This window comes from Pseudomonas sp. DD1 (assembly GCF_044510355.1).
In the GTDB taxonomy this organism is placed as follows: domain Bacteria; phylum Pseudomonadota; class Gammaproteobacteria; order Pseudomonadales; family Pseudomonadaceae; genus Aquipseudomonas; species Aquipseudomonas shahriarae.
This window is the reverse complement of sequence record NZ_MSAJ01000022.1, coordinates 507984-565654: the sequence shown is the minus strand read 5'-3', so window position 1 is coordinate 565654 and position 57671 is coordinate 507984. Positions and strand designations below refer to the sequence as shown.

The window sequence follows — 57671 nt, the reverse complement described above, 5'->3', positions numbered from 1 at the left end:
AGGGTTACCTGGACCTGAAAGACAACGCCAAGGCGGCCGAGCATTTGCAGAGGTGCGTCGGGTTTGACCCGAAGTATTCGGCGGCGTGGAAGCTGCTGGGCAAGGCACACGCTGCGCTGGGCGATAAAAGCGCAGCACGCCAGGCATGGGAGCAGGGGATTGCAGCGGCCCAGGCCCACGGCGACAAGCAGGCCGAGAAAGAGATGACGGTGTTCCTGAAGAAACTCGACCGCCAAGCTTGAATGGAGATCACAAATGTGGGAGCGGGCTTGCTCGCGAATGCGGTGTATCAGCTACACATTCAGTGACTGAGACTCTGCATTCGCGAGCAAGCCCGCTCCCACATTGGTTTTGCATCGACCTTGAGTCAGTCGCGAATCAGTACCAACGTGCCTCGCCTGGCGGGCGTTTCTTGAAGCGCTTCATGCTCCACATGTACTGGCTCGGGTAGGCGCCGACATAACGCTCCACCACCTTGCTCATCGCCGCGCAAGAGGTGGCCGTGTCGGTGCTGTACATGTCTTCCGGCGCCGCTTCCAGGATCACTTTGTAGCCCGAGCCGTCCGGCAGCCGCAGGGCATGCAGGAACACACCCACTGCCTTATGGCCGGCGAGCATGTTCGGCACGAACTTGCTGGTCAGCGCCTGGGTGGCGAAGAACGGTACGAAAATCCCGGCCGATTCCGCCGGCTCCGGATCTGCAGGAATCCCCACCTGGCCGCCCTTGCGCACTTCCTTGATCACGCTGAGGATGCCTTCCTTGGTCGACGCCGCCACCCGGTTGCCCAGTTGCACGCGTTGCTTGCGCAGCAGGTCATCCACTGCCTTGAGCTTGGGCGGGCGGTAGAAAATGATCGGTTTGCACTGGCTGCAATAGAAGTGGTTCAACACTTCCCAGTTGCCCAGGTGGCTGGTGATGCCGACCACGCCTTTGCCCGAGGCCAAGGCTTGCTGCAGCACTTCCAGGCCTTCGACTTCGCGCACCAGGTCGATGGAGCGCTGGGCCGGCCAGATCCAGGCGCAGGCGCTTTCGGTCAGGGACTTGCCGATATCCATCAGGCTCTGGCCCACCAGGCGCTCACGCTCGGCCGGGTCCATGTCCGGGAAACACTTGGAGAGGTTGATCCGCACCGTGTCGCGGGAGCGGTTGGGGGTTTTCCACATGATCCAGCCAATCGCCGAGCCCACGGCTTGCACAGCGCGCCAGGGCAGCAGGGCAAACAATCGCAGAGCGCCTACCAGCAAGGCGCCTTTTAACTTTTCCACAGGTCACTCCTGATCGTGTGTGGTGCGCAAAGCGGCCATTCTAACCGGCGTTGACCAAGTCCGCGTAACGGTCGCAGTCCTGGGTGTGGTCCATGACCATGCCTGAGGCCTGCATGAAGGCGTAGCAGATGGTCGGCCCGACGAACGTAAAACCGGCTTTCTTGAGGGCTTTGCTCATGGCTTCGGCCTCTGGCGTAATCGCCGGGACCTGGCTGCGATCCTTGAAATGATTGACCTTGGGCACGCCGCCGACAAACGACCAGAGCAACCCCACCGGATCCTCCAGCGCCAGCCAGGCCGCGGCATTGCGCCGGGTGGCATTGAGTTTCAAGCGGTTGCGCACAATGCCTGGGTCGAGCATCAACTGCTCGATCTCGGCATCGCTCAACTGCGCCAGGCGCTTTGGATCAAAACCGAACAAGACCTTTCGATAATGCTCGCGTTTGCGTAAAACGGTGATCCAGGACAGGCCCGCCTGGAACCCTTCGAGCAAAAGCAACTCGAACAAACCCTGCGCATCGCGCAGCGGCGTTCCCCACTCTTGATCGTGATAAGCCATGTACAGCGGATCTTCAGAACACCAAAAGCAGCGTGGCATAAGGCTCCAGGGAGTGGTGGCGGGGCCGAATCGGGTATACTCCCGCCCTTTAAATCGCAGCCCAAGTAACAGGTGAATTTTGTGAGCCAGCCTACGCCAGCCGTGCGTACCTTCCAAGACTTGATCCTCGCCCTCCAGCAATACTGGGCCGAGCAAGGTTGTGTGGTACTTCAGCCCTACGATATGGAAGTAGGCGCCGGCACTTTCCACACCGCAACATTCCTGCGGGCCATCGGCCCGGAAACCTGGAACGCCGCTTATGTGCAGCCCAGTCGTCGCCCGACTGACGGCCGCTACGGCGAAAACCCCAACCGCCTGCAGCACTACTATCAGTTCCAGGTCGTCCTCAAGCCAAACCCGGACAACTTCCAGGAGCTGTACCTGGGCTCGCTGAAACATGTCGGCCTGGACCCGCTGGTCCACGACATTCGTTTCGTCGAAGACAACTGGGAGTCGCCAACGCTCGGCGCCTGGGGCCTGGGCTGGGAAGTCTGGCTCAACGGCATGGAAGTCACGCAGTTCACTTACTTCCAGCAAGCGGGCGGCATCGAGTGCTACCCGGTGACCGGCGAGATCACTTACGGTCTCGAGCGCCTGGCCATGTACCTGCAAGGCGTGGACTCGGTCTACGACCTGGTGTGGGCTGACGGCCCGTTCGGCAAAGTGACCTACGGCGATGTGTTCCACCAGAACGAAGTGGAGCAGTCGACCTACAACTTCGAACACGCCAACGTCGAGAAGCTGTTCGAACTGTTCGACTTCTACGAAAGCGAAGCCAAGCGCCTGATCGAACTGGATCAGCCGCTGCCGTTGCCGAGCTACGAAATGGTCCTGAAGGCATCCCACACCTTCAACCTGCTGGACGCCCGCCGTGCCATCTCGGTAACTGCGCGCCAGCAATACATCCTGCGTGTACGCACCCTGGCGCGTTCCGTCGCCCAAGCCTACCTGCTGGCTCGCGCCAAGCTGGGCTTCCCGATGGCAACCCCGGACCTGCGTGATGAAGTGTTGGCTAAGCTGGAGGCTGCACAATGAGTGCTCAAGATTTCCTGGTTGAACTGGGCACCGAAGAGCTGCCACCCAAGGCCCTGAACACCCTGGCCGATGCATTTTTGGCCGGTATCGAAAAAGGCCTGCAGACTGCCGGCCTGAAGTTTGAAGCCAAGAAGGTCTACGCCGCGCCACGTCGCCTGGCGGTATTGCTGACCGCGCTGGAAACCCAGCAGCCGGACCGCAACATCAACCTCGACGGCCCGCCACGCCAGGCCGCTTTCGATGCCGAAGGCAACCCGACCCAGGCAGCCCTTGGTTTTGCCAAGAAGTGTGGCGTCGAGCTGAGCGAGATCGACCAGAGCGGCCCGAAACTGCGTTTCAGCCAGGTCATCAAGGGCAAGCCAACCGCCAGCCTGTTGCCGACCATCGTTGAAGATTCCCTCAATGACCTGCCGATCCCCAAGCGCATGCGCTGGGGTGCACGCAAGGAAGAATTCGTACGTCCGACCCAATGGTTGGTGATGCTGCTCGGTGATCAAGTCATCGACTGCACTATCCTGGCCCAGAAGGCCGGCCGCGACTCCCGTGGCCACCGCTTCCACCACCCGGAAAACGTGCGCATCACTTCGCCGGCCAACTACCTCAACGACCTGCGTGCAGCCTATGTGCTGGCGGATGCCAACGAGCGTCGCGAGCTGATCAGCAAGCGCACCGAAGAGCTGGCCCGCCTGCAGGAAGGCACGGCCATCGTGCCGCCAAGCCTGCTCGACGAAGTGACCGCGCTGGTTGAATGGCCGGTACCGCTGGTGTGCTCGTTCGAAGAGCGCTTCCTCGATGTGCCGCAAGAAGCCCTGATCACCACCATGCAGGACAACCAGAAGTATTTCTGCCTGCTGGATGTGGACGGCAAGTTGCTGCCGCGCTTTATCACCGTGGCCAACATCGAGAGCAAGGACCCGCAGCAGATCATCGCCGGTAACGAGAAAGTCGTGCGCCCGCGCCTGACTGACGCCGAGTTCTTCTTCAAGCAAGACAAGAAGCAGAAGCTCGAAGACTTCAACCTGCGCCTGCAGAACGTGGTGTTCCAAGAGAAGCTGGGCAGCGTCTACGACAAGGCTGTGCGGGTTTCCAAGCTGGCGGCCTATATCGCGCCACGCATTGGCGGCGACGCTACCCTGGCGGCACGTGCGGGCCTGCTGTGCAAATGCGACCTGGCTACCGAGATGGTCGGCGAGTTCCCGGAAATGCAAGGCGTTGCCGGTTACTACTACGCGCTCAATGACGGCGAGCCTGAAGACGTCGCCCTGGCCCTGAACGAGCAGTACATGCCGCGCGGTGCTGGCGCCGAGCTGCCGACCACCCTGACCGGTGCCGCGGTGGCCATCGCTGACAAGCTGGACACCCTGGTCGGTATCTTCGGCATCGGCATGTTGCCGACCGGCAGCAAAGACCCGTATGCCCTGCGCCGTGCGGCCCTGGGCGTGCTGCGCATCCTGATCGACAAGCAGTTGGACCTCGACCTGACCCAGGCCGTGGTATTTGCCGTCGGCCAGTTTGGTAGCAAGGTCAAGCAAGCCGGCCTGGCCGAGCAAGTGCTGGAGTTCGTATTCGACCGCCTGCGTGCGCGCTATGAAGACGAAGGCGTGGACGTTTCCGTCTACCTGTCGGTACGTGCCCTGCAACCCGGCTCGGCACTGGACTTCGACCAGCGTGTGCAAGCCGTACAAGCGTTCCGCAAGCTGCCGGAAGCCGACGCCCTGGCTGCCGTGAACAAGCGCGTGTCGAACCTGCTGAGCAAGGCCGAAGGCCTGGGCAATGCGGATGTCGACCCTGGCCTGTTTGCCGATGCCAAGGAGTTCTCGCTGAACTCGGCTATCGCCAAGGCAGAAAACGCCGTGAAGCCGCTGATCGCCGAGCGCAACTACGCCGAAGCACTGGCGCGCCTGGCTACCTTGCGTGAGCCGGTGGATGCGTTCTTCGAAGCGGTGATGATCAATGCCGAAGATGCCAGCGTGCGGAAAAACCGCTACGCCATGCTGGCGCGCCTGCGCGGCTTGTTCGTCAATATCGCTGACATTTCGACGCTGAGCTGATCATGTTGAAACTGCTGATTCTCGATCGGGACGGGGTGATCAACTACGACTCCGACGCTTACATCAAGTCGGTGGAGGAGTGGATCCCACTGCCCGGCTCGATCGAGGCCATCGCGCAGTTGAGCAAGGCCGGCTGGACGGTAGCCATTGCTACCAACCAGTCCGGCATTGCCCGCGGCTACTACGACATCGCCACCCTGGACGCCATGCATGCGCGCCTGCGCGCGTTGGTGGCGGAGCAGGGCGGTGAGGTGGGGCTGGTGGTGTACTGCCCCCACGGGCCGGATGAGGGCTGCGATTGCCGCAAACCCAAGCCTGGCATGTTGAAAATCATTTCAGAACATTACAAGGTGCCCCTGGCTGGGATATGGTTCGTCGGGGACAGTCTCGGTGACCTGGAGGCGGCCAAAGCCGTCGACTCTCAGCCAGTTTTGGTAAAGACCGGGAAAGGCGACAAGACCCAGGCGAAAAACCTGCCGGTAGGCACCTTGATTTTTGACGATCTGGCGGCGGTTGCCGCAGAACTTATCAACAACTAGTCGCCCTCGACTTCCTGACCAAGGATTGTTCGGGAGTGCACTTTTAACAGGCGGGCGTTGTCCCGCAACGGTAAATGCTGCCATGTCGATTTTGCAGGCCATCAGAACCTTCTTCTTTTACCTGCTGCTGGGCACCAGTTCGTTTCTCTGGTGCACCCTGAGCTTTTTTATTGCGCCCTTTTTGCCGTTCAAGGCGCGCTATCGCTTTATCAACGTCTATTGGTGCCGCTGTGCGTTGTGGCTGAGCAAGGTGTTCCTGGGCATCCGTTTCGAGGTCAAGGGTGCCGAGAATGTCCCGGACCAGCCCTGCGTGATCCTGTCGAACCACCAGAGCACTTGGGAGACGTTCTTCCTTTCTGCGTATTTCTCGCCCCTGAGCCAGGTGCTCAAGCGTGAGTTGCTGTTCGTGCCGTTCTTTGGCTGGGCCATGGCCATGCTGCGACCGATTGCCATCGACCGCGACAACCCCAAGGCCGCGCTCAAGCATGTGGCGAAGAAGGGTGACGAGCTGCTCAAGGATGGGGTGTGGGTACTGATCTTCCCGGAAGGCACCCGCGTGCCCTTTGGCACTGTAGGCAAGTTCTCCCGGGGCGGTACGGCATTGGCGGTCAACGCCAACCTGCCAGTGCTGCCGATTGCTCACAATGCCGGCAAGTTCTGGCCCAAGGAAGGCTGGGCCAAGTGTAAAGGCACCATCACCGTGGTGATCGGCGAACCGATGTATGCCGAAGGGGAAGGACCGCGTGCAATCGCGGCACTCAATGACCGCGCGGCAGCCTGGAATGAAGCGCAGCAACGGGCCATGGGTTCGCTGCCGCCAGTGCCGGTTGCAGAAGACCAGCCGGTGACCTGACGTTCTGTGGATAACCTGTGTACGGTTTGTTGGCAAAGTGCGTTTTTTAGCTTATAGGCTTATGATTTTATTACATATTTCTTAAGCTAATAAAACACCGAAAAACGTGCATAAGTTTTTTCGACCGTTGAAGACCGGCCCTCGTGGCCGGTTTTTTATGCACAGCCGTTTGACTCTTCCCACAACGGCAGTCGCAGACTGAAAACCGTGCCTTGACCGACCACACTCTCACAGTCGATCCGGCCGCCATGGCGGTCCACTACCGCCTTGACCATGCTCAGTCCCAACCCCAACCCTTCGCTGCCCTGGGCCGAAACAAACCGCCGGTATTGGCTGAACAGTTCAGGAAGCTCCTCGGCCGCGATACCGGAGCCCTGATCCTGGATGTGACAGGTCAGCCATTGCTCGTTGCGTTCGAGGCGCACCGTCACCGTGGTGCCGGCTGGGCTGTACTTGATCGCATTCTCCATCAGGTTGAACAAGGCACGGGTGAGTAACGATTGATCCGCCAGGACCATTTCCTCACCGGCCGCGTCCAGGTCATGGACCAATTGGATATTTTTCAATTGGGCCAGCAGCACCACCTGGTCAAACGCGTCGAGCACCAGCATGGCAAACAGGCTGGGCTCCAACTGATAACCATCGGACTCGGCCTTGGCCAATTGAACGAACGATTCGGTCAAATTCAATGCCCGTCGCACTTGCTGTTCGATCTGGGTAAATACCAGCGAAACGTCTGAGGCTTCATGGCGCTGCACATCCAGCAACGCGAGGATTGCCGAATGGGGTGCACGCAAGTCGTGGGAGAGAAACCGCAGCAGGGTTTCGCGCTGCTGCTGGGCGTCGCGTTCGATACTCAGGTCGGTCAGGCTCAACAGCCAACCCAGCGCCACATCACCGTCAGCGGGTAACAGCGGAGCCAGTTCCAGGCGCAGGCTGCGTTGCTGAATATCGCGGAACTCGACAATTTCCAGGGCCGACAGCGGCGGGCGTACCTGCCCCTGCAGCGGTGGATAGCCCAATGCCGTCAATTGCTCCAGCAGGTTCTCGGCAATCAGCTCGTTGCCAAACACATCACGGGCGATCCGATTGGCCAGCAAGATCTCTCCCGCGGGATCGGTAATCAGCGTAGCCACGGGCAGGCATTCCAGGCCATCGGCCATAAAGCGCCGGGTATCGCGGGTACGGCTGACGGCTTGCTCCAGGGCCACGATACGACCCTGCAACACGTCCCCCTTGCTGACGGCGGCACGACGACGTTCCGGCAGCACCTTGGGCTCGCTGTCGAGGCGCGCCAGTTCCCAGCCGAAGTAGGCAAGGATTACGCTCAGGCGGCGCCAGTTCCAGACCAGATAGCCCAGCAGCATGCCGATCAGCGTGGCCGCTGGCGACCACCAGAGCCCCAGGCGCAACATGCCCCAGGAAGCGAGGAGGGCACCTCCCATGCAGCCCAGGGTCAGCCACAGGGCATAACGCGGGCGCAACAACAGCAGGCCCAACAGTAAGGCCACCCACGAGGTGGACAGCAGGGTGGCCAACCAGCCAGGCAAGACGGTAATGCTGCGATCCTGCAGCAGCCCGTTGAGGATATTGGCCTGGATCTCGACGCCCGGTGTGGTGCCGACACTGGCCGAAAGCGGCGTCACATAGCGATCGCCCATGCCCGGCGCGGTCGCTCCCACCAGGATGATCCGATCACGCAGCAATTGAGCCGGGACCTCGCCACGCAGAACGCTGACGTACGGCACGCTGGGAAAGCCGTGGTCGGCGGCGATAAACGGAATGCGGATGGCGTTGTCCCGCTGCCAATCGGTTGCATCAGAAGACACTGACAGCCCCGGCATATCCGCAGGCTGGCCAGTCAGCTCGAAGGCCAGCCACGCCAACTGCGGGACCAATTGCCCCGGCGGCCCCTCACGCAAGTAAAGGCTGCGCACAATGCCGTCGCTATCAGCTTCCACGTTGATATGACCGACCCCCCTGGCACAATCACGCAGGGGCTGCACGGGGAGGATTTGCGTGAGGGGTTGCCCCAGGCGCGGCGTGCCTTCGCGAATCAACGGCAGCAGGACATTGCCGGCATTGCAGATGGCCTGGGCCAGGCGTTGATCATTGGCAGGCTCGCGCGCAGGTTCGCTGAAGATCACATCGAGCAGGATCCCGGCGGGTTTGGCGGCACTCAGTCGGTCAATCAGGTCAGCATGCAGGTGGCGCGACCACGGCCATTGGCCAAGCGCCTTGAGACTCATGTCATCAATGGTCACCAGCAGAATGCGTGAGTCCACCGGCAACGGCGTCAGACGCCGCAGGCTGTCATACAGCGGGTTATTGAAGGAAAGCCCAGGGCTCAGGGACAGCAGGGCCGTCATTGGTAGCAGCAGCAGGCTGATCCACAGCCATTCCCGGACCAACCCATTGAACAGGCGTTGGGCCTGGGTCGGCTGACGTTGTTCAGCCCGGCGCCACCACTTCACCGCGTACTACTGCACACGGGTGGCAGGGGGGTAATAGAAGATGTCATAAACGCCTGCCTCTCCTTCCAGTCCTTGTTCATCAAAGGCCGACACGCGCACGTGATAAAACGAGGCCTTGAGTCCAGTGAAGCTCAAGCGCGGTTCACTGGAGAAGTTTTCCTGCTTGATATTCATGAACGTTTTATCGGTGGCCACTTGCGCACGGTAGCGCTGGGCACCCGGTTGCGGGTGCAGGAACAATGTCCAGACCGGCGCATCGCCTTTCTGGCCGTCCTGGCCCATCAGACGCGGGGCGGGCAATAGGTCGATGGTCTTCAACTCGCCCTGCTGCTTGAGCAAAACCCCTTGTCGGGCACCGACCTTCAGTTCACCTTCAATCGGGCCCGTCTGCGGTTTTTTCTTGGCCTGTCGGCCCACGGGCAGCGGCTCGGTGCGGCTGGCGGCCACTTGGCCGTTGAGCACCTCTACAACCGATTGCTGATCGTCGTTACGCACACGAAAATGCGTGCCGCGCACGCCGAGCACGCCGACGGGTGTCACGATCTGAAAACGGTCATAGTCGCTGGTACGCTTGAGCACGTAGGCCTCGACCTGGCCTTGTTGCAGGATCACCTGGGGAATCGCCTGTTCTTCCACCAGGTGCAAACGCACCTCCGAGCTGGAAGGCAGGACAATCCGCGAACCATCGCCCAGCAACAGGCTGACAAACGCCGACGGCGAGGTTTTTACGCTTTCCTGTTCATCAATCAGCATGCCTTCTTCCAGCACACTGGGGCGGCCCTTGGCATCCAGCTTCCAGGCTTCACCGTTGAGGTGCTGGACCACTGCCGGCAGCGGTTGTGCCCGGCACATCAGGTTGTCATCAATGTAGGGCGCACGCACAGGTGCAGGCTTGGCCAGAATTTGCGGGCTGTTGATAACCAGCGCCAGGGCCAGGCTTGAGCCCAGCAGGGAAGAAAGGGAATAGTGGCGAGGAAAGAGGGTCATGGCACTCATCAAGGTTCTAGTTCTAAAAGTCCGTCAGACTGTACGTTCAGAAAGCGTCTTGCAGCGGCAGGACCTTGAAGCTTGCCTACGATACCCGATGACGCATCGAACTCGAAAGCCGTAGTAGAAGGGATGAGGCAATAGGAAGGGTGACACATCCCTGTGTCTGCCGGATCGACGATGCCGAACCGGATGTACATCGAAGAAATACTGTCCCTCACATCCCTCCGACAGCAGCCCGTAGCGAACCACGGTCTACAGATAATACGTCCCTGTATCGAGCGCGCTTCCCGCGCACGCCCTCCCTGTGTGTCACTCAGCGAAAGAGAATTTACCTACAAGAGTGGTGCATAGGGCGGTAGCGCAATATTTGTTCAGATTCAGAAGATCCAACGTTGGTCCTGGTCGAGCACACTTCCGTGTTGAAAAGCCTGAGGGGCGTCCACCTCTCTGAGCCCAGCGTAACCAAGACCGTCTACGGGCTCGGCGTACACTGAAATTTCGTCAAGTGGCGCAGACTGTGCCGGACTGCACGCATCTACCATTTCCGTCCCAAAACCCGTTGCCGCAACCAGTATCAACATCTTTCCCCACACTCTGACCTTCTGCACGAGACTCACGTGTCCCGACAGTGCATAAAACCTGATTGCCATTGATCCTTTTCCTGAGGGGCTTGAGCCGGTATCTTTCCAGCTGGGTACACGATGTTTAACGGCCTTAGGGCTATCTGATATCAGCGTACCGAGAGATGCCAGGGGCATGAGAAACTGGCCATAATTGTTCAGATTCAATGGTGAACCAGTACGCTCTCCTCAACCGTTGCAATACTCTTCAAGAAGAAAGGACCCTGCCATGCGTGTCGCGATACTGGATGACGAACCTGCCGAATTGCGGCGGGTGGAACAGACACTGCGACAAATCCCAAGTGCCTCGGAGCAGCCATGGACGCTGCATTGCTTCGAGCGCGGCGAAGACCTGCTGCGCCAGTTGCGTCGGGAAACCTTCGACCTCTTGGTACTCGATTGGCAACTGCCGGACCTGAGTGGTATCGCCATCCTGCGCTGGACCCGTGAACACATGGAAGCGCCGCCTCCCGTGATCATGCTCACCAGCCGCGATGCCGAGAGCGATATCGTCCAGGCGTTGAACAGTGGCGCAGATGACTATGTCAGTAAGCCATTTCGGCCGAACGAACTGAAAGCACGGGTGAGTGCAGTGTTGCGTCGTCACGGCCTGCAGAAATCTGCGGCCACTGAAGTGTTGATCTTCAATGACCTGACCTTCGACGATGCCGAACTGACCGTCACCCGCGCCGGCAGTCCCATCAACCTGACCGAACGGGAGTACCGCCTGGCACGCTGTCTGTTTGCCAACCTGGCTCGCCCGCTGTCCCGGGAATACCTCTACGAACGCTTCTGGACCCATGAAGAGATGGTGTCTTCACGACCGTTGGATACCCATATCTATCGGCTGCGGAACAAGCTGGGGCTTACGCCAGAGCGGGGTTGGCAGTTGCTGACCATCTATGGATATGGCTACCGGTTGGAGAGCGTAACCGCAGCTACGGCATAGCCGATGTTCCACGTGGAGCATTTTGGAAGCGCCCGAAATCTGGGCAATAAAAAAGGCCAACGTTAAACGTTGGCCTTTTTTTGTTTCGCAATGGCGTTATCAGAAGTCCAGGTTGGACACTGCCAAGGCATTGCTCTCGATGAAGTCACGACGTGGCTCGACCGCATCACCCATCAGGGTGTTGAAGATCTGGTCCGCGCCAATGGCGTCTTCGATGGTCACACGCAGCATGCGACGCTGGGCTGGGTCCATGGTGGTTTCCCACAGCTGATCCGGGTTCATTTCGCCCAGACCTTTGTATCGCTGGATGGTGTGACGCTTAGTGCTTTCTGCCATCAACCAGTCCAGGGCTTCCTTGAACTCTTTGACCTGTTTCTTGCGTTCGCCACGCTGAATATAAGCGCCGTCGTCCAACAGCGTGCTCAACTGCGCGCCGAGGGTAACCACAGTCTTGTAGTCATTGCTGCCGAAGAAATCGCGGTTGAAGGTGACGTAGTTCGACAGGCCGTGGGAGATCAGTTCGACCTCTGGCAGCCAGACATTACGTTCACGGTCTTCACGCAGGCTGGCTTTGTACACCAGGCCCGACTTCTCGACGGTGCGCAGGCGCACTTCGTACTGGGCCAGCCAATCCTGCATGGCTGCGTGATCGCCCAGCTGTTCCAGGCTCACGGCCGGCAGGTAGATGAAGTGCTCGGTCAGCTCCTGAGGGTACAGGCGCGACAAACGCTTGAGGGTCTTCATCACCATGCGGAAGTCGTTTACCAGGCGCTCCAGCGCCCCGCCGGAGATGCCCGGGGCTTCGTCGTTCAAGTGCAGGCTGGCGTCTTCCAGGGCCGACTGCGTCATGTACTCTTCCATGGCGTCGTCGTCTTTGATGTATTGCTCTTGCTTGCCCTTTTTCACTTTGTACAACGGCGGCTGAGCGATGTAGATATAGCCACGCTCGATCAGCTCCGGCAACTGACGGAAGAAGAAGGTCAGCAGCAGGGTGCGGATGTGCGAGCCGTCGACGTCAGCATCGGTCATGATGATGATGTTGTGGTAGCGCAGCTTGTCGATGTTGTACTCGTCGCGACCAATGCCACAGCCCAGGGCAGTGATCAAGGTGCCGACTTCCTGAGAGGAAATCATCTTGTCGAAACGGGCTTTCTCAACGTTGAGGATCTTACCCTTCAACGGCAGGATGGCCTGGGTGCGACGGTTGCGACCCTGCTTGGCGGAACCGCCAGCAGAGTCACCTTCCACCAGGTACAGTTCGGAAAGGGCAGGGTCCTTCTCCTGGCAGTCCGCCAGTTTGCCCGGCAGGCCAGCGATATCCAGTGCACCTTTACGGCGGGTCATTTCACGGGCTTTACGCGCCGCTTCACGAGCCCGTGCCGCGTCGATCATCTTGCCGACGACCAGCTTGGCTTCGTTGGGGTTTTCCAGCAGGAAGTCGGAGAAGTATTTGCCCATTTCCTGTTCGACGGCGGTCTTCACTTCAGAAGAAACCAGCTTGTCTTTGGTCTGGGAGCTGAACTTCGGATCCGGAACCTTGACCGAAATAATCGCGGTCAGGCCTTCACGGGCATCGTCACCGGTGGTGGCGACTTTGTGCTTCTTCGCCAAGCCTTCAGCTTCGATGTAGGTGTTCAGGTTACGCGTCAGTGCGGAACGGAAACCCACCAGGTGAGTACCGCCATCGCGCTGAGGAATGTTGTTGGTGAAGCACAACAGGTTCTCGTTGAAGCTGTCGTTCCACTGCAGGGCGATTTCCACGCCGATGCCGTCTTCACGCTGGATGTTGAAGTGGAACACCTGGTTGACCGCAGTCTTGTTGGTGTTCAGGTATTCAACGAACGCACGCAGGCCACCTTCGTACTTGAACAGCTCTTCCTTGCCGCTGCGCTCATCCTTGAGGACGATACCCACACCGGAGTTGAGGAAGGACAGTTCACGAATCCGCTTGGCCAGGATGTCCCAGCTGAAGTGGATATTTTTGAACGTGTCAGCCGAGGGCTTGAAGTGAATCTGGGTACCGGTGGTTTCGCTATCACCGACGATTGCCATCGGTGCCTGAGGCACGCCATGCACGTAGGTCTGTTCCCAGATCTTGCCGCTGCGGCGAACGGTGAGGATCAGTTCTTCCGACAGGGCGTTTACCACCGACACACCTACACCGTGCAAACCGCCGGAGACTTTATAGGAGTTGTCGTCAAACTTACCGCCGGCGTGCAGCACGGTCATGATGACCTCTGCTGCCGATACGCCTTCTTCTTTATGCACATCTACCGGAATGCCGCGACCGTTGTCGCGTACGGTGATGGATTCATCCGGATGGATGATGATACTGATGTCGTCGCAATGACCGGCGAGCGCTTCGTCGATGGAGTTGTCGACCACTTCGAACACCATGTGGTGCAGACCGCTACCATCATCGGTGTCGCCAATGTACATACCGGGACGTTTGCGTACGGCATCCAAACCTTTCAGCACTTTAATGCTGGTCGAGTCGTACGTGTTTTCTTCGCTCATGCCTTCACTCCCGATGGTCGTGGGTCTGGGTGATACGGCCTTGTTCCACGTGGAACAAAGCGACTGGCGTTTCCGTCTGCCAGCCTTCCCTCAATAATTCGTGGTCTACACAGGTAATAAATACCTGGCAGCGTAAGTCTTCCAACAAGCGGCATAGCGCGCGGCGGTGTTGCTCATCCAATTCGGACGGCAAGTCATCCACCAGATAAATACACTGACCGCGCCGGGCCTGGCTAACCAAGTGCCCCTGAGCGATACGCAGCGCGCACACCACCAACTTCTGCTGGCCACGGGACAAGATATCCGCGGCATTATGTGCGCCTAACCTAAGGCGCAAATCAGCCCGTTGTGGTCCTGCCTGGGTGTGGCCAATTTGCTGATCCCGTTGCAAAGAGGTGGCGAGTACTGCACTCAAGTCACGCTCTTTGTCCCAACCACGGTAGTAACTCAGCGTCAGGCCCTCGAGTTCCAACAACTCACTCAAGGTCTGTTCAAAGACTGGTTTCAAGGCTTTGATATAAGTGCGGCGGTATTCATCTATTTCGTCGCTGGCCAGGCACAGTTCACGGTCCCAGGCCGCTTGCGAAGCGGCGTCAAGTGTACCATGCCGCAGCCATGAGTTCCGCTGCCGCAGGGCCTTCTGCAGGCGCTGCCACGTGGCCATGAACCGCGGTTCCACGTGGAACACTCCCCAATCGAGGAACTGCCGGCGGATTTTTGGTGCACCTTCCAACAAGCGGAAGCTGTCAGGGTTGATCAATTGCAGGGGCAAAATTTCCGCCAGTTGTGCGGCACTGCGCGCATTCTGCCCATCTATACGGATCTGGAACTCCCCTTGACGATCACGGGATATCCCCAGGCTACTATGCCCGCCTTGCGCCAGTTCAACCTGGCCAAACACGGTGCACGCCAATTGTTCGTACTGAATCACGGGTAACAGGCGGGCACTGCGAAAGGAACGAGCCAGACCCAGTAAGTGAATGGCTTCCAGCACGCTGGTTTTGCCACTGCCGTTGGCGCCATGGAGGATATTGATGCGGGGGGAGGGGGAGAAGGTCACCGGGTGCAGATTGCGCACCGCGGTGACCGAGACGCGACTGAGGGACATCTAGCTTCTGCTGAGCATGATTACAGGCGCATCGGCATAACAACGTAAGCCGAGTCGTCGTTATCGGATTCTTGCACCAGGGCGCTGCTGTTAGAGTCCGACAGGATCAGACGCACCTGCTCCGTGGTCATCACACCCAGCACGTCCAGCAGGTAGCTCACGTTGAAGCCGATTTCCAGGGAACCGCCGTTGTAGTCGACGCCCACTTCTTCTTCCGCTTCTTCCTGCTCCGGGTTGTTGGCCTGGATTTTCAGCTGGCCGTTGGCCAATTGCAGGCGAATACCCCGGTACTTCTCGTTGGAAAGAATCGCTGTACGGCTGAACGCTTCACGCAGCGCCTGGCGGTCACCGATCACCAGCTTGTCGCCACCCTTGGGCAACACGCGCTCGTAGTCCGGGAACTTGCCGTCTACCAGTTTGGAGGTGAAGGTGAACTCGCCCGTGGTGGCACGGATATGGTGCTGGCCCAGGACGATGCTGACGTTACCGTCCGGCTCGGTGAGCAGGCGCGCTAGTTCGAGGATACCTTTGCGCGGCACAATCACCTGGTGGCGGTCCGGCTGGCCGATATCGGCCTTCATCGAACACATTGCCAGGCGGTGACCGTCGGTGGCCACAGCACGGATGATGCCTTCGGAGACTTCCAGCAGCATGCCGTTGAGGTAGTAACGCACGTCCTGCTGGGCCATGGCGAAGCTGGTGCGCTCGATCAAACGGCGCAGGCGGCTTTGCTCCAGGCTGCAGGTCAGCGAACCTGGACCTTCTTCCACCGTCGGGAAGTCATTGGCCGGCAGGGTCGACAGGGTGAAACGACTGCGGCCGGCCTTGACCACCAACTTCTGCTCATCGACCTTGATGTCGATCAGCGCGTCGTTGGGCAAGCTTTTGCAGATATCCATTAGCTTGCGCGCAGGCACGGTGATCTCACCGGGCTCGGCGGGTTCTTCCAGCTGTACACGACCAACCAGTTCGACTTCCAGGTCGGTACCGGTCAACGACAGCTGCTGGCCTTCGACAACCAACAATACGTTGGAAAGTACCGGCAAGGTCTGTCGGCGCTCGACGACGCCTGCGACCAGTTGCAGGGGTTTCAACAGGGCTTCGCGTTGAATGGTGAAATGCATGGTCTAGTCCCTTGCCTTAATAAGCTGCGCTGGTGTTCATCACGTTGTCAGTGTACGCAGCAGGTTCTTGTAGTCCTCGCGAATATCCGCGTCGGATTCCTTAAGTTCGTTGATCTTGCGGCACGCGTGCAAGACCGTGGTGTGGTCGCGACCACCAAACACATCGCCAATTTCCGGCAGGCTGTGGTTGGTCAGCTCCTTGGAGAGCGCCATGGCCACCTGACGGGGACGCGCTACCGAGCGCGAGCGGCGCTTGGACAGCAGGTCGGAAATCTTGATCTTGTAGTACTCGGCCACCGTGCGTTGAATGTTATCCACACTGACCAGCTTGTCTTGTAGCGCCAACAAGTCTTTCAGGGATTCGCGAATCAACTCGATGGTGATGTCGCGGCCCATGAAGTGCGAGTGAGCGATGACCCGCTTGAGCGCGCCTTCGAGCTCACGCACGTTGGAGCGAATGCGCTGGGCAATGAAGAACGCCGCGTCGTGAGGCAGATCGACTTTCGCCTGATCGGCTTTCTTCATCAGGATCGCGACCCGGGTTTCCAGTTCCGGCGGCTCTACCGCAACGGTCAGGCCCCAGCCGAAGCGCGATTTGAGGCGCTCTTCCAGACCTTCGATTTCCTTCGGGTACCGGTCACTGGTGAGGATGACCTGCTGGCCACCTTCAAGCAGGGCGTTGAACGTGTGGAAAAACTCTTCCTGGGAACGTTCCTTGCGCGCGAAGAATTGAATGTCATCAATCAGCAGTGCATCGACGGAGCGGTAGAAGCGTTTGAATTCGTTGATTGCATTGAGTTGCAACGCCTTGACCATGTCGGCCACGAAGCGCTCCGAGTGCAGGTACACGACCTTGGCATTCGGGTTCTTCTTTAATAGGTGGTTACCCACAGCGTGCATCAAGTGCGTCTTACCCAAGCCAACGCCGCCATAAAGGAAGAGCGGGTTGTAACCATGCTTGGGATTGTCGGCCACCTGCCAGGCCGCAGCGCGGGCCAGCTGGTTGGATTTACCTTCGACGAAGTTTTCAAAGGTAAAGGTGCGGTTCAGGTAGCTGGTGTGCTTGAGCGCGCCTTCGACCTGGACCGTACGCTGTTCGGCGCGTACCGGCGCCTGCTGCGAGCTGGCTCCCGCCATCGGGTCAAAGCTGTCGCGGGACGGCTCTTCACTCACTGGCGCATTTTTTTGCGCCACCGATTTGCTCGGGGCGGGCGCAGCGGGGGCGGGTGCGTGGTTAACCGGCGCCGCAGCGGCCTGGGCGTGCGATGCAGCGGCGGCCAGCGGCGCATTAGGCGCGGCGCGAGGGGCGGAGCTGCGTTTGCTGCCTATTAATAAGGAGAGTGCTGGAGCCATCCCGTTGCCGTGTTCGTCGAACAACTCGAGAACGCGGCTCAGGTACTTCTCGTTGACCCAGTCGAGAACAAAACGATTGGGTGCGTAGACACGCAACTCGTCGCCTTCGGCTTCGACCTGTAGTGGACGGATCCAGGTGTTGAATTGCTGGGCAGGCAGCTCATCGCGCAAAAGCTCCACGCACTGCTGCCAAAGTTCCACTGACACGGATATCCCCTAAGTTGAAAGCCGGTGAGGCAAAAACAGCCGCCATTGTAGCGGCGAGCGGTCCACTTATCCACATGTAGCTTGCTCAGAGGCCGCCAAGAATCAATGCCTTAAGCGTAAAAAAGGCGACAAATGGTCTGTGCATAAGCTCTGTGGATAAGCGCCCCTAAGCTCGTTGTACAAGTGGGGGCGAAAGTCTGTGGGTAACTGGCCTGTGGATAACTACCCATTCCACGCACAGCTTATCCGACAGCGCAGCACAGGCAGAGCACCGTTTCTCCCCCGTGTTGTCATTCTCTGTACAGCACGTGGAATATGGCCTCAAGGCAGTTATCCACAGAAGATCGCGTCCCTAGCTTTTATAAGCTTTACAGAAAAGCTTTAAATAACTTCCTTCTTTATTTTTATATCTATGGCATTGCTCGTCAAAGTCGAACCGCCCGGAATCGGTCTCGATGCCCTCAGATATCTAATTGAAGGAATAGCTGGTTGGAAATTGACCTAGAGGCTTGCTTTCTCTAGAATCCCCGGTCTCTTAAAACGGGGGCCATTCCGGCCCGTTGTGGACGAACCAGGTAACACGCCATGAAACGTACTTTCCAACCAAGCACCATCAAACGCGCCCGTACCCACGGTTTCCGTGCTCGCATGGCTACCAAGAACGGCCGTGCTGTCCTGTCGCGTCGCCGCGCCAAAGGTCGTGCGCGTCTGGCAGTTTGATAATCCGGTACTGGTGGTGAGTCAGGACTTCAGTCGGGAAAAGCGTCTGCTAACCCCCCGGCACTTCAAGGCAGTCTTTGACTCCCCCACCGGCAAGGTTCCGGGGAAAAATCTCCTGCTCCTTGCGCGTAACAACGATCTGGATCACCCCCGTCTCGGGTTGGTGATCGGCAAGAAGAGCGTAAAGCTCTCCGTTGAGCGCAATCGCCTCAAGCGTCTGATGCGCGAATCGTTTCGCCTCCACCAGGACACTCTGGTTGGTTGGGATATTGTTATCGTCGCGCGCAAAGGCTTGGGGGACGTAGAAAACCCCGAATTGATTCAGCATTTCGGCAAGCTCTGGAAACGTTTGGCTCGCACCAGCAAGCCGACTCCAGCAGTCAGCCCCGAAACTGTAGGGGTAGACAGCACTGATGCGTAAACTGGCCCTCGTTCCGATCCAGTTTTACCGCTATGCCATTAGTCCGCTGATGGCCAGCCACTGTCGTTTCTACCCCAGTTGTTCCTGCTACGCGTATGAAGCCATAGAAAATCATGGCCTTCTGCGCGGTGGCTGGCTGACCTTTCGTCGTTTAGGTCGCTGTCATCCGTGGAATCCCGGTGGTTATGACCCGGTTCCGCCTATCCCTACCTCCCGTTCTTCTTCGATGGCCGAGTAATCATGGATATTAAACGCACGATCCTGATCGTCGCCCTGGCAATCGTGTCCTACGTTATGGTTCTGAAATGGAACCAGGACTATGGCCAGGCTGCCCTGCCGACTCAGAATGTTGCTACCAATCAGTCTGCTCCTGCTATTGCAGATGCACCGTTGGGTAACAATGCTTCCGCCAGTGCCGATGTACCCAGCGCGAATGCCGATACCAGCACCCCTGTAGATAACGCGGTCATCACCAATAAAGACCTCATCCACGTCAAAACGGATGTACTGGACCTGGCGATCGATCCACAGGGCGGCGATATCGCCCAGCTGAAATTGCCACTGTACCCACGTCGCCAAGACCATCCGGATGTTCCTTTCCAGTTGTTCGACAATGGTGGCGAGCGTGTTTATCTGGCACAAAGCGGCCTGACTGGCACTGATGGTCCTGATGCTCGTGCTACCGGTCGTCCGGTTTATTCGACCGAACAGAAGACTTATCAACTGGCTGATGGCCAAAACCAGTTGAACGTCGACCTGAAATTCAGTCACGACGGCGTCAATTACATCAAGCGCTTCAGCTTCACGCGCGGTTTGTACGATCTGAAAGTCACTTACCTGATCGACAACACCAGCGAAAAGGCCTGGACAGGCAACCTGTTTGCCCAGCTCAAGCGTGATGGCAGCTCCGATCCGTCTTCCAGCACTGCCACCGGCACCGCGACTTACCTGGGCGCCGCCCTGTGGACAAGTAACGAGCCGTACAAAAAAGTGTCGATGAAAGACATCGACAAGGGCGCGCTGAAAGAAACAGTACAAGGTGGTTGGGTAGCCTGGCTGCAACACTACTTTGTAACCGCGTGGATCCCGAACAGGGGCGAAGCCAACCTGGTCCAGACCCGCAAGGACAACCAGGGTAACTACATCATTGGTTTCACTGGCCCGGCGTTGACCGTTGCACCAGGTGCCAAGGCTGAAACCAGCGCCACCTTGTATGCCGGCCCGAAAAGCCAGGCCGTCCTCAAGGAGTTATCCCCAGGTCTGGAACTGACTGTGGATTACGGCATCCTGTGGTTCATTGCCCAGCCAATCTTCTGGTTGCTGCAACATATCCACAGCATCGTCGGTAACTGGGGCTGGTCGATCATCTTCCTGACCATGCTGATCAAGGGGATTTTCTTTCCGCTGTCGGCCGCCAGCTACAAATCGATGGCCCGTATGCGCGCCGTTGCACCGAAACTGGCAGCGTTGAAAGAGCAACATGGCGATGACCGGCAGAAAATGTCGCAAGCCATGATGGAGCTGTACAAGAAAGAGAAGATCAACCCGCTGGGTGGATGCTTGCCGATTCTGGTGCAGATGCCGGTGTTCCTGTCGCTGTACTGGGTACTCCTGGAAAGCGTGGAAATGCGCCAGGCGCCGTTCATGCTGTGGATAACTGACTTGTCGATCAAAGACCCGTTCTTTATCCTGCCGATCATCATGGGCGCCACCATGTTCATCCAGCAGCGTCTGAACCCAACACCTCCGGATCCGATGCAGGCCAAGGTGATGAAAATGATGCCAATCATCTTCACCTTCTTCTTCCTGTGGTTCCCGGCTGGTCTGGTTCTGTACTGGGTGGTCAACAACGTGTTGTCGATCTCTCAACAGTGGTACATCACACGTAAGATCGAAGCGGCTGCCAAAAAAGCCGAGGCGTAACTTACTCTGTGGATAACCACTCAAGACGCCCCCTCGTGGGGCGTTTTGCATTCTGTCACTTTTGTCTGGGAAACCGCTGATGAGCGCTCCTCGTGAAACCATCGCTGCCGTCGCCACCGCTCAGGGCCGGGGCGGTGTCGGTATCGTTCGAATTTCCGGGCCGCTTGCCGGCATTGCCGCTAAAGCGATCAGTGGCCGTGAGCTCAAACCCCGGTATGCGCATTACGGGCCTTTCTTCGGCGAGGATCTTGAGGTACTGGATGAGGGCCTGGCCCTGTATTTCCCGGGCCCAAACTCGTTCACCGGTGAAGATGTGCTGGAACTGCAGGGACATGGCGGGCCTATCGTCCTCGACATGCTGCTACAGCGTTGCCTGCAGTTGGGCTGCCGTCTTGCACGGCCTGGTGAATTCAGCGAGCGCGCGTTTCTCAATGACAAGCTCGACCTGGCCCAGGCTGAGGCGATTGCCGATTTGATCGAGGCCAGTTCTGCACAGGCTGCGCGCAATGCCCTGCGCTCATTGCAGGGGGCGTTTTCCCTGCGTGTGCATAACCTCACCGAGCAATTGATCAGTTTGCGCATCTATGTCGAGGCGGCGATTGATTTTCCGGAAGAAGAAATCGATTTTCTTGCCGATGGCCATGTCCTGGCCATGCTGGACAAAGTGCGGGACGAGTTATCCACAGTTTTGAAGGAGGCCGGGCAGGGCGCACTGCTGCGCGACGGCATGACCGTGGTGATTGCCGGCCGGCCCAACGCTGGCAAGTCCAGCCTGCTCAATGCCCTGGCAGGGCGTGAAGCGGCGATTGTTACCGAGATTGCAGGTACTACCCGGGATATCCTGCGGGAACATATCCACATTGATGGTATGCCACTGCACGTGGTCGATACCGCCGGTTTGCGTGATACCGATGACCAGGTGGAAAAAATCGGTGTGGAACGGGCGCTCAAGGCTATCGGTGAAGCGGATCGGGTGCTGCTGGTGGTGGATGCCACCGCGCCGGAGGCCGTCGATCCTTTTGCCCTGTGGCCAGAATTCCTTGAACAGCGGCCTGATCCGGCCAAAGTCACGCTGATTCGCAACAAGGCGGACCTCACGGGTGAGGCGATTGCCCTGGAGGTCAGCGAAGATGGCCATGTCACCATCAGCCTCAGCGCCAAGTCTGCCGGTGATGGCCTGGAGCTGCTGCGCGATCACCTCAAGGCCTGCATGGGCTACGAACAGACCTCAGAAAGCAGCTTCAGTGCTCGCCGCAGGCATCTGGAAGCCCTGCGCCATGCCAGTGCAGCCCTTGAGCACGGCCGTGCGCAGTTGACCCTGGCAGGGGCAGGAGAGCTTCTGGCCGAGGATTTGCGTCAGGCACAGCAGCTTCTGGGGGAGATTACCGGGGCATTCAGTTCCGATGACCTGCTCGGCAGGATCTTTTCCAGTTTCTGCATCGGTAAATAGCCCTTCGTTGTTCACAGACAGGCCATTCGTGCCTGTCCGTTTCAGGACACTCCCGCGTATTTTCTGACAATAACCTCGCCCCGAGGTGGCCTTGCCGTGGGCGAAATTTACCGCGGCTGAGTCTTTTCTGTGGATTAAGCCCTGTGAATAACCGCCCCTGTGCCCAGTTGATAACAGGGCTCGAAACCTGAGTAAAAACCCCTCTGTGGATAACCACCTGTTTAATCCACAGGCTTAAAGCACTTATCCAAGGGCCTCCTTGCCACCTAACCACAGACTTTTGAATCTCTGTACACATCGTAAATAAAGGGCTGTAGCAATCTATCCACAGAAAGTAGGCTCAGTAGAAATAAACATAAAAACAAAGATTTAATAAATTTCTCTCTTTTAATTTCTATTGTCTGTGATTCATCCACAGCTGGTTAAATTTTGTGCAAAGGGTTCTTTAGGAAGGGCTAAGTCCCTATACTTGCCGCCAAAGCTCTAAAACCAGCTCAACCAATCAATTCCTAATTACCTACATAAGCAGGCACGAGGTGCGTGGTGGATTTCCCTTCCCGTTTTGAAGTGATCGTCATCGGCGGCGGTCATGCCGGTACCGAGGCAGCACTGGCGTCAGCCCGCATGGGGGTCAAAACCCTATTGCTGACGCACAACGTGGAAACCCTCGGTGCCATGAGTTGCAACCCCGCCATTGGTGGGATCGGCAAGAGCCACCTGGTCAAGGAAATCGACGCCCTTGGCGGTGTGATGGCCATGGCTACCGACAAAGGTGGTATTCAATTTCGCGTGCTCAACAGCCGCAAAGGCCCGGCCGTGCGTGCTACTCGGGCACAAGCCGACCGCATTTTGTACAAGGCTGCGGTACGCGAAACCCTGGAAAACCAACCCAACCTGTGGATATTTCAACAGGCAGCGGATGACCTGATCGTCGAGCAGGACCAGGTGCGCGGTGTTGTCACCCAGATGGGTCTGCGTTTCTTCGCAGAATCCGTGGTGCTGACCACGGGGACCTTCCTCGGTGGACTTATCCACATCGGAATGCAGAACTATTCCGGTGGTCGCGCCGGTGATCCGCCGTCGATTGCCCTCGCTCATCGCCTTCGCGAACTGCCACTGCGTGTCGGTCGCCTGAAAACCGGGACCCCGCCGCGTATCGACGGGCGTTCTGTTGATTTCTCGGTGATGACCGAACAGGCCGGGGATACGCCTATCCCGGTAATGTCGTTCATGGGTTCCAAGGAGCAGCACCCCAAACAGGTGAGCTGCTGGATTACCCACACCAATGCGCGTACCCACGAAATCATCGCCGCCAACCTCGATCGTTCGCCGATGTATTCCGGGGTGATCGAAGGTATCGGCCCGCGTTACTGCCCGTCGATCGAAGACAAGATCCACCGCTTTGCCGACAAGGAAAGCCACCAGGTCTTCATCGAGCCGGAAGGTTTGACGACCCACGAGCTGTACCCGAACGGGATTTCCACTTCCCTGCCGTTCGACGTGCAAATTCAGATCGTGCAGTCGATTCGCGGCATGGAAAACGCTCATATCGTGCGTCCGGGCTACGCCATCGAGTACGACTACTTTGATCCACGGGACTTGAAATACAGCCTGGAAACCAAGGTGATCGGCGGCCTGTTCTTCGCCGGGCAAATCAACGGCACCACCGGTTACGAAGAAGCCGGCGCCCAGGGTTTGCTGGCCGGGACCAACGCCGCATTGCGCGCCCAGGGCAAAGACAGCTGGTGCCCGCGTCGCGATGAAGCGTACATCGGGGTGTTGGTCGACGACCTGATTACCCTGGGTACCCAGGAACCGTACCGGATGTTCACCTCCCGGGCCGAATATCGCCTGATCCTGCGCGAAGACAACGCCGACCTGCGCCTGACCGAAAAAGGTCGCGAGCTGGGCCTGGTCGATGACGCGCGCTGGGAAGCGTTCTGCAAAAAACGCGAAAGCATCGAACTGGAAGAGCAACGCCTGAAAAGTACCTGGGTCCGCCCGGGCACGGAGCAGGGCGATGCCATTGCCGAAAAATTCGGCACGCCACTGACCCACGAGTACAACCTGCTGAACCTGCTGTCCCGTCCGGAAATCGACTACGCTGGTCTGGTCGAAGTGACGGGCGGCGGGGCAGAAGATCCACAGGTGGCCGAGCAGGTCGAAATCAAGACCAAATATGCCGGTTACATTGACCGCCAGCAGGACGAGATCGCTCGGCTGCGCGCCAGTGAAGACACCAAGCTGCCTGTGGATATCGACTACACCGGTATTTCCGGGCTGTCGAAAGAGATTCAAAGCAAGCTGGGGATAACTCGCCCCGAGACCCTGGGCCAGGCCTCCCGTATCCCGGGAGTCACCCCGGCAGCCATTTCGCTGTTGATGATTCATTTGAAAAAACGCGGCGCGGGCCGTCAGTTGGAGCAAAGCGCTTGAGTTCGTTGGTCACCTCGCAACACGCCGAAGAGTTATCCACAGGTGCACGCCAGTTGGGTGTGCACTTGACCGAAACCCAGCACGAATTGCTGTTGGGCTACCTGGCCCTGTTGATCAAGTGGAACAAGGCCTACAACCTCACTGCGGTGCGCGATCCCGATGAAATGGTTTCGCGGCATCTGCTCGACAGCTTGAGCGTGATGCCATTTATCGAAAACGGCCGCTGGCTGGACGTCGGCAGTGGTGGTGGCATGCCAGGCATCCCGTTGGCGATCCTGTTTCCCGAGTCGCAAGTGACCTGCCTGGACAGCAACGGCAAGAAAACCCGTTTCCTGACCCAGGTCAAACTCGAACTCAAGCTGGACAACCTGCAAGTTATCCACAGCCGGGTCGAAGCCTTCACGCCTGAACTGCCCTTCAACGGAATTGTTTCCAGGGCCTTCAGCAGCATGGAGAACTTCAGCAACTGGACCCGCCACCTGGGCGACCTGAACACCCGTTGGCTGGCAATGAAGGGCGTTCATCCAAGCGACGAGCTGTTAGCATTGCCGGCAGACTTCCACCTCGATAGCGAACACGCCTTGGCCGTACCCGGTTGCCAAGGCCAACGCCATCTGCTGATACTGCGCCGCACGGCATGATTGGGAACACAAGCAAGAATGGCTAAGGTATTCGCGATAGCGAACCAGAAAGGTGGCGTGGGTAAAACCACCACCTGCATCAACCTCGCAGCATCCCTGGTCGCTACCAAGCGTCGGGTGCTGTTGATCGACCTCGATCCACAGGGCAACGCCACCATGGGTAGCGGTGTGGATAAACACGGCCTGGAAAACTCGGTCTACGACTTGCTGATAGGCGAGTGCGACCTGGCCCAGGCCATGCACTATTCCGAGCACGGCGGTTATCAACTGCTGCCAGCCAACCGCGATTTGACCGCGGCGGAAGTGGTGCTGCTGGAAATGCAGATGAAAGAAAGCCGTCTGCGCAGCGCCCTGGCGCCGATCCGCGAGAATTACGATTACATTTTGATCGACTGCCCGCCGTCGCTGTCGATGCTGACGCTCAACGCACTGGTTGCCGCCGATGGGGTGATCATCCCCATGCAGTGCGAGTACTTCGCCCTCGAAGGCTTGAGCGACCTTGTGGATAACATCAAGCGTATCGCTGAGTTGCTCAACCCGAACCTGAAGGTCGAAGGCCTGCTGCGGACCATGTATGACCCGCGCCTGAGCCTGATGAACGACGTGTCGGCGCAGCTCAAGGAACACTTTGGCGACCAGCTTTACGACACAGTGATCCCGCGTAACATCCGCCTGGCCGAAGCGCCAAGCTATGGCATGCCCGCGCTGGCGTACGACAAGTCATCGCGTGGTGCCATTGCCTACCTGGCGCTGGCCGGCGAGATGGTTCGTCGCCAACGTCGCAACTCACGCACCGCTGCAGCCCAGCCAACTTAAGGAATCCCCATGGCCGTCAAGAAACGAGGTCTCGGACGTGGACTGGATGCACTGCTGAGTGGTCCGACTGTCACTTCGCTGGAAGAGCAGGCGGTGCAGGCCGACTCCCGTGAGCTGCAGCACCTGCCCCTGGACTTGATCCAGCGTGGCAAGTACCAGCCGCGCCGAGACATGGACCCGCAGGCGCTGGAGGAGTTGGCGAACTCGATCAAGGCCCAGGGCGTGATGCAGCCGATTGTCGTACGCCCCATTGGCGGCGGTCGGTTTGAAATCATCGCCGGTGAACGCCGCTGGCGCGCCAGCCAGCAGGCCGGCCAGGAAACCATCCCGGCGATGGTGCGCGATGTGCCGGATGAAACGGCCATCGCCATGGCACTGATCGAGAATATCCAGCGTGAGGACCTCAATCCGATCGAGGAAGCCATTGCCCTGCAGCGTTTGCAGCAGGAATTCAAGCTGACCCAGCAGGAAGTGGCCGACGCGGTGGGTAAATCCCGTGTCACGGTTTCCAACCTGCTGCGCCTGATCGCGCTTCCGGAAGTGATCAAGACCATGCTGTCCCATGGCGACCTGGAAATGGGTCATGCCCGCGCTTTGCTCGGGTTGCCGGAAAATCAACAGGTTGAAGGGGCGCGACACGTTGTCGCACGAGGTCTCACCGTTCGTCAGACCGAGGCTCTGGTTCGGCAGTGGCTCAGTGGTAAACCTGCACCGGTCGAACCCACCAAAACTGATCCGGATATCGCGCGCCTGGAGCAGCGCCTGGCCGAGCGGCTGGGCTCTGCGGTACAAATTCGCCACGGCAAGAAGGGTAAAGGGCAATTGGTTATCGGATATAACTCCCTTGATGAGCTTCAGGGCGTTCTTTCCCACATCCGCTGAAACATTTGCTTATGTAGCGCGCAGTCGGAAATCACTACCTGGCAGTTGAATAGGGGCAGAACCGCCCCTATACTCTGCGCGCATTTTGTCGGCACAAATTATGCCAAGTTATTGATTTCCGGCAGCCGACCATTGAGGAGCAAGAGTGATGGAAACCCGCACGCCAAACACGTTGCCGTTCCATCGCTTGGCCGTTTTTCCGGTTTTATTGGCCCAATTTGTCATTTTGCTGATCGCCGCATTGGCGCTTTGGTACTGGCATGGGGTCGTAGCCGGATATTCAGGACTCTGCGGAGGCCTGATAGCCTTGCTGCCCAATATGTATTTTGCTCACAGGGCCTTTCGGTTTTCCGGCGCCCGGGCAGCCCAGGCTATCGTCCGGTCCTTTTATGCCGGCGAGGCAGGGAAACTGATTTTGACGGCAGTGCTGTTTGCACTGACCTTTGCAGGTGTGAAGCCATTGGCGCCGCTAGCTGTATTCGGCGTCTTCGTGTTGACCCAACTGGTCAGCTGGTTCGCTCCCCTGCTGATGAAAACAAGACTTTCGAAACCTTAGGGCGTTTGAGGCAACCATGGCAGAAACAACCGCTTCGGGCTATATCCAGCACCACTTGCAGAACCTGACCTTCGGTCAGCTTCCCAACGGCGGCTGGGGCTTTGCCCACTCCGCAGCAGAGGCCAAAGAAATGGGCTTCTGGGCTTTCCACCTGGATACTCTGGGCTGGTCGGTCGCATTGGGTCTGATCTTCGTCCTGATTTTCCGCATGGCGGCAAAGAAGGCGACTTCCGGTCAGCCAGGTGCTTTGCAGAACTTCGTTGAAGTATTGGTCGAATTCGTCGATGGCAGCGTGAAAGACAGCTTCCATGGCCGTAGCCCGGTGATTGCACCGCTGGCACTGACCATCTTCGTCTGGGTGTTCCTGATGAACGCCGTCGACCTGATCCCGGTTGACTGGATTCCTCAGTTGGCCATCCTGATCTCCGGCGACCCGCACATCCCATTCCGCGCGGTATCGACCACTGACCCTAACGCTACCCTGGGCATGGCCCTGTCGGTATTCGCGTTGATCATTTTCTACAGCATCAAGATCAAGGGCATCGGCGGCTTCATCGGCGAACTGACCCTGCACCCGTTCGGCAGCAAGAACATCTTCGTTCAAGCCCTGCTGATCCCGGTGAACTTCCTGCTGGAATTTGTCACCCTGATCGCCAAGCCGATTTCCCTGGCTCTGCGACTGTTCGGCAACATGTATGCCGGCGAGCTGGTGTTCATCCTGATCGCTGTGATGTTCGGCAGCGGCCTGCTCTGGCTTAGCGGCCTGGGCATTGTTCTGCAGTGGGCGTGGGCTGTGTTCCACATCCTGATCATCACCCTGCAGGCGTTTATCTTCATGATGCTGACCATCGTCTACCTGTCGATGGCGCACGAAGAGAACCATTAAGACCAGTCTCGACTAGTCTGATGTCCTTCCCGGTGAAACGGGAAGGTGGCCCACCAGGGCTATGAAACGATTTGTTTTACCGCTTTAAAATCTAAAAAACCTAAACCATACGACGTAAAAGTCGGGAGGAAAGATGGAAACTGTAGTTGGTCTAACCGCTATCGCTGTTGCACTGTTGATCGGCCTGGGCGCCCTGGGTACTGCCATTGGTTTCGGCCTGTTGGGCGGCAAGTTCCTGGAAGGCGCCGCGCGTCAGCCAGAAATGGTTCCAATGCTGCAGGTTAAAATGTTCATCGTTGCCGGCCTGCTCGACGCCGTGACCATGATCGGTGTTGGTATCGCTCTGTTCTTCACCTTCGCGAACCCCTTCGTTGGTCAACTCGCCGGTTAATCACTCGTTTTTTCGAGTGATTGGTGTGTTGTGCAACGAACGAGCGAGGTATTGGCGTGAACATTAATGCAACCATTATTGGTCAGTCCTTAGCGTTCTTGATTTTTGTTGTTTTCTGCATGAAGTTCGTATGGCCTCCGGTCATCGCGGCTTTGCACGAACGTCAGAAGAAGATCGCGGATGGACTGGACGCTGCCGCACGAGCAGCTCGCGACCTGGAGTTGGCCCAAGATAAAGCGGGTCAGCAACTGCGCGAAGCGAAGGCTCAGGCAGCTGAAATCATTGAGCAAGCCAAGAAACGCGGTAACCAGATTGTTGAAGAGGCTGTTGAAAAAGCCCGTATCGACGCTGACCGTGTGAAGGTTCAGGCTCAGGCCGAGATCGAACAGGAATTGAACGGTGTCAAAGATGCGCTGCGTGCCCAACTGGGTGCTCTGGCCGTCGGCGGTGCTGAGAAGATCCTGGGTGCCACAATCGATCAAAACGCGCACGCGGAGCTGGTAAACAAACTGGCTGCTGAAATTTAAGCGAGGGCGATCATGGCAGAATTGACCACGTTGGCCCGACCTTACGCTAAGGCAGCCTTCGAGCACGCCCAGGCCCACCAGCAGCTGGCCTCTTGGTCAGCCATGCTCGGCCTGGCTGCAGCAGTGTCGCAAGACGACACCATGCAGCGCGTGCTCAAGGCCCCGCGACTGACGAGCGCAGACAAGGCCGCCACGTTTATTGACGTGTGCGGCGACAAGTTTGATGTGAAAGTGCAGAACTTCATCCACGTCGTTGCCGAAAACGACCGTCTCCCGCTTTTGCCGGAGATTGCCGCTCTGTTCGACCTGTACAAGGCCGAGCAAGAGAAGTCGGTAGACGTTGAAGTGACCAGTGCTTTTGCATTGAACCAAGAACAGCAAGACAAACTCGCCAAGGTTCTCAGTGCACGACTCGACCGGGAAGTGCGCCTGCAAGTTGCGGAAGACCCATCCCTTATTGGGGGTGTTGTCATCCGCGCCGGCGACCTGGTTATCGATGGCTCGATTCGCGGCAAACTCGCGAATCTTGCCGAAGCATTGAAATCTTGAGTTTGAAGGGGCAGCAGAGCAATGCAGCAACTCAATCCTTCCGAAATAAGTGAAATTATCAAGGGCCGCATCGACAAGCTCGATGTGACCTCCCAAGCCCGTAACGAAGGCACTGTCGTCAGCGTATCTGACGGCATCGTGCGGATTCACGGTCTGGCCGACGTAATGTACGGCGAGATGATCGAGTTTCCGGGCGGCGTCTACGGTATGGCCCTCAACCTGGAGCAAGACTCCGTAGGTGCCGTTGTATTGGGCGCGTACACCAGTCTGGCCGAAGGCATGAGCGCCAAGTGCACAGGCCGCATCCTGGAAGTTCCGGTTGGTAAGGAACTGCTGGGTCGCGTTGTCGACGCACTGGGTAACCCTGTTGACGGTAAAGGTCCACTGGGCAACACCGAGACCGACGCGGTCGAGAAAGTTGCTCCAGGCGTGATCTGGCGTAAGTCGGTAGACCAGCCTGTACAGACTGGCTACAAGGCTGTCGATGCCATGATCCCAGTCGGCCGTGGCCAGCGTGAGCTGATCATCGGTGACCGTCAGATCGGTAAGACCGCTCTGGCGATCGACGCGATCATCAACCAGAAAGACAGCGGCATTTTCTGCGTCTACGTAGCGATCGGTCAGAAACAATCGACCATCGCCAACGTGGTTCGCAAGCTGGAAGAAAACGGCGCCCTGGCCAACACGATCATCGTGGCTGCCAGTGCTTCGGAATCTCCTGCGCTGCAATTCCTGGCACCGTACTCCGGTTGCACCATGGGTGAATTCTTCCGCGACCGCGGTGAAGACGCGCTGATCGTTTATGACGATCTGTCCAAGCAAGCAGTGGCTTACCGCCAGATTTCCCTGCTGCTGCGCCGTCCACCAGGCCGTGAAGCCTACCCAGGCGACGTGTTCTATCTCCACTCCCGTCTGCTGGAGCGCGCATCCCGCGTTTCCGAAGAGTACGTAGAGAAGTTCACCAACGGCGCAGTGACCGGCAAAACCGGTTCCCTGACCGCACTGCCGATCATCGAAACCCAGGCTGGCGACGTTTCCGCGTTCGTTCCGACCAACGTGATTTCCATCACCGACGGTCAGATCTTCCTGGAATCGGCCATGTTCAACTCCGGGATCCGTCCTGCTGTGAACGCCGGTGTTTCGGTATCCCGTGTGGGTGGTGCCGCTCAGACCAAGATCATCAAGAAGCTCTCCGGTGGTATCCGTACCGCTCTGGCTCAGTACCGTGAACTGGCGGCATTCGCCCAGTTCGCTTCTGACCTGGACGAAGCGACCCGTAAGCAACTTGAGCATGGTCAGCGCGTTACCGAGCTGATGAAGCAGAAGCAATACGCGCCAATGTCGATCGCTGACATGTCGCTGTCGCTGTATGCCGCTGAGCGTGGGTTCCTGACTGACGTCGAAATCGCCAAGGTCGGCAGCTTTGAACAAGCGCTGATTGCTTACTTCAACCGAGATCACGCCGATTTGATGGCCAAGATCAACGTGAAGGGTGACTTCAATGACGAAATCGACGCTGGCCTGAAAGCCGGTATCGAGAAGTTCAAGGCCACCCAAACCTGGTAAGCCGCAGCGGGAGCCGCAAGGCTCCCGCTTGCTAACCTGATAGGTGTTACATGGCAGGCGCAAAAGAGATTCGCAGTAAGATTGCGAGCATCAAAAGCACGCAAAAAATTACCAGCGCCATGGAGAAAGTGGCGGTCAGCAAAATGCGCAAGGCACAAATGCGCATGTCGGCTAGCCGTCCTTATGCGGAGCGTATCCGCCAGGTAATTGGGCATCTGGCCAACGCCAACCCGGAATACCGCCACCCGTTCATGATCGAGCGCGCCGTCAAGCGTGCAGGTTATGTGGTAGTGAGCAGTGACCGTGGTTTGTGCGGTGGTTTGAATACCAACCTGTTCAAGGCCCTGGTCAAGGACATGGCGGTAAACCGCGAAAACGGCGTCGAGATTGATCTGTGTGTTGTTGGTAGCAAGGGTGCGGCCTTTTTCCGCAACTTCGGCGGTAACGTCGTTGCAGCTATCAGCCACCTGGGTGAAGAGCCGTCGATCAATGACTTGATCGGCAGTGTGAAGGTGATGCTGGATGCGTACCTGGAAGGCCGGATCGACCGCCTGTCCGTGGTATCCAACAAGTTCATCAACACCATGACCCAGCAGCCAACCGTGGAGCAATTGATTCCACTGGTGGCGACCCCGGATCAGGAACTCAAGCACCACTGGGACTACCTCTACGAACCAGACGCCAAAGAGCTGCTTGACGGCTTGATGGTGCGCTACGTGGAGTCGCAGGTGTACCAGGCGGTGGTCGAGAACAACGCAGCTGAACAAGCGGCGCGGATGATCGCGATGAAAAACGCTACCGACAACGCCGGTGATCTGATCAGCGATTTGCAGCTGATCTACAACAAGGCGCGTCAGGCTGCGATCACCCAAGAGATCTCGGAAATCGTCGGCGGCGCTGCCGCGGTTTAACGGTTCAAATATTCAGAGGATCCAGCTATGAGTAGCGGACGTATCGTTCAAATCATCGGCGCCGTTATCGACGTGGAATTCCCACGCGACAGCGTACCGAGCATCTACAACGCGCTGAAAGTACAAGGCGCGGAAACTACTCTGGAAGTTCAGCAGCAGCTGGGCGACGGCGTAGTTCGTACCATTGCGATGGGTTCCACCGAAGGCTTGAAGCGCGGTCTGGACGTTGTCGACACTGGCGCTGCCATTTCCGTACCGGTCGGTAAAGCGACCCTGGGCCGGATCATGGACGTACTGGGCAACCCGATTGACGAAGCTGGCCCGATCGATACCGAAGAGCGTTGGGGCATTCACCGCCCAGCACCTTCGTTCGCCGAGCAAGCTGGCGGCAACGACCTGCTGGAAACCGGCATCAAGGTTATCGACCTGGTTTGCCCGTTCGCCAAAGGCGGTAAAGTCGGTCTGTTCGGTGGTGCCGGTGTAGGCAAGACCGTAAACATGATGGAACTGATCCGTAACATCGCCATCGAGCACAGCGGTTATTCCGTGTTCGCCGGTGTGGGTGAGCGTACTCGTGAGGGTAACGACTTCTACCACGAGATGAAGGACTCCAACGTTCTGGACAAAGTGGCACTGGTCTACGGTCAGATGAACGAGCCGCCGGGTAACCGTCTGCGCGTAGCACTGACTGGCCTGACCATGGCCGAGAAGTTCCGTGACGAAGGTAACGACGTTCTGCTGTTCGTCGACAACATCTACCGTTACACCCTGGCCGGTACTGAAGTATCCGCACTGCTGGGCCGTATGCCTTCGGCAGTAGGTTACCAGCCGACCCTGGCTGAAGAGATGGGCGTTCTGCAAGAACGTATCACTTCGACCAAGGAAGGTTCGATCACGTCGATCCAAGCGGTATACGTACCTGCGGATGACTTGACTGACCCGTCGCCAGCGACCACCTTCGCCCACTTGGACGCCACCGTCGTACTGTCCCGTGACATCGCTTCCCTGGGTATCTACCCAGCGGTCGATCCACTCGACTCGACTTCGCGCCAGCTGGACCCGAACGTGATCGGCCAGGAGCACTACGACACCGCTCGCGGCGTTCAGTACGTGCTGCAGCGTTACAAAGAGCTGAAGGACATCATTGCGATCCTGGGTATGGACGAGCTGTCGGAAACCGACAAGCAGTTGGTATCCCGTGCTCGTAAGATCCAGCGCTTCTTGTCGCAGCCGTTCTTCGTGGCTGAAGTCTTCACCGGTGCCTCGGGTAAATACGTTTCCCTGAAAGACACCATTGCTGGCTTCAAAGGCATCCTCAACGGTGACTACGACCACCTGCCAGAACAAGCGTTCTACATGGTCGGCGGCATCGAAGAAGCGATCGAGAAAGCCAAGAAACTGTAATCCAGGCGCCCGGAAACGGGCGCTCATCAGGTTGAGGCAATCAGATGGCTATGACAGTCCATTGCGATATCGTCAGCGCGGAAGGGGAAATCTTCTCCGGTCTGGTAGAGATGGTAATTGCACACGGCGAGTTGGGTGACCTGGGTATTGCCTTGGGCCACGCACCGCTGATCACCAGCTTGAAGCCCGGTCCGATTACTCTGACCAAGCAGGGCGGGGAAAAGGAGGTGTTCTACATCTCTGGTGGTTTCCTCGAAGTTCAGCCGAACATGGTCAAGGTTCTTGCCGACACCGTGCAACGTGCTGGCGACCTGGATGAAGCCTCCGCTCAGGAAGCCGTCAAGGCTGCCGAGAAGGCTCTGCACGAAAAAGGTGCGGACTTCGACTACAGCGCTGCTGCTGTACGTCTGGCCGAGGCTGCAGCCCAGCTGCGCACGCTCCAGCAGATCCGCAAGAAGTAAGCGGCCAAGCCGTCATGCTTCATGCGCGATTGATTAAAAAGGGTAGCCTCGGCTACCCTTTTTCTTTTTTTGCAAAACACTTCTTTGGTCTGAAGCCGGACCGCCCAGGATTGGTAGCCATTCATGTCTCTTGAAATCGTCATTCTCGCCGCAGGCCAGGGCACCCGCATGCGTTCTGCCCTGCCCAAAGTGCTGCACCCGGTTGCGGGTAACTCCATGCTTGGCCATGTTATCCACAGCGCCCGGCAACTGGAGCCACAGCGTATCCACGTCGTGATTGGCCACGGGGCCGATGCGGTGCGTGAGCGCCTGGCAGCTGACGACTTGAATTTCGTATTGCAGGACAAGCAACTGGGCACTGGTCATGCCACCGCGCAAGCCGTGCCGTTCATCAAGGCCGACACCGTGCTGATCCTCTACGGGGATGTGCCGCTGATCGAAGTGGAAACCCTGCAGCGCCTGCTCAAGCGCGTGGTACCGGGCCAGATGGGTCTGCTCACCGTCGAGCTGGACGACCCGACCGGCTATGGCCGTATCGTGCGCAATGCCGACGGCAAGGTCGCAGCCATCGTCGAACATAAAGATGCCAGCGAAGCACAACGGGCGATTACTGAAGGCAACACCGGCATCCTTGCGGTACCGGCCGATCGTCTGGCGGACTGGATGGGCCGCCTGTCGAACAACAATGTTCAGGGCGAGTACTACCTGACAGACGTGATTGAAATGGCCGTCAGCGATGGCTTGGTGGTTGCCACCGAGCAGCCCCACGACCCGATGGAAGTCCAGGGCGCCAACGACCGCAAGCAACTGGCAGAACTGGAGCGGCACTACCAACTGCGCGAAGGCCGCCGCCTGATGGCGCAGGGCGTGACGCTGCGTGACCCGGCGCGTTTCGACGTACGGGGCGAAGTCACCGTGGGCCGTGACGTGCTGATTGATATCAACGTGATCCTCGAGGGCCGCGTGATCATCGAAGACGACGTGGTGATTGGCCCGAACTGCGTGATCAAGGACAGCACCCTGCGCAAAGGCGTGGTGGTCAAGGCCAACAGCCATATCGACGGTGCGGTGATGGGTGAGGCCAGCGATGCGGGGCCATTTGCGCGGTTGCGCCCGGGCAGCGTGCTGGGCGCCAGGGCCCATGTGGGTAACTTTGTTGAGCTGAAAAACGCACGGATGGGCGACGATGCGAAGGCAGGGCACCTGGCCTACCTCGGCGATGCAGTGATTGGGGCCCGCAGCAACATTGGCGCCGGCGCCATTACCTGCAATTACGATGGTGCCAACAAGTATCAGACGACGATTGGTGAGGACGTCTTTATCGGCTCCAACAATTCACTGATTGCGCCCGTCACCATTGGCGATGGTTCAAACACCGCGGCAGGCTCAACCATCAACCAGGATGTGGATAAGTCGCAATTGGCAGTAGCCCGCGCCCGCCAACGCAACATCGACGGCTGGAAACGCCCGGTCAAAATCAAAAAGACCTGAGTTATCCACAACCTCATTAGCAACGCCATTCCATTGTGGGAGCGGGCTTGCTCGCGAAGACGGAGTGTCAGTCACTGAACGTGTATCTGATGCACCGCCTTCGCGAGCAAGCCCGCTCCCACATTGGATCTATGTTGTTTTCAAAAAAGTGCACCCGCCGCTTGACGATTTCCCGTCAATAGGTTTTGATTGCCTTCGTTATCTTTCGAAACGAAACTTATCATCACCATGTCGAAGCGAAATACACCACAACGACGCCACAACATCCTCACCTTGCTCAACGAGCAGGGCGAAGTGAGCGTGGATGAATTGGCCAAACGTTTCGAAACTTCCGAAGTGACCATCCGCAAGGACTTGGCCGCGCTGGAAAGCAACGGCTTGCTGCTGCGTCGCTACGGTGGCGCCATCACCATGCCCCAGGAACTGGTCGGCGATCCTGCCCAACCGATTTCTGTGCATAAGCGCGCCATCGCCCGTGCGGCGGTCAAGCGCTTGCGTGAACACGCACGGATCATTATCGACAGCGGCAGCACCACCGCCGCGATGATCCCGGAGCTGGGCCATCAGCCCGGCCTGGTGGTGATGACCAACTCCCTGCATGTTGCCAGTGCCCTGAGTGAGTTGGAGCATGAGCCGGTGCTGTTGATGACCGGCGGCACCTGGGACCCGCACTCGGACTCGTTCCAGGGGCAGGTCGCCGAACAAGTGCTGCGTTCCTATGACTTCGACCAACTGTTTATAGGCGCTGACGGCATCGACCTGCAGCGCGGTACCACCACCTTCAATGAATTGCTGGGCCTGAGCCGAGTGATGGCCGAAGTCGCCCGTGAAGTGGTGGTGATGGTCGAATCCGACAAGATCGGCCGCAAGATCCCCAACCTGGAACTGCCCTGGAGCAGCGTCCATACCCTTATTACCGATGATCGCCTGCCGCTTGAGGCCCGCGACCAGATTCAAGCCCGCGGCATTACGCTGATTTGCGCGGCAGTCATCTAGGAGAGAAACCATGTGTGGAATTGTAGGCGCAGTCGCTGAACGAAACGTTACCGCCATTTTGCTCGAAGGCCTCAAGCGCCTGGAATACCGTGGCTACGACAGTGCCGGCGTGGCGGTCTTCAGCAACGCGGGCAAGCTGGAGCGCATGCGTCGCCCGGGCAAAGTCAGCGAACTGGAACAGGCCCTGGCCGGTGAGCCCCTGGCGGGCCGTCTGGGCATCGCCCACACCCGCTGGGCGACCCACGGTGCACCGTGCGAGCGCAATGCACACCCACATTTCTCCGGTGATATTGCGGTGGTGCACAACGGCATCATCGAAAACCACGAAGTGCTGCGTGAACAACTCAAGGGCCAGGGCTACGTCTTTACCTCGGACACCGACACCGAAGTCATCGCCCACCTGCTCAACCACAAACTCAAGGACCACAGTGACCTGACCACCGCCCTCAAGGCCACGGTCAAGGAACTGCATGGCGCCTACGGCCTGGCTGTGATCAGCGCCAGCCAACCGGACCGTGTGGTTGCCGCTCGCAGTGGCAGCCCATTGGTGATTGGCCTGGGCCTGGGGGAGAACTTCCTCGCCTCCGATCAACTGGCCTTGCGTCAGGTCACCGACCGCTTCATGTACCTGGAAGAAGGTGATATCGCCGACATCCGCCGTGAAAGCGTGGCGATCTGGGACGTCGATGGCAACTCCGTCGAGCGCGAAGCCGTGCAGTACCGCGACGGCGCCGAAGCTGCCGACAAGGGCGAGTTCCGCCACTTCATGCTCAAGGAAATCCACGAGCAACCGGCCGTGGTGCAACGCACCCTGGAAGGCCGCCTTGGCGACAAGCAAGTCCTGGTTAACGCCTTCGGCCCGCAAGCCGCCGAGCTGTTCGCCAAAGTGCGCAATGTGCAGATCGTCGCCTGTGGCACCAGCTACCACGCCGGCATGGTCGCCCGTTACTGGCTGGAAGAACTGGCCGGCATCCCGTGCCAGGTCGAAGTAGCCAGTGAGTTCCGCTACCGCAAGGTGGTGGTGCAGCCCGACACCCTGTTCGTCACCATTTCCCAATCCGGCGAGACCGCCGACACCCTGGCAGCCCTGCGCAATGCCAAGGAGCTGGGATACCTGGCGAGCCTGGCGATCTGCAACGTCAGCATCAGCTCCCTGGTGCGCGAGTCCGACCTGACCCTGCTGACCCAGGCCGGCCGCGAAATCGGTGTAGCCTCCACCAAGGCCTTCACCACACAATTGGTGGGCCTGCTGCTGCTGACCCTGTCCCTTGGCCAGGTGCGCGGCACATTGGCCGCAGGTGTAGAAGCCACCCTGGTAGAAGAACTGCGCCGCCTGCCCACCCGCCTGGGCGAAGCACTGGCCATGGACAGCACCGTAGAGAAAGTCGCCGAACTGTTTGCCGACAAGAACCACACCCTGTTCCTCGGCCGTGGCGCGCAATACCCAGTGGCAATGGAAGGCTCCCTGAAACTCAAGGAAATCTCCTATATCCACGCCGAAGCCTACCCTGCCGGCGAGCTGAAGCACGGCCCATTGGCCCTGGTGGACGACGACATGCCTGTGGTCACCGTGGCGCCGAACAATGAACTGCTGGAAAAGCTCAAGTCCAACCTGCAGGAAGTACGCGCTCGTGGTGGTCAACTGATCGTGTTCGCCGACGAAAAGACCGGCATGACCAACGGCGAAGGCACCCACGTGATCAACATGCCGCACATCCACGACACCCTGTCGCCGATCCTCTACACCATCCCGCTGCAGTTGCTGTCGTACTATGTGGCGGTGCTCAAGGGCACGGACGTTGACCAGCCGCGTAACTTGGCCAAGTCGGTGACGGTTGAGTAATGTTTAGCGGTAACGAGAAAGGGTGGCTTCTAACAATAAAGATTGACACAAAACAATAAAGATTGACACGACGCAACATAGATTGACACAAGGCCGAAACCCCCGTACCTACGGGGGTTTCCATTTCTGGGCTGAGCCATCGGTCTAGATTTTCCGCTTCGTTTCGCTCCGGGAGTAGGCTGAAAAGCGCTATACCATCGGCAGATGGTGGACGATTTTTTCCTATAACTATTTTTCAGGGCGAGGAGAGGCGGTCCCGACGGACGAAGGAGGTAGCATTGCGCGGTCGTAGGTTTTCGTCTGAGACAGATATTCAGCGGCATATTTCGAATGGATTCGGTAGCGGAGCTGGTGCCAGTTATCTGCCGTGGCTGCGCGTCCAAGATGTGCCCTCCAGAGGACGCTCCCACAAGATCCAAGGTGTGAAGATCGATCGTCTCCACCACCTTTTTTCTGACCTAGAACGCGCCTATTTTTTGGTATGTGAATTTTCGGAAAATGTTGTGGATATACGCGAGCAGTATCCATTGCTACCGCGAGAAAGTGCTCAAGCAATCGCGAGCTCTATTGGAGTGCGATACCCCAAGTATCCGAAGACAATGCTTCCTTACGTTATGACCACGGATTTTTTATTAACAATAAAAAAGCCCGACGGCAGCTTTAAGTCTGTAGCCAGAACAATCAAATACCGCGGCGACCTCGAAGGCAAACAAGCCAGGAGGACGTTGGAAAAATTTGAGATCGAAAAGCGTTTCTGGGCTGGCCAACACGTTGACTGGGCTATTGTCACTGAAGAAATGTTCAGCCCCGATTTGATCAAGAATTTAGGCTTACTCAGGAAGTTCGCTCAGCTGCCGCGCGCCTTGGCAGAGCCATCGTTACACACAGATTTTCTGGGGCACTTAGCGAGCTGTCGTCCCTACCCGTGGAGTACTGCTGAAAGTCTGCGAAAGATTGCCGCACGTTTATTTATCTCCTATCAAGATTCTCGAGCTTTATATCATCACCTGATATGGGCCAAGTCGGTCAAGGTAGATTTGGTTGGTACTCCCATTCAAATGACCGCACCACTACCAACTTTTGAAATCATCGAAAACCCAATAAAAATTACACTGGCGGCGGAGGGCCTATCATGAAAGTCCAAGTCAATGATTGTTTCGAACCGCTTACTGAGTTTTCCGTCGTGCCGGGCGTTGTTAGGGTCTTGTACCTCAATGAGCGATACGATGCGGTCGTTTTGATCCAATTATCGGACCCGCCCCGCCAACCGATTGGTTTGGGCTTGGAGGAGCTTCGCGGATCCGTCATCGCAGGTGATACGAAGCTAGCCAAGGTCGTTACGCCTGAGTTTCTCTTAGTGTTAGAGGATGACTTGGATGAGAAAAAGAAGCGGGAAAGGGATGAAAAGTGGAACATCATCGCACCCCTGATCGACTCAGGTTATCCAGGTCAGATATTTGCTCCTGGTGAGATGGGTCAAATGGTCGGCGCTAGAGCTATTGAGCTCGGTATACAGCGCAAGAGCATCTATCGACTTCTGTACCGTTACTGGATCAATGGCCAAGTTCGAAATGCGTTCTTGAAAAACTATGTGGGCGTCGGAGTTCCTGAGCGCAAGTATGATCCCGCAAAGCCCCCGGGTAGGAAACCAAGGTATCAAGGTATTGCCGTTTCACCGACCAAGGTTATCGATGCCGTGGATAAGCGCTGTATCCGTATTGGTTACTCGTTATTTGTCGGGGATAAGACTTCAACGATAACCAACGCCTATGTTGAGATGCTCAGAAGGTTCTATACCGCGAAAGACCTGTCGAAAAATCCTGAATCAGGTGGTCGTCTGCTACCCGACTCGGAAATTCCTTCCTTTAGACAGTTCGATTATTGGGGAAAGCAGTATTTCGACGAGGTTGAAACTGAACGTGGCCGTAAGGGAATGCGTAAGTGGCTAAAAGATTGTCGCCCCCTTTCTGGAACCGTGCGTGACTGGCTTCGTGGCCCCTGCCATCAGTTTGAGATCGATGCCACCATTGCTGACATTTATCTCGTGAACGGCTACTCCAGGCGAATGCTCATTGGACGGCCGGTTGTATACGTCGTCATTGATAGCTTTTCCGGCATGATCGTCGGTCTTTACATCGGATTAGAGGGCCCGAGTTGGAACGGAGCAAGGCAAGCGCTGTTCAACGCTTTCACTTCGAAGGTTGAGTTTTGCGCTACCAATGGGGTCACAATCGATTCAGAGGAATGGGACTGTCATCACCTCCCACATCACATCTACGCTGATCGAGGCGAGATGTTGGGGAAAGCAGCTGAAGGTCTTGCCACTGGCCTGAATATCGAGCTGGGAATTGCTCCGCCCTACCGCCCTGACTGGAAGTCGATGGTTGAGAGCCGGTTCGGTATCCTGAACAACCTGACTGGCATCAGGTGGCTTCCTGGTGGCGTAGCGGCTAGGGAGAAGGAGCGTGGGGAGCGAGATTACCGACTTGACGCGACGCTGAGCATGAAAGAGTTCACTAAGATCATCATCCAGTGCGTCCTTCACTATAACCGCTTCAACCGGCAGCCCGACAGGCTCACTCAAGAGATGATGAACGACGGTGTCGATCCGACGCCGGTAGGTATTTGGACTTGGGCATTGGAAAATGGTCATGTCGAACCAAACAATCATCCCGATGAACTGGTCTATCTCCATTTGCTTCCGCGTGAGCAAGCAACGGTCCAAAAGGGTGGTGTGCTATTCCGAGGGATGCATTATGTCTGTGATGTGGCGATCGAGAACAACTGGTTTGCGAAAGCCCGTAGCCGCGGGGTTTGGTCGATAGAGTGTTGGTATGACCCAAATTCCTCAGCGCATATTTGGATTCGGGGAGACAACAAACAGTTCATCCGTTGCGATTTGCGTAAGTCTGATAGCAAGTATGCTGGTTATCGATCCGATGAGATTTTCGACCTGCTCGAAGCTTACCGCCAGACTCCACCGACTCATAAACGCGCTGAGTTGGAGAGTCGGATTTCGCTTCTAGAGGAAGTTAATCAAGTCGTCAGCGGTGCGATCGCTGAGCGAAATGATGAGCCAGCGCCTGCGACCAAAGCTGAGATGATTGGAAATATTCGTGAGAACCGCGCAGTTGAACGCTTCAAGGAGCGGGAGACCGCCCATGTGCCAGAGGGTGTGAGGATTGACCCACCTAGGCAGAAGGCAGAGACCGCGCCAGAGCGCTCGGAAAACTTTGCCGGCCCTCGGAGCGCTCAGGTCATCGATATGCTCAAACGCCTCCGCCCAGGACAAAACTCATGAAAGGCGCTCAAGTTTTCGCAAGCTACACCAAGCAGGCGATCTCGGATTACGCGGGTAATCCGCTCATCGAAGCACTGCCACCGATCCTCTCAGAAGAGGTGGCAGGCCAGCTGATCTCTAATTTTCCCCGTCGTGTTGATCCCGAGGAGCTCACCCTTGCCCCATCGACTCGGATCCACTGTATCGACCGGTTGAGGACGGTGGTTCAGCCTCTGTTAGTCCACATTGATCTGGAGTCTGTATTTTCATTGCTGGTCCGACGTGGGTACGTCGGACGTAACCCGACCTCTCCAGACACCGTCAGACATCTACACTCGCTTTCGGGCGCACAGCGCTACCACGATGGATTCAAGTCCACTGCCGAAACGTTCAGTCTGGTCGGCCTTAGTGGCATTGGAAAGTCCACCGCACTCGAAGCCATTTTGAGTCTCTACCCTCAAACGATTCGACACGCGCGTTATGAAGGAAAGCAGTTCGTTCATACCCAGATCACCTGGCTTAAGCTTGACTGCCCCCGAGATGGGTCGTTGGCAGGCTTCTGTCAGCAATTTTTCTATGCCGTCGGGCGAGCGTTAGGTGATGAGGATTACTACAAGCGGTATCGGGCTCGGAACATCAATGACTCGTTGCAACAAATGGAACAGGTTGCGAGTACATTTTTCATCGGAGCTCTGCTGATCGACGAACTTCAGAACCTGCACCTGGCAAAAACTGGGGGTAAGGACAACATGCTGAATTTCTTCCTCCATCTAGTGAATAACATCGGCATTCCCGTGGTGTTCATCGGTACAAATTCAATGATCAGCCTATTTTCGGACGTCATGCGCAACGCAAGGCGTTGCTGCGGCGTCGGGGTACTCGAATTTAAACGCTTTGAGAAGGACGATGACGAGTGGCGCATGCTCGTTGAAAACCTCTGGAGCTACCAGTGGTACCAGCAGCCGGCCGAACTGACCGAGGATGTGTTTGATGCGCTGTATGAGCATACACAAGGCGTCACCGACTTTTTGGTGAAGCTTTTGGTGCTCAGTCAGAGGTATGCGATCCAGAGTGGTTCGGAATGGGTTACCGCCGAGACAATCGCGTCGGTGAGCAACACCAAGATGCAGATATTGAAGCCAGCTTTGTCCGCCCTTCGAAGCCGGGATCCGAAACGGATGCGGCAGTTCGATGATTTGCTTCCGATTGAAGACCAACTAAGCGACATGATGGCGTTCGATGGTTTGGCTCGGCCGGAGCGACTGGCGTTGCTGCGCAGTGTCATCAGTCGCAGCGACAATAGTGCTACCAAACCTAATGTGGCGGCCGTTAACCAAGTCAAATCGCAGTCGCCTGTGGCGGTGGCAGTTGAGACATCAGAGGTACAGGCGCTCAGTGAAAGTGAAGACTCCATTGAGGCGCTGAAGAGCGCCGGTTGGATAAACAGTGATCTATTCGAGTTCTCTCCTTTGTATCGGAAGGGGTGAATAAAAGGTGACGAAATGGCGCTTAAATTCCATTTCATTCCGGCCGTTTTTCCCGATGAGACGCTTCACAGCGTCCTTTCAAGATACGCCCGGCTCTGTGGCGTACGTAGCTGTGGAGCCGTTTTCGATGGAGCGCAGTCCGCGAACTTCTTCTCGCAGAACGTGGCTTTTCCATGTCGACTAGCCGAGCTTGCCGAGGCGCTGCCGTATGACACAGGCTTATCGCTAGCCGCAGTTATAAAGCGTCATACGCAGCTGCCCTACTACGAACCTTTTTTGACCCAGCAACAGGTGGACGACGCTCATGTCTTGATGGCGGGAAACGGCAAGGGGTTGATGCTTAGGTTGGGGTTGATCGCGAGTCGACTCGAGTTCGCTTCGAGAGTGCGATTTTGCTTCGACTGTATCGAACAGGATAGAGCCCGTGTGGGAGCAGCGTACTGGCATCGTGTGCATCAGCTGCCAGGCGTTTGGATCTGTCCCCACCATGGAACCCCGTTGAAGTACCTTGATTACCGCTGGTTGAGTCGAAATTCTCGAAGAATGCACTTGCCGGACGATGAGGACGTTCAGTCTCACTCCATTCCGTTAGACATCCCTCAAAATCTACAAAGTGCTCTGCACGAAATAGCGCAGCGTTCGATGCAGGTGCTTGAGATCGATGTTCCTCCTTTATGTCCTGATGCGATTCGCTCGGTGTTTTTGGATGGTGCTACCGCCTTGGAAATGGCTTCCGACACAGGTCGGCTGCACTTAGGTAGATTGGCGCGGTACATGTCTGCGTTCTTTGAGGTTCTCCCCTCCTCAGGGGAGTACTCGATACTGAGCAAATCGTCTGCGGATATACCGGCGGCCTGGGTTATGAAGCTTTTGCGTAAGCCGAGGGGCACCCATCATCCGCTGAAGTTCATCCTGCTGGCCTGCGCGCTGAAGGTCGACATGGAAAGGATACTTCGGCAGAACGGGCCTATTACCGAGTCGTTGAATCGAACAGCCAATACCGAAACACCTGGTGAACAAGCTGCCAACGGATCTCCAACCAGTCGCTCAAGCACCAATGAGTATATGAGTGAGGCATCTGAAACGATCTGGAGGCTGGCGCTCTCGGGGGCTGACGCGAAGACCATGGCGTCAGTAACAAGGAACTCGGTTACATGCGTCTACCGAATGATACGCGGGATTTCGGATGGACCTGACCGATGGAAAGAGGCGAGGCTTTCGAAACAGCTGGGTGATAGGAGGAATCGATTTGAGGGGGATTACAGAGCTCACCTAGCTCATGAGTGTCGAGATTATGTGTGGCTTCATCGAAACGATCGGCAATGGCTGTCCGAGCGTACACAACAGCCAGGTAAAGCCCACAGACTGCGCGGACAGCAAGCAGAAAGATTCAAAGACCTCGACCTCAACCTTGCCAACGAAGTGGTTCAATGCGCTGAAATGTTACGAGCGCTTCCAGGTAAACCTGTCCGTATCTCACGGACAAAAATAGGCAGAGAGCTTCATGTGTTATCTAGGTTTGAAAAGCAGCTCAACAAGCTGCCGCACTGTGCGGTTGCACTGGCAGCCGAATGCGAAACCCTTGATGCATTCCATCGGCGGCGCCTGAGCTGGGCCGAGCGGAAGCTAAAACTTGATGGCAAACCAATCACTCAATCAGCGCTGTATCGAACAGCGTGTCTCAGAAAATTCCAAATATGAGTGAATGCACCCTGATCCGCGTATGAATATTGCTCTGTAACGCCGTCGACATAAGCCTCCATATATGAGCTGTACGTAGATTCGATGTTTGAATTTTGACGAGGCGTGCAGTTAACGTATTTATATGTGTGGTGTATCGCATTTTGACTATGGCGTAAAAACTGCCGCTTTCTAATAAAATAGTTGGTGGCTGTTCGCTACTGTATGGCGTTCATTTTAAAAAATCCTTACCCGGGTACACGGTGATATGTGATAAAAGAACACCATCCACAGGACTCGCGTCCTGCCAGAACCCACGCTAGAAGTCGGCTACTCATGTCCAGTATTCTGTTTTTCCCAATGTCTATGCCAGACGAGACACTATTATCTCGTATTACGAGATACCATTTTTTGTCCGGAAACAAAACCGAGGCAGAAACCTTTCGTGATCTTTTTGGCGTTGCGCCATTCCAACTATCTATCATACCAAAGCAATTAGAAAACCTTGCTTCTCGATTGCCGGGAGTTAAAGAAAGCAACTTGGCTGAGTTGCTTGAGATTAACACTACGTTCCCAGCCTACAAACCTTTTATAGGATTATCAAAAGAACCCTCTAAGGAATTTGACAAGGTTTTATCTGATGTCGCTCGAGTGCCTAGGAGAGAAGGTACGAGGAATAGCAGAGCTAAAATTTGCTTGGCCTGTGTTCAGGCCGACCTCATAGAGTGTGGCTACGCATATTGGCACCGAGCTCATCATGTACCGGGCGTTACAGCGTGCTGGCGACACGGTGAAGAACTTCTTCAATCTTGCCCTAATTGCTCTCACCCTTTCTATCGTAAAAACCGATTGTTACCGGGGTTGACCGATGATTGTGCTTGCGGGTGGAACGCTGTTAAACCTGCGAACCGCTTACTCGCCTCAAATGAAGAGCGCGAGTTTGCAGTTTTTGTAAATGATATTCTGCAACGCAATCTGCCATCGATAGATTATACGGTTTTGGCTGCCTGTTATCGGCGTCAAGCAAAGAAGCGAGGGTTTGTTCATGGGAACCTAATTGGCACAGCTAAATTATTTAGCAGTATTCGTGATAAGTTCAGCGATGAAATTATTTCGAAAGTTGATTTGGCATACGCAGCTGGAATTCGAAGTCAATGGATTAGGCTGTCGACAACAAGAGGTCAAATTGATATGCCGTTGGCAAGGCATCTTTTAATATCTCTTCATCTTTTTGGTAGTGCAGAAAAGTTTGAAAAATGCTTGGCAGAAGAGTCTCTACTTACTAGCTCGGCAAACCCGACGGTCCGTCTTAAAGAGAAAACTTTTCCAGAACATAAGAAAAAGGCTTATCGAGAAAAAATCTCAATGCTACTTGAAGTTAAACCAGGCATTGGTATGGACTATCTTTGGGTAAGTGCTTATCAAGTAACCCGTTGGCTCAACGAAAACGATAAGGACTGGTTGTTGAGTGAAATTACAGGGAACGTAAAGCAGAAGAGTAGTGTCGAGCCGGTGGTGAACGATGAGGACGAAAAATACGCAACCATTCTTATAGAGGGCGTTGAGAACTTGTACCGCATCACCCAAAAACAGGTTCGAGCAAATATCAGTAACATGCTTGCACTTTTGCCGCGAAAAGTAAGTAGGGAGCGTGCGACGCGTAAGTCTTTCCCGTTGTTGTCAGCTCAACTTGAACTTCATCTTGAGTCTCTTTGGCATTTTAGGTTACGGAGATTTATATGGACGATGTCGGAGATCGCGAGGCTTAAGTTACCTCCAAACAGCTCCAGTTTGAGATTGTTGACAACAGTGCCTCATGTGGCCTGCCAGGCTCTCATAAATCACTTCGAGTGGAATTTAGACGGCATGGTTAAGGACGGCATTAAGGTTGAGGTTATGCTTAGAAATACCGGCGTCTCGCGGCAATGGGAAGGGCCACCAGGTTATGATATTCCCATGGGTGGCAATGCATACATGGAGATGATTGCGTCCAATTCAAAGCTCTAGTAGATATTTTTATGGGAATCGCAAAGCTGCTCTGGATCCGATGATTTCTGAGTCATATTGCTGTGCAATGGATGTCACTATTTATTTCGACGCCAATTGCATATCGATGGGGCATTGGATATGTACCGATAACAGCGACTTCGGCAAATAAGGGATTTATGGCGCAGACGCCGATATCGCTCGCATACCGCGTGCACCGGCGTCTATTTTCACGTCGGACTCAAGCATGAGCAATGGCATAAATCAGACCATAGCGAAAACGCTAACCGTTAGCTTTTGAGCAGATGAGCCAGATTTTTGCGTACTGTTCATCGGGGTTTAGGCCCGGCGATTTACGGGCAGCTATGCTGACCAGTGTGATTAATCATTCGACTCGATTTCTGAAGTGGGTCGGAGGGACGAATGAACCTGGCGGGCCTAGCAGAACTGCTTTCTGGTGGTGAAAAAATACCTGGATGTGAGCTTCCTCACTCAGCCGCCGTGGCTCTGGTCGGATTTTATTTCCCTGGACGCCCCTATTGCCTAGTCGCTGACTGGATAGTGGTTGATTTAGCGGTCTCCCCCCGTCAGTTAAAGGTCGTTGTTAGAGGAGGAGTCACTCCTACACTGGTCAACGCTTTATTTGTTCTCCACGATAGCAACGGACGTTTCCGTCGCGGCCATTGGGTAAGAACCTCGTTGGGAGTTTCCTTCACCCAAGATTGCTTGTTCGAGACAAAAAATACCGTTTATGTGTTGATGGGACCCGGCCGAAGGGTACGAACGGACCTAGATGTCGCTTTGAGCCTGTACTGAGAGTCACGGATGCGTAATGTGGTATTCATCGACGTTCAATGTTTTGGGCGCCGTCCCACTCAACCATCGCGGTACTGTCTCGGTGCTGACTGAGACATGGCGTTCGCAACAATCGTCCCCAGAACCAGGCCTATAGCGGAGTGGCGACACATGACCATTACCCGGATTATTGTTCAGACAGTCGAGTTCTTGCGTGACCTGTCTCGAGATCAAACCCTCCAAAAATCTGTTCGTCAGTAGGTAAAAGGCCTCCTGCGCATTACCCAGAACCACGAGTAATCTTTGGGATAGGTTCCTTCGAAGAGTTGTTTCAAACGAAGGATCTGATCGATCCAGCGGGGGTGGTCCCGCTCTTCAGTTGTGAACTAGCACTGACGGATAAGGTTGGAAAAACTTTTTCAGACTGAGTCTATGTTAGAGACTATGGTCTGTGACAAGCCCAGATGATGCTGTCCGCGCTTCGACGCTCAGACCCTCGTGCTGATGAACGGCATAGATTATGATGCTGTATGTATATACAGTTATTGGGTTCGTGCGGCCTTACTGATCACTAGGTGTTGGAGCCCTTCGGTGATATCTGATATCGAGATAAGCCCTGAAGTTTGCTGGGTAAGGTGCTATTTTCAGTGATTCCATATTGATACTATCGGAACGGAATTCGACCTATGATTACGCTGAAAACCGCCATTATTCACAGCTTCAAGAAGCTGGCCAAGACCAGCTTTATCTCCGAGGTGGTCAAGAAGGATGTTGCGCTCGATACTGAAAATCCCGCGTTGCATTTTCTGGTCAATGGTATCCACGGCCTCATCGGCAAAGAAGGCAACAGCGTGGTCTACGGCCAGTTTGCCAATGATGACCGTCAGGGACCGTTTCCAGAGCGCTTCACCGCGTTCGTAGAAGTACAAGATGATGAAGCGCGATTTATCGACTTGACCCACTTGGCAATGGACCAGCTGGTGGAGCAAGCCGGTAATCAAGTCTTATCGACCGGTGGACACATCCTTTGCGCTCAGTACACCGCAGGTGCAACCGACTTTTTCTTGGTCGCCAGCATGAAGGAACGCGGCGGTATACAGCTGGACGAAAACTATGTGCCCAAGGAAATTCAAGAGGTCGATCTCAACAAGGTTCAGCAGGCCGCCAGGATCAATTTAGCGAGCTTCGTGGCCATAAAGGCTATGGCTGCTGCGGCCGCTGCTGCGCCTGAGCAGAATGAGGATGACGCGGAGGATGAAGTGGATTCAACTTACCTGTGCTTCATCAGCCGGGGCCGTGATAGTCAGGCATCCGATTATTTCATCACTGCACTGGGATGCGCGAAAGGAGTAGCTTCCGGACGCGCTACCAAAAATGCCATTGATAACGTTGCACGGTTTTTTCGCGACAACAAAACGTTAAAAGGCTTTGGTTACAAGGCCAAAGAGGCGGTGATCAAGTATCTGGAGGAGCAGTTGGCCGCAGGCAAGTCTGCGCGCTTGGACGCTATCTGCCACGTCGCTGTCGCACACGTACCCGCTGGCTTAGTGGATGAAATTGTTGGGCTGAAAGACTATTTGAATAGCGAGAAACATAAGGTGCCAGACGACTTTACGGTCAATGCGAAATCGCTGAAAGAGAAGACCCGTATCAAGGGGGACGCGGCTAACTGGTCGTTGCAATTCGAGCGTGGAGCGTTAGGTAAGGATCCGGCCGCAGACGTTTATTATGATGAGGGACGGAAAAAGTTGACCCTGTCCAATCTGACTGCCGAACTGGTTGGTGTGATCGAGAAAGAATTGCTGGCGAGGGTCGGTTAAAAAATGTTTTCCAATGTGGTAGCTCTCTACCGCGCCTTCGGAGCGCCCCTCATTGAGGACGGGGTCATCCGCTATGAGGGGAGGCCAACGCCCGACATTATCGGTGCGTTACGAAAGTGTGATGGCCTGCCCGCAGCCTATGGCAAGTTCGAGCATTGCTCTGAAGAAGCAGATTCTCTCGATATTGAGTTTCGCTTGCCATCGAACGAGTCGGGCCGGTTCTACACTAACTTAGACGAGTTTGTCGCTCGCAATGGCTCACTGGGTAAGGGCCAATTCCCGAGCAACGTATACATTGTTGAGCTCTGTTGGGCAGATAGTGATGACATCGAACCTCCGACGATTAAGGCGCTCAGGCGCGTCTGCCGGCTGATCGAGCTGCTTGCACTGCTAGCGATCGGTGTCGACAAAGACAGCAGCCAAGATGGTTTTAATCTGTTCTTTGCCTTGCCTCCTGATGGGGCTAAGCCGCCGAGAACTTTTTTGTTGCCTACTCAGGTTGACGTCAAGGTTCTTGACTATGAGCTCAACCACCTGAGCTTGTTGGAAGAGATACTCAATCGAAAAAACGAAAATAAGGCACACCTCTCCGAACGAAAGTTAATGATTCGGATGGCGGTGGCTAGCGTCATCGAGAAGTTTGAGAGCGAGCCGAATCTGTTCTTGGTGATCGTGCGGGAGTGGCGGGAGGTCCTCGCCACATACCGCGCGAATCTGCAAACCTACGTATATAGCTTCTCGTTTGAGCGCGCCCGGCGCGAGGTGGCCCAAGCTGAAATCGACTATGGCACCAAGCTTAGCGGGGTGCTGGGCGACATCGCTGGCAAGATGCTCGCCCTGCCGATATCGCTAGCGGGTTTGGTCGTGCTGGAGAAAACAACCTCACGATTCGAAGGTTTTATCCTTGTCCTTGGGCTGGCAGTGGTTTCTGTGGTTCTGCTTGCGATCCTTCACAATCAAATGCTGCAAACGGAGCGCCTGCTGCACAGCTTCAATGTCATCTTCGATGATTTTAAGGACAAGATAAAAACCTATCCTCCGAAACTTCAGGGTCTGCTCAGGATCACCATCGACCAAGTCGACAAGCAAGGCCGAACTCTCACCAGGACCTTTCGGTTGCTGAAGGGGTTGTCCCTGCTTCCAATCGTCGGGGCTTTGGTGCTAGCCGCGATAAAATACTGGGACGATTTCGTATGGCTGTTAAAGACCATCCTAGCGATGGTGTTTTCGGTGCTCAACGTAGCCCCTAATATTCTCAGCCCATGAGGCTTTTTTAACACGTTCTTCGTCTCATCTTACTGTGCTCAAACGACTCATCCATCTGGAGCAGTCCAAGCAGCTGTCCATGATATAGAGGAGATGTATTTTTAATAAAAAGCTTGGGTACTTCATGAGGAACTCGAGTTGGTCTCTAATGCTTATCTGACGTATTCAACCTACTCTGCCAATAAGTTAAATTTCTAATAGTCGAGCTCACGTGTGCTGTGGAACACCTTACGCATATGTAATATTCGCGGCAGCTTTCTGAAAGGCATCACTGGTTATCCTCTAGTCAGAAGTAAGTGAACACTAGGAGAAAATCATGAAATCACTAAAAGTTTTTTTTGCCGTTTCCATCTTGACCATGTCTTCTTTGGCCATGGCTGAAGGAGGTGGTGACCGCGTTTATGGTCGAATGATGCAAGAGAACCAGAAGGCGATGGAGCAGTACGCCTTAGAAAACGGAAAGACGACACCTGAAGTTGTTCATTATGAATATGGAATGAACCTCGATGTCCAAAAGGTAATCAGTACCACTCAAGCCAATAAAACCTGTGGCGTAGCCCCTTCGCGCATGACCTATGAAGATTCGGCGGGCAAGCTCAACACCCTGGAATACAAGGTTATGGGTACTAACTGCCCTCACGGAAGCTAGTTAGCGTTGGCCCTAACTGCGCCAGGTTGTTCGGTATGTTTTGAGGCTGCTTACTGTTCGCTGACATAGACGTAATTTTCAGGTCACGCTGGAGTTATCTATTGTATGGAATTATGTCTGCCGGCACGTAGGATAAATCCTTACGTGCTGGTGGCTTTTTATAATTATAAAAAATTTCATAAAGAAACTCTGCCAAGCTAAAGCCTGGAGTGTTAAATGAACAATAAAAACATTTATGGTCTTTCTCTCATTGCCCTTAGCATGAGCATGGGGCAAGTTGCAGTGGCTGTTGAGCAAAGACCTGAAGGATTCATTGAGGGGAGCACCTTTAGTATTCTCAATCGGAATTTCTATCTCAATCGTGATTATCGAAAGGGCCAGTCAAGCCCCACGGGCAATGGTTACTCAGCCGAATGGGCTCATGGCATCATTGGCCGATTCGAATCAGGCTTTACTCAAGGTACCGTAGGCTTCGGCATTGATGCGTTTGCAATGGAAGGCCTCAAGCTCGATTCAGGTGATGGTCGCTCGGGAGCTCGTAGCTCAGTCGATGTCTTGCCGCACAATAGCAAAGGCCAACCTGAAGACTCCTACTCAAAAGTAGGAGGGGCCGCAAAAGTGCGTTTCCTGGATACAGTCGTCAAGGTAGGGGACGTATTTCCATCGACGCCTGTCGTGGCCTTTGGGGATTCCCGACTCCTCCCTGAGAGTTTTCGTGGTGCAACGTTTACCAATACCAGCATCAAAGACCTGACCCTTCAGGGTGGTCGGCTGCATGCGATGAGCCAACCCAATTCCAGTGGCATGCGTGACGGCTTTTCGACTTTCTACGCCGGTGCGGTAGATGCTCCGTGGATCGCTTATCTAGGGGGCGATTACACAGTCAATGAGCACGTAGGTGTGAGTCTTTACACCAGCCAATTCAAGGATGTGTGGAACCAGTATTACGCAGGCACCACATTGAGCTATCCGCTCTCAGACAGCGTATCGCTAATCGGTGGCTTTAATTACTACCGAGCGGTTGATGAGGGTAAAAAACTTCTGGGAAGCTTCGATAACAACATCTGGAGCGGCAAGACCGGGGTCAAATTCGGAGCGCACGCCGTGACCGTTGGGTACCAGCGCAATAATGGTAACGACGACTTTGACTACCTTCGCCAATCCGACTCAATTTTCTTGGATAACTCTATTCAGTACAGCGATTTCAACTCACCGAAAGAGCAATCCTTGCAGCTGCGCTACGATCTAGATATGCAGGCCTTCGGCATCCCCGGTCTCAGCTTCATGACCCGCTACGCTAAGGGTTGGGATGCGGATTATTCCAACGCGAACAGCGTGTACATGCGTCGTGGAGCGGATGGCGCCCCATTGCAGAATCAAAAGCGTTGGGAGCGAGACATCGAGGCTAAGTACGTCATCCAGTCAGGTTCTCTGAAGGACATGTCTTTACGTGTTCGCCAGGCAACGACACGAGCCACGGATTTCGAATCTGATTTGGACGAGGTCCGACTGATTGTCGAGTATCCACTGCAAATGCTTTAACGGACGCTAGCCGTAGGCATCAAGCGTCCGATTGCCAGATACACCCCGTCTCTTTTTTCTCCTTTGGTTTTGGAGACGGCTTAGGCGCCCTAGTGGCGCCTTTTTTTATGGATATTGACATAACTATCGGTATATCCCGGCCGTCATTCCAGTGCTGATGCTGCCCCTCATGAGCTCCCGCACAATCGATTGCGTAGACAGGTTCTGCACGAGCAGGTGTATTTCCGCCCTGGGTTGTATGGCTAGGTGGAACGTGTGATTATACTTCAACTATAGGTAGGGGGGGTATGGTATGGGGCATATGAGATCGAGCAAAGACAATCTTCTTAAGCGCGTAAAGCGGATCGCTGGGCAAATCCAGGCGATTGAGCGAGCAGTCGACTCTGATGATGACTGCTCGAAAACCTTGCTTTTAGTCGCTTCGACTCGTGGCGCGATCAATGGGCTTATGGATGAAATCATCGAAGACCACGCTCGTGAACACGTCGCGAACCCGACACTCAGCAACGAAGAAAGAGCGAAAGGCGTCGATGAGCTTCTCGAAGCCATTCGCCGCTATTCCAAATAGGATTTGCCCAGATGAGTAATTCGTACACCGACTATTCCCACGACCATATGTTCCTGGGGAAATCACATGAAGAAAACGCCAAGCGAACCTTGTGGGTAGTGGCTCTGACCGTCGCAATGATGGTTGCTGAAATCACCGCTGGTTATCTCACTGGCTCAATGGCGTTGCTTGCCGATGGATTTCATATGGCAACACACGCTGGAGCACTTGGCATAGCCGCAGCTGCTTACGGTTACGCAAAAAGACATGCTTCAAGTGCTCGCTACAGTTTTGGAACAGGCAAGGTTGGAGACTTGGGCGGCTTCGCATCTGCTCTGATTTTGGGACTGGTCTCTTTGGGAATTGCCGGAGAGTCGCTATTTCGTCTTTTTCAACCGACTCAAGTGCAATTCGGGACAGCGACTCTCATCGCAATTGTCGGATTAGCAGTGAATGTGGTGAGCGCGCTTTTGCTGTCTGGCGGTCATAATCATCACCATGGGCATGACCACGGCCAAGATGAATCTCACCATGCGCATGGTCATGACAATAATCTGCGCTCTGCTTATATTCACGTCATTGCAGATGCACTGACTTCGGTTCTGGCCATCGCAGCACTGCTTGCTGGTCGATACCTTGGTTGGGTATGGCTCGACCCTGCAATGGGGATTGTGGGTGCAGTTGTCATCGCACGCTGGGCTTGGTCGTTGATGCGGGTGACTGCGGGTGTATTGCTAGACCAGACAGATGATCATGTCGCTGAAGAGATTCGTGAACTGGTTGAGCGACAGGGAGATGCTTCGATCATTGATCTTCATGTCTGGCAGGTGGGGCCGCAAGCCCGAGCCGCTATTGTGAGTGTTCTAGGCAGCCCAGCAGTGAATGCAGAAAACATACGAGAACGGCTTGCGACAGTTCATGAGATCACTCATCTGACAGTTGAGTACCGCACGAAGCCAGGCGCTGATTCACCCGATCAGGTCGCCGTTCAGGCTTAGCAATGAACCCGTAGTCCGCATAAGTTCGCCGAGGAATTGACCAATGGCCAAGGACATCGAGAATCCGTGTATTTCTGTTTGCCAGTTGAACAGCGAACTGTGCGTCAGCTGCGGTCGCACCAAGGAAGACATCAGAAAATGGAAACGAATGAAGCGTCCAGAAAAAATGGCCGCTGTACAACGCGCGACCCTGCGTCTGAAAAGCCTGCAAAAAAAGAACTCTCAAACCACTGTAATTTAACTTCTCTACTCTTTCAGCCGAGACAGATGTCCAGATTCGGGAAGGAAAGCTGAGTGGCAACGCCACCCGAACTTAGCACTATCGCGGTCAGATGCGCAGTGCTTGTCAGCATACGGATCATGGCCTCATCTCAAATTGTTATTGAGGACAGCGGTACGGGGTTATCCGATTCGGCGCAGGCGCGCCTCTACAGCTTGTTGCTGATCGTCCTTTGCGAATTGTTTGAGAATGAAATCGACATAGCATGTCCCGCTGCATGGCCATGAGCGGGGACCATGCTGTGGCGGAATGGATGAGGTGGGATTAGTTTGCGGGGTATTCAGCAATGACCTGATCTACGCCGGCTTTGGTCAGGCCGATTATCTGGTAGGTCTCATGTACTCCGTCGACTTCCATTCCTGGAGAACCTGCTGGCATTCCAGGAGCAGCGATCCCGAGAAGGTCGTCACGCTTACTCATCGCAATTATTTGCTCAGCTGGCACGTGGCCTTCAACAAACTTCCCGTTGATCATCGCAGTGTGACAAGACGAGAGTCGTGGAGCGACACCTAGATCTTGTTTGACAGCACTCATGTTGGTTTCTACATGATCAATGACGGTGAAGCCATTGGCCTCAAGATGCTGAATCCATTTTTTGCAGCATCCACAGTTTGCATCTCGATGCACATCGATGGTCAGGGCCTGCGCCGCTTGAGCCGTTGAGCCGATGAACAGCGCAGCGAATGTTGCAATACGCAGAAATCGACTTGAAAGTCGGAAGCTACCTGTCATGAATATTTCCTTTTCCCTTGGAGACGGCGAGATGTTCTACGAAGCAATAGAACCCCACTCAAGCGTTCATGCCGCTGCAAAGGTTACATTGAAGGATCTACTTTAGAGTCGGGGAGCCAACTCCCCGATCATTTGAATTCGTAGGGCTAGTGCTCAAATCGCTCAGAACCACATCCGAATACCAGCTACAAACCGGGCCTCGTTTGTCTTTTCCCCTTCATCGCTGGCCAGGTCAGCCGTCTTACCATATGAGCGATTCCAGCTAACACCAATGTAGGGTGCGAATTGACGAGTAATTTCGTAGCGCAACCGCAGGCCTAGTTCGGTGTTGGCCAATCCAGATCCTATGCCGCGCTGAGGATCATTTTTCCCGTACAAGTTTACTTCGGCGGTCGGCTGCAAGATCAGGCGATTGGTCAACAGGATGTCGTAATCGCCTTCAAACCGAGCTGCGGTTTGACCGTTCTCACCAATATAAGCAGTCGCTTCAGCTTCAAAGTTATAGAGGGCCATGCCCTGAATACCGAGCGCTCCCCATGTTTGAGGTGACCCAGGTTTGAAGTCTTGTCGAATGCCGGTGACGACATCCCACCAAGGACCGATGGCGTGTCCCCACAGAGCCTGAAGTTCAGCGTTCTCGGTTACGCCATTGGTACGTTCGCCTTCCGAACGCAACCATAGGCGATCGACGTCACCGCCGATCCACCCTTTTGCATCCCAAGCCAGCGCACTACCGTTGTCAGCGTCTTGGTACTCAAATTTATCCAGGAGGATGAACGAGTTAATTTTTTTATCGTGCACACCATGGCCTGGTAAGTCTGGAAAAGCGGCGGCCCGGTCAGCGTCGGTAAGTACGGGGATCGGGGTTCGGCTTGTGGTAGTCGCCCCTCCATCCATGCTTTCCATACCGTCCATTTGCCCGTTATCCATGCTCATCTTGCTGTGATCCATAGCCCCCATCTTGCTATGGTCCATGGCTCCCATTGAGCCGTGGTCCATCTTGGAGTGATCCATCGCGGCATCTTTCGCTTTGGCTGGTTTGGATTTTTGTGCAGTTGAAGACTTTGCGTCCGCACTTGATGGCATCGCCATCGACGGATCCATCTCTTCAGCGGCTTGAGCCATGAAAAAGAATGCTGGACCGGTAGAGACTGCAAGTGCCATCAGCGTTGGGCGTAAAAACTTACTGGTCATGATCTCAATCTGCCTTTTTGGTTTTTTGGTCATGATCCATCGACTCATGGCTCATCTGGCTATGGTCCATTGACCCGTGATCTAGCTTCGGATCGTTTGCCGTTGCTGGCTTGTCCGTTGCTGTAGCAGGAACAGTGGTTGAATGGTCGCTGCCATTTTCCTCTGCCAGCACCGTGGACGAGAGTCCACTCAGCAGGACAGCAGCAAAGAGGCAACCCACGAGGGAATTACGATTTAGGTATGTGCTCACAGATCGTCTCCTTTACTCATCTACCCGTACTTCACGGAACATGCCCATTTCCATATGGAAAAGCAGGTGACAGTGATATGCCCAACGGCCTAAGGCATCAGCGGTGACTCGATAGCTGCGTTTGGTACCTGGTGGCATATCGATCGTATGCTTGCGCACCATGAACTTGCCGTTCTCATCCTCGAGGTCACTCCACATGCCGTGAAGGTGGATGGGGTGGGTCATCATGGTGTCGTTCACCAAGGTGATGCGCAGACGCTCGCCATACTTCAGGCGCAGCGGTTCGGCGTCAGAGAATTTGATGCCGTTGAACGACCACGAGAACTTCTCCATGTGACCGGTCAAATGAAGCTCGATGGTACGATTTGGCTCGCGGCCGTCAGGGTCTTGGAAAGTGCTTTTCAAGTCGGAGTAAGTGAGCACTCGACGACCATTGTTCCGCAAGCCTATGCCCGGATCGTTCAGCTTTGGCGTTGGACTCATGGCTTGCATGTCAACCAAGGGATTGTTGGTTTCAGAGGCTGGGTGAGTCTGCATTTCTCCACCCATACCGCTCATGCCAGCCATCCCTGACATATCACCACTGCCCATTCCTGCCATCTTGCTGTGGT

Annotated in this window: 52 protein-coding genes (2 of these 52 cut by a window edge); 40 read left to right on the top strand and 12 right to left on the bottom strand. The window is 55.8% G+C overall.

Annotation, left to right across the window (positions count from 1 at the left end; genetic code table 11):
- Window positions 1-242, top strand: the 3' portion of a protein-coding gene (locus tag PSFL_RS15920; RefSeq protein ID WP_198799695.1) for a tetratricopeptide repeat protein. Its footprint begins 70 nt before the window's first position; 242 of the gene's 312 nt are visible here — the last part of the coding sequence; its start codon lies beyond the left edge, outside the window; its stop codon occupies window positions 240-242.
- 136 nt (window positions 243-378) lie between these two features.
- Here the strand turns inward: PSFL_RS15920 and PSFL_RS15915 are convergent, their stop codons facing one another.
- Both PSFL_RS15915 and PSFL_RS15910 read right to left on the bottom strand, forming a co-directional pair.
- Complete coding sequence (locus PSFL_RS15915) at window positions 379-1266, bottom strand: lysophospholipid acyltransferase (RefSeq protein WP_057439284.1); 888 nt, start codon at window positions 1264-1266, stop codon at window positions 379-381.
- Window positions 1267-1306: 40 nt separating this feature from the next.
- Window positions 1307-1864, bottom strand: coding sequence for a DNA-3-methyladenine glycosylase I (locus PSFL_RS15910; protein ID WP_057439285.1), 558 nt, complete (start codon window positions 1862-1864; stop codon window positions 1307-1309).
- A gap of 81 nt (window positions 1865-1945) precedes the next feature.
- Between PSFL_RS15910 and glyQ the strand changes: the two genes are divergently transcribed.
- The 4 genes from glyQ (at window position 1946) to PSFL_RS15890 (ending at window position 6342) form a co-directional block, all read left to right on the top strand.
- Complete coding sequence (gene glyQ, locus PSFL_RS15905; protein WP_003213601.1) at window positions 1946-2899, top strand: glycine--tRNA ligase subunit alpha; 954 nt, start codon at window positions 1946-1948, stop codon at window positions 2897-2899.
- Entirely contained in the window at window positions 2896-4950 is a 2055-nt protein-coding gene (glyS, locus tag PSFL_RS15900) for a glycine--tRNA ligase subunit beta (RefSeq protein ID WP_057439286.1), read from the top strand. The genes glyQ and glyS overlap by 4 nt, the downstream gene beginning before the upstream one ends.
- On the top strand, window positions 4950-5489 hold the full coding sequence (gene gmhB, locus PSFL_RS15895; RefSeq protein WP_169960480.1) for a D-glycero-beta-D-manno-heptose 1,7-bisphosphate 7-phosphatase: 540 nt from the start codon (window positions 4950-4952) through the stop codon (window positions 5487-5489). The genes glyS and gmhB overlap by 1 nt, the downstream gene beginning before the upstream one ends.
- A gap of 82 nt (window positions 5490-5571) precedes the next feature.
- On the top strand, window positions 5572-6342 hold the full coding sequence (locus PSFL_RS15890; protein WP_397470256.1) for a lysophospholipid acyltransferase family protein: 771 nt from the start codon (window positions 5572-5574) through the stop codon (window positions 6340-6342).
- Window positions 6343-6497: 155 nt separating this feature from the next.
- On the opposite strand, the gene PSFL_RS15885 is transcribed toward PSFL_RS15890, so the two are convergent.
- Both PSFL_RS15885 and PSFL_RS15880 read right to left on the bottom strand, forming a co-directional pair.
- The gene (locus PSFL_RS15885) at window positions 6498-8816 is read right to left on the bottom strand and encodes a CHASE2 domain-containing protein (protein WP_397470255.1); all 2319 of its coding nucleotides are present in this window, start codon (window positions 8814-8816) and stop codon (window positions 6498-6500) included.
- 6 nt (window positions 8817-8822) lie between these two features.
- On the bottom strand, window positions 8823-9803 hold the full coding sequence (locus PSFL_RS15880) for a FecR domain-containing protein (RefSeq protein ID WP_374067160.1): 981 nt from the start codon (window positions 9801-9803) through the stop codon (window positions 8823-8825).
- Window positions 9804-10655: 852 nt separating this feature from the next.
- On the opposite strand from PSFL_RS15880, the gene PSFL_RS15875 reads away from it, so the two are divergent.
- Entirely contained in the window at window positions 10656-11375 is a 720-nt protein-coding gene (locus PSFL_RS15875) for a response regulator transcription factor (protein WP_057439289.1), read from the top strand.
- A gap of 99 nt (window positions 11376-11474) precedes the next feature.
- On the opposite strand, the gene gyrB is transcribed toward PSFL_RS15875, so the two are convergent.
- From gyrB to dnaA, 4 genes are read right to left on the bottom strand one after another with little or no spacing between them, the layout of a single operon-like run.
- Entirely contained in the window at window positions 11475-13892 is a 2418-nt protein-coding gene (gene gyrB, locus PSFL_RS15870) for a DNA topoisomerase (ATP-hydrolyzing) subunit B (RefSeq protein ID WP_057957871.1), read from the bottom strand.
- A 4-nt stretch (window positions 13893-13896) separates the two neighbouring features.
- On the bottom strand, window positions 13897-15000 hold the full coding sequence (recF, locus tag PSFL_RS15865) for a DNA replication/repair protein RecF (RefSeq protein WP_029290195.1): 1104 nt from the start codon (window positions 14998-15000) through the stop codon (window positions 13897-13899).
- A 20-nt stretch (window positions 15001-15020) separates the two neighbouring features.
- A complete protein-coding gene (dnaN, locus tag PSFL_RS15860) occupies window positions 15021-16124 on the bottom strand; it encodes a DNA polymerase III subunit beta (protein WP_057439291.1) in 1104 nt (367 codons plus the stop codon).
- 39 nt (window positions 16125-16163) lie between these two features.
- On the bottom strand, window positions 16164-17684 hold the full coding sequence (gene dnaA, locus PSFL_RS15855; RefSeq protein ID WP_120734385.1) for a chromosomal replication initiator protein DnaA: 1521 nt from the start codon (window positions 17682-17684) through the stop codon (window positions 16164-16166).
- Window positions 17685-18269: 585 nt separating this feature from the next.
- On the opposite strand from dnaA, the gene rpmH reads away from it, so the two are divergent.
- The 34 genes from rpmH (at window position 18270) to PSFL_RS15685 (ending at window position 54845) form a co-directional block, all read left to right on the top strand.
- The gene (gene rpmH, locus PSFL_RS15850; protein WP_003213577.1) at window positions 18270-18404 is read left to right on the top strand and encodes a 50S ribosomal protein L34; all 135 of its coding nucleotides are present in this window, start codon (window positions 18270-18272) and stop codon (window positions 18402-18404) included.
- 16 nt (window positions 18405-18420) lie between these two features.
- Complete coding sequence (rnpA, locus tag PSFL_RS15845; protein ID WP_029290189.1) at window positions 18421-18825, top strand: ribonuclease P protein component; 405 nt, start codon at window positions 18421-18423, stop codon at window positions 18823-18825.
- A complete protein-coding gene (gene yidD, locus PSFL_RS15840; protein ID WP_010465488.1) occupies window positions 18818-19063 on the top strand; it encodes a membrane protein insertion efficiency factor YidD in 246 nt (81 codons plus the stop codon). The genes rnpA and yidD overlap by 8 nt, the downstream gene beginning before the upstream one ends.
- A gap of 2 nt (window positions 19064-19065) precedes the next feature.
- Window positions 19066-20748: a membrane protein insertase YidC gene (gene yidC, locus PSFL_RS15835; RefSeq protein WP_057439292.1), complete on the top strand. Its 1683-nt coding sequence runs from the start codon at window positions 19066-19068 to the stop codon at window positions 20746-20748.
- A gap of 79 nt (window positions 20749-20827) precedes the next feature.
- Complete coding sequence (gene mnmE, locus PSFL_RS15830; RefSeq protein ID WP_057439293.1) at window positions 20828-22198, top strand: tRNA uridine-5-carboxymethylaminomethyl(34) synthesis GTPase MnmE; 1371 nt, start codon at window positions 20828-20830, stop codon at window positions 22196-22198.
- A gap of 543 nt (window positions 22199-22741) precedes the next feature.
- Complete coding sequence (mnmG, locus tag PSFL_RS15825) at window positions 22742-24634, top strand: tRNA uridine-5-carboxymethylaminomethyl(34) synthesis enzyme MnmG (RefSeq protein ID WP_115129449.1); 1893 nt, start codon at window positions 22742-22744, stop codon at window positions 24632-24634.
- Complete coding sequence (gene rsmG, locus PSFL_RS15820; RefSeq protein ID WP_057439294.1) at window positions 24631-25275, top strand: 16S rRNA (guanine(527)-N(7))-methyltransferase RsmG; 645 nt, start codon at window positions 24631-24633, stop codon at window positions 25273-25275. The genes mnmG and rsmG overlap by 4 nt, the downstream gene beginning before the upstream one ends.
- Window positions 25276-25293: 18 nt before the next feature.
- Window positions 25294-26091, top strand: coding sequence for a ParA family protein (locus tag PSFL_RS15815; RefSeq protein WP_005792605.1), 798 nt, complete (start codon window positions 25294-25296; stop codon window positions 26089-26091).
- Window positions 26092-26100: 9 nt separating this feature from the next.
- The gene (locus PSFL_RS15810; protein ID WP_057439295.1) at window positions 26101-26973 is read left to right on the top strand and encodes a ParB/RepB/Spo0J family partition protein; all 873 of its coding nucleotides are present in this window, start codon (window positions 26101-26103) and stop codon (window positions 26971-26973) included.
- Window positions 26974-27121: 148 nt separating this feature from the next.
- Window positions 27122-27529: a F0F1 ATP synthase subunit I gene (locus PSFL_RS15805; protein ID WP_010565865.1), complete on the top strand. Its 408-nt coding sequence runs from the start codon at window positions 27122-27124 to the stop codon at window positions 27527-27529.
- Window positions 27530-27545: 16 nt separating this feature from the next.
- On the top strand, window positions 27546-28415 hold the full coding sequence (atpB, locus tag PSFL_RS15800) for a F0F1 ATP synthase subunit A (RefSeq protein WP_049710820.1): 870 nt from the start codon (window positions 27546-27548) through the stop codon (window positions 28413-28415).
- 133 nt (window positions 28416-28548) lie between these two features.
- Entirely contained in the window at window positions 28549-28806 is a 258-nt protein-coding gene (atpE, locus tag PSFL_RS15795; RefSeq protein ID WP_002555987.1) for a F0F1 ATP synthase subunit C, read from the top strand.
- A gap of 56 nt (window positions 28807-28862) precedes the next feature.
- Window positions 28863-29333: a F0F1 ATP synthase subunit B gene (locus tag PSFL_RS15790; RefSeq protein WP_008439543.1), complete on the top strand. Its 471-nt coding sequence runs from the start codon at window positions 28863-28865 to the stop codon at window positions 29331-29333.
- 12 nt (window positions 29334-29345) lie between these two features.
- The gene (locus PSFL_RS15785; protein ID WP_057439298.1) at window positions 29346-29882 is read left to right on the top strand and encodes a F0F1 ATP synthase subunit delta; all 537 of its coding nucleotides are present in this window, start codon (window positions 29346-29348) and stop codon (window positions 29880-29882) included.
- Window positions 29883-29903: 21 nt separating this feature from the next.
- Window positions 29904-31448 carry a F0F1 ATP synthase subunit alpha gene (atpA, locus tag PSFL_RS15780; protein WP_029290137.1) on the top strand — a complete coding sequence of 515 codons (1545 nt, stop codon included), beginning with the start codon at window positions 29904-29906 and terminating at the stop codon, window positions 31446-31448.
- 50 nt (window positions 31449-31498) lie between these two features.
- Window positions 31499-32359 carry a F0F1 ATP synthase subunit gamma gene (gene atpG / locus PSFL_RS15775; protein ID WP_057439299.1) on the top strand — a complete coding sequence of 287 codons (861 nt, stop codon included), beginning with the start codon at window positions 31499-31501 and terminating at the stop codon, window positions 32357-32359.
- 27 nt (window positions 32360-32386) lie between these two features.
- Window positions 32387-33763 carry a F0F1 ATP synthase subunit beta gene (gene atpD, locus PSFL_RS15770; RefSeq protein WP_015886645.1) on the top strand — a complete coding sequence of 459 codons (1377 nt, stop codon included), beginning with the start codon at window positions 32387-32389 and terminating at the stop codon, window positions 33761-33763.
- A 44-nt stretch (window positions 33764-33807) separates the two neighbouring features.
- On the top strand, window positions 33808-34224 hold the full coding sequence (locus PSFL_RS15765; protein WP_057439300.1) for a F0F1 ATP synthase subunit epsilon: 417 nt from the start codon (window positions 33808-33810) through the stop codon (window positions 34222-34224).
- A 123-nt stretch (window positions 34225-34347) separates the two neighbouring features.
- The gene (gene glmU, locus PSFL_RS15760; protein WP_057439301.1) at window positions 34348-35715 is read left to right on the top strand and encodes a bifunctional UDP-N-acetylglucosamine diphosphorylase/glucosamine-1-phosphate N-acetyltransferase GlmU; all 1368 of its coding nucleotides are present in this window, start codon (window positions 34348-34350) and stop codon (window positions 35713-35715) included.
- A gap of 228 nt (window positions 35716-35943) precedes the next feature.
- Entirely contained in the window at window positions 35944-36711 is a 768-nt protein-coding gene (locus PSFL_RS15755) for a DeoR/GlpR family DNA-binding transcription regulator (RefSeq protein ID WP_029290123.1), read from the top strand.
- Between the two features lie 10 nt (window positions 36712-36721).
- Entirely contained in the window at window positions 36722-38554 is a 1833-nt protein-coding gene (gene glmS / locus PSFL_RS15750) for a glutamine--fructose-6-phosphate transaminase (isomerizing) (RefSeq protein ID WP_397470254.1), read from the top strand.
- A 278-nt stretch (window positions 38555-38832) separates the two neighbouring features.
- On the top strand, window positions 38833-39690 hold the full coding sequence (locus PSFL_RS15745; protein ID WP_397470253.1) for a TnsA endonuclease N-terminal domain-containing protein: 858 nt from the start codon (window positions 38833-38835) through the stop codon (window positions 39688-39690).
- Complete coding sequence (locus tag PSFL_RS15740) at window positions 39687-41855, top strand: Mu transposase C-terminal domain-containing protein (protein ID WP_397470252.1); 2169 nt, start codon at window positions 39687-39689, stop codon at window positions 41853-41855. The genes PSFL_RS15745 and PSFL_RS15740 overlap by 4 nt, the downstream gene beginning before the upstream one ends.
- A complete protein-coding gene (locus tag PSFL_RS15735) occupies window positions 41852-43321 on the top strand; it encodes an ATP-binding protein (protein ID WP_397470251.1) in 1470 nt (489 codons plus the stop codon). The genes PSFL_RS15740 and PSFL_RS15735 overlap by 4 nt, the downstream gene beginning before the upstream one ends.
- Before the next feature lie 15 nt (window positions 43322-43336).
- Window positions 43337-45022, top strand: a complete 1686-nt coding sequence (locus PSFL_RS15730) for a TnsD family Tn7-like transposition protein (RefSeq protein WP_397470250.1) — start codon at window positions 43337-43339, stop codon at window positions 45020-45022.
- A 315-nt stretch (window positions 45023-45337) separates the two neighbouring features.
- Entirely contained in the window at window positions 45338-47008 is a 1671-nt protein-coding gene (locus PSFL_RS15725) for a TniQ family protein (RefSeq protein ID WP_397470249.1), read from the top strand.
- A gap of 402 nt (window positions 47009-47410) precedes the next feature.
- Complete coding sequence (locus PSFL_RS15720) at window positions 47411-47803, top strand: DUF6957 family protein (RefSeq protein WP_397470248.1); 393 nt, start codon at window positions 47411-47413, stop codon at window positions 47801-47803.
- A gap of 665 nt (window positions 47804-48468) precedes the next feature.
- Window positions 48469-49602, top strand: coding sequence for a nucleoid-associated protein (locus PSFL_RS15715; RefSeq protein ID WP_397470247.1), 1134 nt, complete (start codon window positions 48469-48471; stop codon window positions 49600-49602).
- 3 nt (window positions 49603-49605) lie between these two features.
- A complete protein-coding gene (locus PSFL_RS15710; protein ID WP_397470246.1) occupies window positions 49606-50868 on the top strand; it encodes a hypothetical protein in 1263 nt (420 codons plus the stop codon).
- A gap of 316 nt (window positions 50869-51184) precedes the next feature.
- Window positions 51185-51517: a DUF2790 domain-containing protein gene (locus PSFL_RS15705; protein WP_397470245.1), complete on the top strand. Its 333-nt coding sequence runs from the start codon at window positions 51185-51187 to the stop codon at window positions 51515-51517.
- Between the two features lie 216 nt (window positions 51518-51733).
- Window positions 51734-53059, top strand: coding sequence for an OprD family porin (locus PSFL_RS15700; protein WP_397470244.1), 1326 nt, complete (start codon window positions 51734-51736; stop codon window positions 53057-53059).
- A 292-nt stretch (window positions 53060-53351) separates the two neighbouring features.
- On the top strand, window positions 53352-53627 hold the full coding sequence (locus PSFL_RS15695; RefSeq protein WP_397470243.1) for a metal/formaldehyde-sensitive transcriptional repressor: 276 nt from the start codon (window positions 53352-53354) through the stop codon (window positions 53625-53627).
- Window positions 53628-53638: 11 nt separating this feature from the next.
- Window positions 53639-54604, top strand: coding sequence for a CDF family Co(II)/Ni(II) efflux transporter DmeF (dmeF, locus tag PSFL_RS15690; protein ID WP_397470242.1), 966 nt, complete (start codon window positions 53639-53641; stop codon window positions 54602-54604).
- A gap of 43 nt (window positions 54605-54647) precedes the next feature.
- Window positions 54648-54845: a DUF1289 domain-containing protein gene (locus PSFL_RS15685; RefSeq protein WP_397470241.1), complete on the top strand. Its 198-nt coding sequence runs from the start codon at window positions 54648-54650 to the stop codon at window positions 54843-54845.
- Window positions 54846-55148: 303 nt separating this feature from the next.
- On the opposite strand, the gene PSFL_RS15680 is transcribed toward PSFL_RS15685, so the two are convergent.
- From PSFL_RS15680 to PSFL_RS15665, 4 genes are all read right to left on the bottom strand, one after another.
- Window positions 55149-55616, bottom strand: a complete 468-nt coding sequence (locus PSFL_RS15680; RefSeq protein ID WP_397470240.1) for a DUF411 domain-containing protein — start codon at window positions 55614-55616, stop codon at window positions 55149-55151.
- Between the two features lie 162 nt (window positions 55617-55778).
- Window positions 55779-56843, bottom strand: coding sequence for a copper resistance protein B (locus PSFL_RS15675; protein WP_397470239.1), 1065 nt, complete (start codon window positions 56841-56843; stop codon window positions 55779-55781).
- Window positions 56815-57060, bottom strand: coding sequence for a hypothetical protein (locus PSFL_RS15670; protein ID WP_140915309.1), 246 nt, complete (start codon window positions 57058-57060; stop codon window positions 56815-56817). The genes PSFL_RS15675 and PSFL_RS15670 overlap by 29 nt, the downstream gene beginning before the upstream one ends.
- A gap of 12 nt (window positions 57061-57072) precedes the next feature.
- On the bottom strand, window positions 57073-57671 hold the 3' portion of the coding sequence (locus PSFL_RS15665; protein ID WP_397470238.1) for a copper resistance system multicopper oxidase. It continues 1339 nt past the right edge of the window; 599 of the gene's 1938 nt are visible here — the last part of the coding sequence; the start codon falls outside the window, past its right edge; the stop codon is at window positions 57073-57075.

Bases quoted from the DNA above. Each gene is read 5' to 3' on its own strand.
- PSFL_RS15705 (WP_397470245.1), top strand. From the start codon at position 51,185: ATGAAATCACTAAAAGTTTTTTTTGCCGTTTCCATCTTGACCATGTCT.
- atpB (WP_049710820.1), top strand. From the start codon at position 27,546: ATGGCAGAAACAACCGCTTCGGGCTATATCCAGCACCACTTGCAGAAC.
- PSFL_RS15675 (WP_397470239.1), bottom strand. From the start codon at position 56,843: ATGACCAAAAAACCAAAAAGGCAGATTGAGATCATGACCAGTAAGTTT.
- atpD (WP_015886645.1), top strand. From the start codon at position 32,387: ATGAGTAGCGGACGTATCGTTCAAATCATCGGCGCCGTTATCGACGTG.
- recF (WP_029290195.1), bottom strand. From the start codon at position 15,000: ATGTCCCTCAGTCGCGTCTCGGTCACCGCGGTGCGCAATCTGCACCCG.
- PSFL_RS15730 (WP_397470250.1), top strand. From the start codon at position 43,337: ATGGCGCTTAAATTCCATTTCATTCCGGCCGTTTTTCCCGATGAGACG.
- PSFL_RS15755 (WP_029290123.1), top strand. From the start codon at position 35,944: ATGTCGAAGCGAAATACACCACAACGACGCCACAACATCCTCACCTTG.
- glyS (WP_057439286.1), top strand. From the start codon at position 2,896: ATGAGTGCTCAAGATTTCCTGGTTGAACTGGGCACCGAAGAGCTGCCA.
- yidD (WP_010465488.1), top strand. From the start codon at position 18,818: ATGCGTAAACTGGCCCTCGTTCCGATCCAGTTTTACCGCTATGCCATT.
- gyrB (WP_057957871.1), bottom strand. From the start codon at position 13,892: ATGAGCGAAGAAAACACGTACGACTCGACCAGCATTAAAGTGCTGAAA.
- rpmH (WP_003213577.1), top strand. From the start codon at position 18,270: ATGAAACGTACTTTCCAACCAAGCACCATCAAACGCGCCCGTACCCAC.
- PSFL_RS15725 (WP_397470249.1), top strand. From the start codon at position 45,338: ATGTCCAGTATTCTGTTTTTCCCAATGTCTATGCCAGACGAGACACTA.
- dnaN (WP_057439291.1), bottom strand. From the start codon at position 16,124: ATGCATTTCACCATTCAACGCGAAGCCCTGTTGAAACCCCTGCAACTG.
- PSFL_RS15875 (WP_057439289.1), top strand. From the start codon at position 10,656: ATGCGTGTCGCGATACTGGATGACGAACCTGCCGAATTGCGGCGGGTG.
- PSFL_RS15805 (WP_010565865.1), top strand. From the start codon at position 27,122: ATGGAAACCCGCACGCCAAACACGTTGCCGTTCCATCGCTTGGCCGTT.
- atpG (WP_057439299.1), top strand. From the start codon at position 31,499: ATGGCAGGCGCAAAAGAGATTCGCAGTAAGATTGCGAGCATCAAAAGC.
- PSFL_RS15785 (WP_057439298.1), top strand. From the start codon at position 29,346: ATGGCAGAATTGACCACGTTGGCCCGACCTTACGCTAAGGCAGCCTTC.
- atpA (WP_029290137.1), top strand. From the start codon at position 29,904: ATGCAGCAACTCAATCCTTCCGAAATAAGTGAAATTATCAAGGGCCGC.
- PSFL_RS15740 (WP_397470252.1), top strand. From the start codon at position 39,687: ATGAAAGTCCAAGTCAATGATTGTTTCGAACCGCTTACTGAGTTTTCC.
- PSFL_RS15680 (WP_397470240.1), bottom strand. From the start codon at position 55,616: ATGACAGGTAGCTTCCGACTTTCAAGTCGATTTCTGCGTATTGCAACA.
- PSFL_RS15910 (WP_057439285.1), bottom strand. From the start codon at position 1,864: ATGCCACGCTGCTTTTGGTGTTCTGAAGATCCGCTGTACATGGCTTAT.
- PSFL_RS15710 (WP_397470246.1), top strand. From the start codon at position 49,606: ATGTTTTCCAATGTGGTAGCTCTCTACCGCGCCTTCGGAGCGCCCCTC.
- PSFL_RS15880 (WP_374067160.1), bottom strand. From the start codon at position 9,803: ATGACCCTCTTTCCTCGCCACTATTCCCTTTCTTCCCTGCTGGGCTCA.
- PSFL_RS15735 (WP_397470251.1), top strand. From the start codon at position 41,852: ATGAAAGGCGCTCAAGTTTTCGCAAGCTACACCAAGCAGGCGATCTCG.
- PSFL_RS15815 (WP_005792605.1), top strand. From the start codon at position 25,294: ATGGCTAAGGTATTCGCGATAGCGAACCAGAAAGGTGGCGTGGGTAAA.
- PSFL_RS15715 (WP_397470247.1), top strand. From the start codon at position 48,469: ATGATTACGCTGAAAACCGCCATTATTCACAGCTTCAAGAAGCTGGCC.
- PSFL_RS15890 (WP_397470256.1), top strand. From the start codon at position 5,572: ATGTCGATTTTGCAGGCCATCAGAACCTTCTTCTTTTACCTGCTGCTG.
- PSFL_RS15720 (WP_397470248.1), top strand. From the start codon at position 47,411: ATGAACCTGGCGGGCCTAGCAGAACTGCTTTCTGGTGGTGAAAAAATA.
- yidC (WP_057439292.1), top strand. From the start codon at position 19,066: ATGGATATTAAACGCACGATCCTGATCGTCGCCCTGGCAATCGTGTCC.
- PSFL_RS15685 (WP_397470241.1), top strand. From the start codon at position 54,648: ATGGCCAAGGACATCGAGAATCCGTGTATTTCTGTTTGCCAGTTGAAC.
- PSFL_RS15765 (WP_057439300.1), top strand. From the start codon at position 33,808: ATGGCTATGACAGTCCATTGCGATATCGTCAGCGCGGAAGGGGAAATC.
- PSFL_RS15810 (WP_057439295.1), top strand. From the start codon at position 26,101: ATGGCCGTCAAGAAACGAGGTCTCGGACGTGGACTGGATGCACTGCTG.
- PSFL_RS15700 (WP_397470244.1), top strand. From the start codon at position 51,734: ATGAACAATAAAAACATTTATGGTCTTTCTCTCATTGCCCTTAGCATG.
- dmeF (WP_397470242.1), top strand. From the start codon at position 53,639: ATGAGTAATTCGTACACCGACTATTCCCACGACCATATGTTCCTGGGG.
- atpE (WP_002555987.1), top strand. From the start codon at position 28,549: ATGGAAACTGTAGTTGGTCTAACCGCTATCGCTGTTGCACTGTTGATC.
- mnmE (WP_057439293.1), top strand. From the start codon at position 20,828: ATGAGCGCTCCTCGTGAAACCATCGCTGCCGTCGCCACCGCTCAGGGC.
- PSFL_RS15695 (WP_397470243.1), top strand. From the start codon at position 53,352: ATGGGGCATATGAGATCGAGCAAAGACAATCTTCTTAAGCGCGTAAAG.
- glmU (WP_057439301.1), top strand. From the start codon at position 34,348: ATGTCTCTTGAAATCGTCATTCTCGCCGCAGGCCAGGGCACCCGCATG.
- glmS (WP_397470254.1), top strand. From the start codon at position 36,722: ATGTGTGGAATTGTAGGCGCAGTCGCTGAACGAAACGTTACCGCCATT.